At 43.6% G+C, this 57,390-nt stretch carries 41 protein-coding genes, 12 tRNA genes and 2 pseudogenes; 44 read left to right on the forward strand and 11 right to left on the reverse strand.

All coding sequences use genetic code 11. The features are described 5' to 3' along the window. Nucleotides 1-313: 313 nt before the first annotated feature. From AC1TPC_RS24425 to AC1TPC_RS24460, 8 genes are all read left to right on the forward strand, one after another. Nucleotides 314-389 (forward strand) — tRNA-Asn (locus tag AC1TPC_RS24425). A gap of 4 nt (nucleotides 390-393) precedes the next feature. Beyond that, a tRNA-Thr gene (locus AC1TPC_RS24430) sits at nucleotides 394-469 on the forward strand. Between the two features lie 40 nt (nucleotides 470-509). Continuing rightward, nucleotides 510-584: transfer RNA gene (locus AC1TPC_RS24435), tRNA-Glu, on the forward strand. Nucleotides 585-619: 35 nt separating this feature from the next. Further along, nucleotides 620-695 (forward strand) — tRNA-Val (locus AC1TPC_RS24440). Nucleotides 696-704: 9 nt separating this feature from the next. After that, nucleotides 705-779 (forward strand) — tRNA-Gln (locus AC1TPC_RS24445). An 11-nt stretch (nucleotides 780-790) separates the two neighbouring features. Further along, nucleotides 791-866, forward strand: a tRNA-Lys gene (locus AC1TPC_RS24450). A 15-nt stretch (nucleotides 867-881) separates the two neighbouring features. Further along, nucleotides 882-964, forward strand: a tRNA-Leu gene (locus AC1TPC_RS24455). Nucleotides 965-1,050: 86 nt separating this feature from the next. Further along, nucleotides 1,051-1,133 (forward strand) — tRNA-Leu (locus tag AC1TPC_RS24460). Between the two features lie 223 nt (nucleotides 1,134-1,356). On the opposite strand, the gene AC1TPC_RS24465 is transcribed toward AC1TPC_RS24460, so the two are convergent. After that, complete coding sequence (locus AC1TPC_RS24465; protein ID WP_482069355.1) at nucleotides 1,357-1,716, reverse strand: helix-turn-helix domain-containing protein; 360 nt, start codon at nucleotides 1,714-1,716, stop codon at nucleotides 1,357-1,359. A gap of 408 nt (nucleotides 1,717-2,124) precedes the next feature. On the opposite strand from AC1TPC_RS24465, the gene AC1TPC_RS24470 reads away from it, so the two are divergent. The 10 genes from AC1TPC_RS24470 (at nucleotide 2,125) to AC1TPC_RS24515 (ending at nucleotide 10,007) form a co-directional block, all read left to right on the forward strand. Then, the gene (locus AC1TPC_RS24470) at nucleotides 2,125-4,134 is read left to right on the forward strand and encodes a chemotaxis protein CheW (RefSeq protein WP_482069356.1); all 2,010 of its coding nucleotides are present in this window, start codon (nucleotides 2,125-2,127) and stop codon (nucleotides 4,132-4,134) included. A 13-nt stretch (nucleotides 4,135-4,147) separates the two neighbouring features. Beyond that, nucleotides 4,148-4,639, forward strand: a complete 492-nt coding sequence (locus AC1TPC_RS24475) for a chemotaxis protein CheW (protein ID WP_482069357.1) — start codon at nucleotides 4,148-4,150, stop codon at nucleotides 4,637-4,639. A gap of 16 nt (nucleotides 4,640-4,655) precedes the next feature. Then, nucleotides 4,656-6,383, forward strand: a complete 1,728-nt coding sequence (locus AC1TPC_RS24480) for a methyl-accepting chemotaxis protein (protein ID WP_482069358.1) — start codon at nucleotides 4,656-4,658, stop codon at nucleotides 6,381-6,383. A 2-nt stretch (nucleotides 6,384-6,385) separates the two neighbouring features. Next, entirely contained in the window at nucleotides 6,386-7,204 is an 819-nt protein-coding gene (locus AC1TPC_RS24485; protein ID WP_482069359.1) for a CheR family methyltransferase, read from the forward strand. 27 nt (nucleotides 7,205-7,231) lie between these two features. After that, a complete protein-coding gene (locus tag AC1TPC_RS24490) occupies nucleotides 7,232-8,269 on the forward strand; it encodes a protein-glutamate methylesterase/protein-glutamine glutaminase (RefSeq protein WP_482069360.1) in 1,038 nt (345 codons plus the stop codon). 199 nt (nucleotides 8,270-8,468) lie between these two features. Further along, nucleotides 8,469-9,323, forward strand: coding sequence for an ABC transporter ATP-binding protein (locus AC1TPC_RS24495; protein WP_482069361.1), 855 nt, complete (start codon nucleotides 8,469-8,471; stop codon nucleotides 9,321-9,323). A gap of 324 nt (nucleotides 9,324-9,647) precedes the next feature. Beyond that, nucleotides 9,648-9,722 (forward strand) — tRNA-Gly (locus AC1TPC_RS24500). A 6-nt stretch (nucleotides 9,723-9,728) separates the two neighbouring features. Next, a tRNA-Arg gene (locus tag AC1TPC_RS24505) sits at nucleotides 9,729-9,805 on the forward strand. A gap of 34 nt (nucleotides 9,806-9,839) precedes the next feature. Then, nucleotides 9,840-9,916, forward strand: a tRNA-Pro gene (locus AC1TPC_RS24510). Nucleotides 9,917-9,933: 17 nt separating this feature from the next. Beyond that, nucleotides 9,934-10,007, forward strand: a tRNA-Gly gene (locus AC1TPC_RS24515). Between the two features lies 1 nt (nucleotide 10,008). Here AC1TPC_RS24515 and AC1TPC_RS24520 read toward each other — a convergent pair. Then, the gene (locus AC1TPC_RS24520) at nucleotides 10,009-10,443 is read right to left on the reverse strand and encodes a tyrosine-type recombinase/integrase (protein ID WP_482069362.1); all 435 of its coding nucleotides are present in this window, start codon (nucleotides 10,441-10,443) and stop codon (nucleotides 10,009-10,011) included. After that, a complete protein-coding gene (locus AC1TPC_RS24525) occupies nucleotides 10,444-10,626 on the reverse strand; it encodes a site-specific integrase (RefSeq protein ID WP_482069363.1) in 183 nt (60 codons plus the stop codon). A 69-nt stretch (nucleotides 10,627-10,695) separates the two neighbouring features. Between AC1TPC_RS24525 and AC1TPC_RS24530 the strand changes: the two genes are divergently transcribed. The 22 genes from AC1TPC_RS24530 (at nucleotide 10,696) to AC1TPC_RS24635 (ending at nucleotide 46,656) form a co-directional block, all read left to right on the forward strand. After that, on the forward strand, nucleotides 10,696-11,400 hold the full coding sequence (locus tag AC1TPC_RS24530; RefSeq protein WP_482069364.1) for a DNA-methyltransferase: 705 nt from the start codon (nucleotides 10,696-10,698) through the stop codon (nucleotides 11,398-11,400). A gap of 1,027 nt (nucleotides 11,401-12,427) precedes the next feature. After that, nucleotides 12,428-13,168 carry a hypothetical protein gene (locus AC1TPC_RS24535; RefSeq protein ID WP_482069365.1) on the forward strand — a complete coding sequence of 247 codons (741 nt, stop codon included), beginning with the start codon at nucleotides 12,428-12,430 and terminating at the stop codon, nucleotides 13,166-13,168. Nucleotides 13,169-14,178: 1,010 nt separating this feature from the next. Beyond that, nucleotides 14,179-18,264: a choice-of-anchor I family protein gene (locus AC1TPC_RS24540; RefSeq protein WP_482069366.1), complete on the forward strand. Its 4,086-nt coding sequence runs from the start codon at nucleotides 14,179-14,181 to the stop codon at nucleotides 18,262-18,264. Between the two features lie 325 nt (nucleotides 18,265-18,589). Beyond that, nucleotides 18,590-21,394: a phosphoenolpyruvate carboxylase gene (gene ppc / locus AC1TPC_RS24545; protein ID WP_482069367.1), complete on the forward strand. Its 2,805-nt coding sequence runs from the start codon at nucleotides 18,590-18,592 to the stop codon at nucleotides 21,392-21,394. A 193-nt stretch (nucleotides 21,395-21,587) separates the two neighbouring features. After that, entirely contained in the window at nucleotides 21,588-22,232 is a 645-nt protein-coding gene (locus AC1TPC_RS24550) for a class I SAM-dependent methyltransferase (RefSeq protein ID WP_482069368.1), read from the forward strand. Nucleotides 22,233-22,544: 312 nt separating this feature from the next. Then, complete coding sequence (locus AC1TPC_RS24555) at nucleotides 22,545-23,702, forward strand: S1C family serine protease (RefSeq protein WP_482069369.1); 1,158 nt, start codon at nucleotides 22,545-22,547, stop codon at nucleotides 23,700-23,702. Nucleotides 23,703-24,273: 571 nt separating this feature from the next. After that, a complete protein-coding gene (sigW, locus tag AC1TPC_RS24560; RefSeq protein ID WP_482069370.1) occupies nucleotides 24,274-24,840 on the forward strand; it encodes an RNA polymerase sigma factor SigW in 567 nt (188 codons plus the stop codon). Nucleotides 24,841-24,963: 123 nt separating this feature from the next. Beyond that, the gene (locus AC1TPC_RS24565) at nucleotides 24,964-25,602 is read left to right on the forward strand and encodes a zf-HC2 domain-containing protein (RefSeq protein WP_482069371.1); all 639 of its coding nucleotides are present in this window, start codon (nucleotides 24,964-24,966) and stop codon (nucleotides 25,600-25,602) included. Nucleotides 25,603-25,744: 142 nt separating this feature from the next. Then, entirely contained in the window at nucleotides 25,745-26,587 is an 843-nt protein-coding gene (gene cdaA, locus AC1TPC_RS24570) for a diadenylate cyclase CdaA (RefSeq protein ID WP_482069372.1), read from the forward strand. Next, nucleotides 26,580-27,980, forward strand: a complete 1,401-nt coding sequence (locus AC1TPC_RS24575; RefSeq protein ID WP_482069373.1) for a CdaR family protein — start codon at nucleotides 26,580-26,582, stop codon at nucleotides 27,978-27,980. Before cdaA ends, AC1TPC_RS24575 begins: the two co-directional genes overlap by 8 nt. A gap of 63 nt (nucleotides 27,981-28,043) precedes the next feature. Further along, nucleotides 28,044-29,384 carry a phosphoglucosamine mutase gene (gene glmM, locus AC1TPC_RS24580; RefSeq protein WP_482069374.1) on the forward strand — a complete coding sequence of 447 codons (1,341 nt, stop codon included), beginning with the start codon at nucleotides 28,044-28,046 and terminating at the stop codon, nucleotides 29,382-29,384. 201 nt (nucleotides 29,385-29,585) lie between these two features. Further along, complete coding sequence (locus tag AC1TPC_RS24585) at nucleotides 29,586-29,717, forward strand: hypothetical protein (protein WP_482069375.1); 132 nt, start codon at nucleotides 29,586-29,588, stop codon at nucleotides 29,715-29,717. A gap of 231 nt (nucleotides 29,718-29,948) precedes the next feature. Next, nucleotides 29,949-31,781: a glutamine--fructose-6-phosphate transaminase (isomerizing) gene (gene glmS / locus AC1TPC_RS24590; RefSeq protein ID WP_482069376.1), complete on the forward strand. Its 1,833-nt coding sequence runs from the start codon at nucleotides 29,949-29,951 to the stop codon at nucleotides 31,779-31,781. 274 nt (nucleotides 31,782-32,055) lie between these two features. Beyond that, a complete protein-coding gene (locus AC1TPC_RS24595) occupies nucleotides 32,056-32,880 on the forward strand; it encodes a TnsA endonuclease N-terminal domain-containing protein (RefSeq protein ID WP_482069377.1) in 825 nt (274 codons plus the stop codon). Nucleotides 32,881-32,885: 5 nt separating this feature from the next. Next, entirely contained in the window at nucleotides 32,886-35,081 is a 2,196-nt protein-coding gene (locus AC1TPC_RS24600; protein WP_482069378.1) for a Mu transposase C-terminal domain-containing protein, read from the forward strand. Nucleotides 35,082-35,449: 368 nt separating this feature from the next. Beyond that, entirely contained in the window at nucleotides 35,450-36,763 is a 1,314-nt protein-coding gene (locus AC1TPC_RS24605) for an ATP-binding protein (protein ID WP_482069379.1), read from the forward strand. Further along, on the forward strand, nucleotides 36,760-38,535 hold the full coding sequence (locus AC1TPC_RS24610) for a TnsD family Tn7-like transposition protein (protein WP_482069380.1): 1,776 nt from the start codon (nucleotides 36,760-36,762) through the stop codon (nucleotides 38,533-38,535). The genes AC1TPC_RS24605 and AC1TPC_RS24610 overlap by 4 nt, the downstream gene beginning before the upstream one ends. Then, entirely contained in the window at nucleotides 38,523-40,145 is a 1,623-nt protein-coding gene (locus AC1TPC_RS24615; protein WP_482069381.1) for a Tn7-like element transposition protein TnsE, read from the forward strand. Before AC1TPC_RS24610 ends, AC1TPC_RS24615 begins: the two co-directional genes overlap by 13 nt. 97 nt (nucleotides 40,146-40,242) lie before the next feature. Beyond that, entirely contained in the window at nucleotides 40,243-41,331 is a 1,089-nt protein-coding gene (locus tag AC1TPC_RS24620; RefSeq protein WP_482069382.1) for an AAA family ATPase, read from the forward strand. 2 nt (nucleotides 41,332-41,333) lie between these two features. After that, nucleotides 41,334-43,571: a S8 family peptidase gene (locus AC1TPC_RS24625; RefSeq protein ID WP_482069383.1), complete on the forward strand. Its 2,238-nt coding sequence runs from the start codon at nucleotides 41,334-41,336 to the stop codon at nucleotides 43,569-43,571. Between the two features lie 168 nt (nucleotides 43,572-43,739). Beyond that, a complete protein-coding gene (locus AC1TPC_RS24630; protein ID WP_482069384.1) occupies nucleotides 43,740-45,251 on the forward strand; it encodes a hypothetical protein in 1,512 nt (503 codons plus the stop codon). Nucleotides 45,252-45,951: 700 nt separating this feature from the next. Continuing rightward, nucleotides 45,952-46,656, forward strand: coding sequence for a hypothetical protein (locus tag AC1TPC_RS24635; RefSeq protein ID WP_482069385.1), 705 nt, complete (start codon nucleotides 45,952-45,954; stop codon nucleotides 46,654-46,656). Nucleotides 46,657-47,012: 356 nt separating this feature from the next. Here AC1TPC_RS24635 and AC1TPC_RS24640 read toward each other — a convergent pair. Next, nucleotides 47,013-48,536, reverse strand: a pseudogene (locus AC1TPC_RS24640) (DUF4158 domain-containing protein); the annotation flags it as partial. Nucleotides 48,537-48,549: 13 nt separating this feature from the next. After that, nucleotides 48,550-49,468 (reverse strand): annotated as a pseudogene (locus tag AC1TPC_RS24645) (tyrosine-type recombinase/integrase). A gap of 436 nt (nucleotides 49,469-49,904) precedes the next feature. On the opposite strand from AC1TPC_RS24645, the gene AC1TPC_RS24650 reads away from it, so the two are divergent. Beyond that, nucleotides 49,905-50,309 (forward strand): hypothetical protein, encoded by a 405-nt coding sequence (locus tag AC1TPC_RS24650; RefSeq protein ID WP_482069386.1) that lies wholly within the window; start codon nucleotides 49,905-49,907, stop codon nucleotides 50,307-50,309. Between the two features lie 166 nt (nucleotides 50,310-50,475). Here AC1TPC_RS24650 and AC1TPC_RS24655 read toward each other — a convergent pair whose 3' ends face one another. The 3 genes from AC1TPC_RS24655 to AC1TPC_RS24665 all read right to left on the reverse strand — a co-directional run bounded on the left by AC1TPC_RS24655 (nucleotide 50,476) and on the right by AC1TPC_RS24665 (nucleotide 52,533). Further along, nucleotides 50,476-51,381 (reverse strand): IS110 family transposase, encoded by a 906-nt coding sequence (locus AC1TPC_RS24655; protein ID WP_482069387.1) that lies wholly within the window; start codon nucleotides 51,379-51,381, stop codon nucleotides 50,476-50,478. Between the two features lie 133 nt (nucleotides 51,382-51,514). Continuing rightward, the gene (locus AC1TPC_RS24660; RefSeq protein WP_482069388.1) at nucleotides 51,515-52,174 is read right to left on the reverse strand and encodes a serine hydrolase domain-containing protein; all 660 of its coding nucleotides are present in this window, start codon (nucleotides 52,172-52,174) and stop codon (nucleotides 51,515-51,517) included. A 17-nt stretch (nucleotides 52,175-52,191) separates the two neighbouring features. After that, entirely contained in the window at nucleotides 52,192-52,533 is a 342-nt protein-coding gene (locus AC1TPC_RS24665) for a hypothetical protein (protein ID WP_482069389.1), read from the reverse strand. A gap of 182 nt (nucleotides 52,534-52,715) precedes the next feature. On the opposite strand from AC1TPC_RS24665, the gene AC1TPC_RS24670 reads away from it, so the two are divergent. Beyond that, nucleotides 52,716-52,946: a hypothetical protein gene (locus tag AC1TPC_RS24670; RefSeq protein ID WP_482069390.1), complete on the forward strand. Its 231-nt coding sequence runs from the start codon at nucleotides 52,716-52,718 to the stop codon at nucleotides 52,944-52,946. A 161-nt stretch (nucleotides 52,947-53,107) separates the two neighbouring features. Then, nucleotides 53,108-53,455, forward strand: a complete 348-nt coding sequence (locus tag AC1TPC_RS24675) for a hypothetical protein (protein WP_482069391.1) — start codon at nucleotides 53,108-53,110, stop codon at nucleotides 53,453-53,455. 72 nt (nucleotides 53,456-53,527) lie between these two features. On the opposite strand, the gene AC1TPC_RS24680 is transcribed toward AC1TPC_RS24675, so the two are convergent. After that, nucleotides 53,528-54,088 (reverse strand): polymorphic toxin type 44 domain-containing protein, encoded by a 561-nt coding sequence (locus tag AC1TPC_RS24680; protein ID WP_482069392.1) that lies wholly within the window; start codon nucleotides 54,086-54,088, stop codon nucleotides 53,528-53,530. 44 nt (nucleotides 54,089-54,132) lie between these two features. On the opposite strand from AC1TPC_RS24680, the gene AC1TPC_RS24685 reads away from it, so the two are divergent. Further along, nucleotides 54,133-55,310, forward strand: a protein-coding gene (locus tag AC1TPC_RS24685) for an IS3 family transposase (RefSeq protein WP_482069393.1) whose coding sequence is annotated in 2 segments (ribosomal slippage) — nucleotides 54,133-54,388 and nucleotides 54,388-55,310 — 1,179 coding nt in all. Because the reading frame shifts where the segments join, the coding sequence is not laid out codon by codon here. A gap of 357 nt (nucleotides 55,311-55,667) precedes the next feature. Here the strand turns inward: AC1TPC_RS24685 and AC1TPC_RS24690 are convergent. Together AC1TPC_RS24690 and AC1TPC_RS24695 are read right to left on the reverse strand one after the other, a co-directional pair. Further along, a complete protein-coding gene (locus tag AC1TPC_RS24690; RefSeq protein WP_482069394.1) occupies nucleotides 55,668-55,925 on the reverse strand; it encodes a hypothetical protein in 258 nt (85 codons plus the stop codon). Between the two features lie 181 nt (nucleotides 55,926-56,106). Beyond that, on the reverse strand, nucleotides 56,107-56,751 hold the full coding sequence (locus AC1TPC_RS24695) for a hypothetical protein (protein WP_482069395.1): 645 nt from the start codon (nucleotides 56,749-56,751) through the stop codon (nucleotides 56,107-56,109). Nucleotides 56,752-57,390: the final 639 nt, after the last annotated feature.

The raw sequence follows: 57,390 nt of genomic DNA on the forward strand, positions 1-57,390 counted from the left end.
GATAGGTTCGGGGTGGAAGCACAGCAATGTGTGCAGCTGACGAATACTAATCGGTCGAGGGCTTATCCTAAAAGGTTTGCTAAGCAAACCTACATCGTAAGCATACGCTAAAAGGTTTGTAAAACAAACCTACATCGTAAGCATACGCTTAAGGTTTGCATGGACCCATACATCCGGCAGACACAGTTAAAGAGGTTTTCAGCAAACCTAAACTTTCGTATCCAGTTTTCAGGGCGCAATTTGCCTTGTTTTTCAACCGTGCCTCTTTTGCAGTTGAAGCTCTTGGAGACATTTCAACTCAAAAATGCAATGTTCCCTGATAGCTCAGTTGGTAGAGCACTCGACTGTTAATCGAGTTGTCACAGGTTCGAGTCCTGTTCGGGGAGCCATTATGCTCTCATAGCTCAGTAGGTAGAGTGCATCCATGGTAAGGATGAGGTCACCGGTTCGATCCCGGTTGAGAGCTCCAGAACACTTTCAACTGTTAGAACAAGCTTCAATTTATGTATGGCCCGTTGGTCAAGTGGTTAAGACACCTCCCTTTCACGGAGGTAACAGGGGTTCGAGTCCCCTACGGGTCACCAATTTCCTTTTTGACAAAAAAGGCGCCTTTATACTTGGACGCTTAGCTCAGCTGGGAGAGCATCTGCCTTACAAGCAGAGGGTCGGCGGTTCGATCCCGTCAGCGTCCACCATATCGCTGCTGGGGATTAGCCAAGCGGTAAGGCAACGGACTTTGACTCCGTCATTCTCAGGTTCGATCCCTGAATCCCCAGCCATTTTATAATATGAGTCATTAGCTCAGTTGGTAGAGCACCTGACTTTTAATCAGGGTGTCGTAGGTTCGAATCCTACATGACTCACCATTTTTCTTCTCACATGCGCGTATGGCGGAATTGGCAGACGCACCAGACTTAGGATCTGGCGGGCGACCGTGGGGGTTCAAGTCCCTCTACGCGCACCATCTTTAAAACCCATCATCGGGAAACGCTCTGTATGTCAAACAGAGAAATGTAGGTGGAAGTCCTACAAACAAGCTTTACCTTATATGCGCGTATGGCGGAATTGGCAGACGCACCAGACTTAGGATCTGGCGGGCGACCGTGGGGGTTCAAGTCCCTCTACGCGCACCATACTTACAACACAAGCTTTTAGGATTTTTAATCCTGAAGGCTTTTTTTCATTTTATGATAATCGTTCAGGTTGAACCTTGTTCGGATGAGCTCGCTAGATCAATTTGATCTAGTGAGCTTTTTTTGTATCCGGCGTATTCTGCATCAGGCTGCTGGACTATAGGATTGCACTTGAAATGAACACAAAAGGAATACTGTCAGGCTTCTTCTGTCGTGAAGTAGTTTATGGCTTTTGTGATAAGTGACGCAGCCTCTTGGCGAGTTTGGCGATTAATTGTATATCCTCAGAAGATAAAGCATGAATTAACTCCGTTAACGTATGCGAGACTTGCTGATCGGGAGGATATACCTGTTGTTTGTTATCAGGTGGAGCGTACGTATGGCCAAGTATTAGCCAGTCCAAAGATACATCAAATATAGTTGCAATGGAAATGAGTGCTTTAGCCCCGGGAATGGAGGTTCTGTTTTCGCTTTCCCAGTCGCCAACATTTCCGGGAGATACTGAAATTAACTTTGCGAATTCATACATGGTGAGCTCTCTTTCTTGTCTTAATTGTTTAAGTCTTCGTTTAATATCATGCATGAAGAATACCTCCTAAATTGAAAAATGTTGCTTTTACTTGTAATATGATCAGCTAAATGCAAATTCATTCGTAATTACGAATAATTGTTGCATTTATTCGTAATTACGAATATAATTTGTCTAATAGCACGAATTTTGACGAATTATCACTCTATATGTCGAAAAATGTAGATTTTTCTTAAAATGCGAAAATAGAACCTTGGTATTTTAAGGTCCAGTACTGTCCTTTCTATAACTAGTCATATTTCGCAGATAATTCGTCATTCATGTTGCTGATCTCAGAATGGGGTCTATAACCCTAAATAATTCTTCATTGAATTATCGTTTTCCTTTGTTTGTATATAATTCATCAGTAGATGTATACGTAATCAGTTGGTTCCTCGTAGCAAAATAGAAAGAGGGATATGGATGAATGGAAGAGATTTAACTGACCCTATTATGGAGATGTACATTTTCGAATCATCGCAACTATTAGAGCAGCTTGAAGCGACAATCCTTGATTGCGAGCAGGCGGCTTCTTTTTCGGTTCATGCAATAAATGAGATTTTTCGCAATATGCACACGCTGAAAGGCTCGGCAGCTATGATGCAGTATTTGAGCATTGCCGAGGTAGCGCATGCTATAGAGGATCTATTTCATTTTATAAGGGAAAACAAGGAGATTCCGCTCAACCATACCTATTTATCAGACCTCGTCCTGAGAGTAGCGGATTTTATTAAGGCGGAGGTACACAAAATCTCACATGGAAATGAATCGGATGGCAATCCTATTATCATTATTAACGATATTAAGCAATATTTGGAACAGCTAAAGCAATTGAAAAAAATTAGATTATTTTCCTTTCAAGCAGTTGTTCGATTTCAAAGTGATTGTGAAATGGAAAATATTAGATCGTTTAACATTATTCATCGTTTAAAAGAGATATCGCGAATCCAACACCATGAGCCGACTGATCTTCTTGATGACGAAAGAAGTATTGAAGCCATTCGAAATGACGGGTTTCATATTTCTTTTAAGTCGGAAAAGAACTATCAGGAGGTTCATGGTTTTTTAATGGAAACACTCTTTCTGGAGCGATTGGATTTAACCCAGATAGAGGACGCCGGAGAAACGGAAAGGGATCAGGAGAGCGAAGAATTTGATTTATCACTTGAGCAGACAGACTGGCCGGAGGATCGAGAGCCGGAAGGGAAGACAGAAAGCGCGTCAAGAAATGCGGTTATAAGCGTAAGTGTGAATAAGTTGGATCAATTACTGGATCTCATTGGAGAGCTCGTCATTGCAGAAGCGATGGTTACTCGCAGTGAAGCTTCTAATGGTACACGTGGGGATTCGGCTTTCAACAAAGCATCAGGACAGCTGCGAAAAATAACCGGTGAGCTCCAGGATATCGTCATGTCGATCCGAATGGTGCCGCTTGTCACTACCTTTCATAAGATGCGTCGAGTGGTCAGAGACATGTGCCAGAAGCTGGGCAAGGATGTGGACATTGAAATAATTGGAGAAGATACGGAGCTTGATAAAAATATTATCGATCAAATTTCTGATCCGTTGATGCATTTGGTTAGAAATGCGCTGGATCATGGCATTGAATCGAACGATGAGCGTGTGAAAGCAGGCAAGAAACGCGCTGGCACTATTACTTTAGAGGCAAAAAATACAGGCGGCTATGTAGAGATTGTCGTTAAGGATGATGGTAAGGGCTTGAATCAGAAGCATATCGTAAGCAGAGCCAAAGAGAAAGGTCTCATTGGTGAGCAGCACGGAGATATGACAGAGAAGGAAATATTCAGCTTGATCTTTCAGCCTGGCTTTTCTACAAAAGACAATATTACAGAATTTAGCGGCCGAGGTGTTGGGATGGATGTCGTCTCTCGTAATGTTGAGGGAGTAGGCGGCGTTATCTCTGTAGAGAGCAAGGAGCTTCAGGGAACGAGCATTACGCTGAAAATTCCTTTAACGCTGGCAATTATTGATGGCATGAATGTAAGGGTAGGCAATGCTAATTATACAGTGCCGACAACCTCAATTAAGGAATCCTTTAAACCGAAATTATCCGATGTCATCACGGATCCCGATGGCAATGAAATGATTATGGTGCGTGGGAATTGTTACCCTATTCTTCGTCTTCATGAAAGATTTCATTCAAAAAGCGGCAACACCAATTTAGAGGATGGAATATTCGTTATGCTTGAACAGGATGGAAAACGAATGTGTTTGTTCGTTGACGAGCTATTAGGGCAGCAGCAGGTAGTCGTTAAAAATTTGCCCCGTTATATAAAATATGTCATACATAGGGAAGGTCTTGCGGGTTGTACACTGCTCGGAGATGGGAGTATTAGTCTCATCCTAGACGTAGTAGATTTGATGGGCACGAATCGCAATCGAAATATGCCGGCATTTGCCCATAACAGGTGAAGGGACGATTGAAATGAATCAACGATCAAGCTTTGACAGCAACAATGAAGAAGATGCTCAGAAGGATAAATTTCTAACCTTTTCGCTTGGCAAAGAGCTATATGGGATTGAGATTAAGCATGTAATAGAAATAATAGGCATTCAGGTCATAACCGAAGTTCCTGAACTGCCTGAATATGTACGCGGCATAATTAATTTACGCGGTAAAATAATTCCCGTAATGGATGTACGGTTAAGATTTAAGAAGCCGTTCCGCGAATACAACGATCGAACTTGTATTGTCGTTATCGACATAAAGGAGATATCTGTTGGACTTATTGTAGATAGCGTATCAGAGGTGCTGTCCATTCCTTCTGAAGACATTGTGCCACCGCCTGAAGCAAGCGGCGGCATGAACCGCTATATTCAAGGGGTAGGTAAATTGGAAAATGCGGTGATGCTTCTGCTCGATTGCGACAAGATGCTTACTAAAAATGAAGTAGAGAATTTATTACCAGCTCAATAAATGGAGGAATGGGACAATGAAATGGTTTTATGACATGAAAATCGGCAAGAAGCTTACCACTTCATTTATTGTGGTTGCGTTAATGGCAGGAATAGTTGGTGCGGTCGGTATTACGAGTCTGAAAAAAATTGATACGGATTACTCAGTGCTGTATGAGCAATTTGGGAAGTCAGTTGGAGTACTTGGTAATATTGGAATGAATTTTCAAAATGTAAGAGTTCTTGTAAGTGATGTTTTGCTGAGTACAGACGCTGCAAAGACAAGCGCAGCGATTGAAGAACTTAATAGTCTGAAGAGTGAGACGGATACTTTGCTCGCCACCTTTGAAAATAGCCTTGTAACAGAGGACGAAAAAACCAGAGTAAATGAGCTGCAGGCAGCTCTTAAGGAATATAGACAATATCAAGATCGTATTATTGCATTCGCATCGGAAAAAAAGATAGAGCAAGGCTTGAAGGAGCTTGAAAATGCTGTTGTCATTTCCGAGAAAGTAGACGGCATGATTGATGATATATATCTTGATAAAAATACAGAAGGATCACGTCGTTCTGATGAATATTCTAAATCCTCGCAAAAGACGATCCTAACCATGCTAGTTATTGTCATTATCGCAATGGTTGCGGCAGTTGGTCTTGGCTTATTCATCTCTCGGATAATAAGCAGTCCCATTCGCAAGCTTGTTGATTCAGCTGAACGCATTGCAAATGGCGATTTGAATCTGACGGTCGAAGTTGCAACAAAAGACGAGGTAGGTGTATTAGCTGCCGCTTTTGGCAAAATGACCGATAATATGAATGAAGTGCTTTCTAATATCCAAAGCGCGTCCGAGCAGGTATCTACAGGCGCGAGACAAGTATCGGAATCAAGCATAGTATTGTCGCAAGGGGCTTCTGAGCAGGCAAGCTCTGTGGAGCAGTTGACTGCCTCGCTTGAAGAGATAGCAGCGCAGACAAGATTAAATGCGGAAAATGCAGTTCAGGCAAATACACTTGCTGATCAAGCGAGAGACAATGCACAGCAGGGCAATGATCGGATGAAAGAAATGCTGAATGCCATGGAGGAAATCAATACGTCTTCTGGCAGCATTTCAAAAATTATTAAGGTTATTGATGAAATCGCATTTCAGACGAATATATTGGCGTTGAATGCGGCTGTCGAGGCGGCTAGAGCAGGACAGCATGGCAGAGGCTTCGCTGTTGTTGCAGAGGAGGTGCGCAATCTTGCGGCACGTTCTGCTAATGCGGCAAAGGAAACGACGGATATGATTGAAGGCTCGATCCGTAAAGTGGAGGATGGAACAAAAATCGCGAATGAGACGGCGTCAGCGCTTAACCAAATCGTTGATGGTGTTGCTAAGGTAGCTAATCTGGTTAATAGCATCTCTGAGGCATCAACCGAGCAGGCAACAGGCGTAGCGCAAATTAATCAAGGCATCATGCAGGTCTCTCAAGTCGTACAAACGAACTCAGCTACCTCGGAGGAAAGTGCGGCGGCTTCTGAGGAGCTGACGGGCCAAGCCGAGATGCTGAAGCAGCAGGTAGGCCGATTCGTACTGCGCAAGACGCAGCAATCAACCTCCTATAAAGAATATGAGCAGTTGGACCCGGAAATGCTGCGTATGCTGGAAAATATGGCTGGCCAGGCGAAAAAACGAAATTGGGCTATTGATAGCGATCAGGCTGAAGTCGCAGCAGCAAAAGGTGCCACTATTCTGCTAAGCGATCGCGAGTTCGGTAAATATTAACGGTGATTGCCATCTCGGAAGAGGAATTCATACATCTTGCCCACTATATCAAAGCGCAATTTGGCATTAATTTAAAACAAGAGAAAAAGACGCTGCTGGCTGCCCGCCTGCAGCGTCATTTGCTCGAGCAAGGCTTTGATAGCTTTGCGCAATATTTCAAGCATATTAAAGCAGACTCCAGTGGGGCATCAAACATCATGCTAGCAAATAGGATCACGACAAATCATACCTTTTTCATGAGGGAAGCGAATCATTTTTACTATTTACGAGATAAAGTGCTTCCAAGCCTAGCTCACACAATTCGCGACCATGATTTGCGAATTTGGAGCGCAGGATGTTCGTCAGGAGAGGAGCCCTATACGCTAGCGATATTGCTGGATGAGTTTTTCGGAACAATGAAACAGGGTTGGAATACGCAGGTGCTGGCTACCGATTTGTCAGCGAAGGTGCTGGAGATCGCTGCCAAAGGCATTTATTCAAATGAGGCGCTGGACATGATTCCTGCGATTTGGCGATCCAATTACTTCCGTAAGCTAAATGATGAGCAAACGGTTGTGCTTGATAAAGTGAAAAAGGAAGTTATTTTCCGTCAATTCAATTTAATGCAGCCAACCTTTCCGTTTAAGCGAAAGTTCCATGTCATTTTTTGTCGGAATGTAATGATTTATTTCGATAATGAAACAAAGCGTGAGCTTATTAGGAAGTTCTATGAGATGACCGAGCCAGGCGGATATCTGTTCATCGGACACTCGGAGTCGCTTGAACGCGACAAAACGGATTTTACGTACATCATGCCGTCTGTATATCAGAAGAAGCTCTAAATGCAGGTTAGGCTTAAGGGGGTATAGTTGATTATCAATACGGTGGATAAAAGGATAAAGGTGCTCGTCGTGGATGACTCCATCATGTTCCGTGAGGTACTGGCAAGAGGTCTGGCCTCTGATCCCGCCATTGAGGTGGTTGCAACGGCTAAGGATCCTTTTGACGCGCGTGATAAAATCATTAAATACCAGCCTGATGTGTTGACGTGCGATATTGAGATGCCGGGAATGAACGGTATTGAATTCATACGTAGATTGCTTCCGCAATACCCGCTGCCAATCGTTACGGTTAGCTCGATTAGCGAAGCAGCCTTGGACGCATTAAGGGCAGGCGCTGTTGATTTTGTAGCAAAGCCTGACATAGCGACTCCTCAGCGAGTTGAGATGTTTCTATTTGAGCTGATTCGCATCATTAAAGGAGCCTCTAAGGCGAAGATCATACAGAAGGATCGATCCGATAAGATCAACGAAACAAGGCTGCAGCAGCCCATCAAAAATCGAAACAACATCATTGTGGTTGGTGCTTCAACCGGAGGCACGGAGGCGATGCATACCTTGCTGAAGGGATTGCCCGCCAATACGCCTGGAATTGTGGTCGTACAGCATATTCCGCCCATTTTTTCTCGTATGTTCGCAGAACGCTTAAACGCATCCAGCGCAATGCGGGTGAAGGAAGCTGAAGATGGCGATTTTGTACAAGAGGGTACCGTTCTAATTGCACCGGGCGACAAGCATGTCTCACTCGTAAAAGCAGGAGATCGCTTTAAGCTGGAATGTCGAAGCGGGGACAAGATAAACGGGCATTGTCCATCGGTCGATGTATTATTTGAGTCAGCCTCCAAGGTGGCGGGGGACCGCGCTATAGGCATTATTTTGACAGGAATGGGGAAGGATGGCGCGCGAGGTTTGCTTTCCATGCGAAGCAAAGGCGCCCGAACGATCGGTCAGGATGAGAAAACCTCCATCGTATACGGCATGCCGAAAGCAGCTTATGAGCTGGGTGCAGTGGAAATCCAGTCATCTTTGCCGGATATATCGCGCGTGCTGCTTGCTTTATTGTCATAGTTTGAAGAGGGCCAACCAGCATGCTGGTTGGCCCTTTTGTTGTTGGAAGGCAGGGTAGAGATTCTGATTGACTTTTCACGTGAGAAACATTATCATTAAAACGTCAATGATAATCGTTATCACTTTTCGTTGCAGAACGAAATACTATATATATTTAAGAAGGTGTCTGCCTCGGCAGCGGAAGGAGCGTGTTTGTCCAATGATTCGTTTAACGACTTCGGGTCTTGATATTGCTTATGATGACCGTCTTATTGTCAAAAACTTAAACATTGCCATACCTCAAGGGAAAATTACGGCGCTAGTAGGAGCGAACGGCTCCGGCAAGTCCACTATTTTGAAAACCATGGCTCGTATTATGAGCCCATCTGAGGGCAGTGTTCTTCTGGACGGCAAATCCATTCACAAGCAGTCGACGAAGGAAGTAGCGAAGCAGCTGGCTATTTTGCCGCAAAATCCGACCGCGCCAGATGGGCTAACGGTTGCTGAGCTTGTATCATACGGACGTTTCCCTTACCAGAAGGGCTTCGGATCGATGAGCAAGGATGACCGCAGTATCGTACAGTGGGCGATCGAAGCGACGGGCATGACTGAGTTTGGCGATCGTCCGGTCGATCATTTATCCGGTGGACAGCGTCAACGCGCATGGATCGCAATGGCACTTGCACAGGAGACCGATATTCTGTTTCTTGATGAGCCAACGACCTTCCTCGATATGGCGCATCAGCTGGAAGTACTTCATTTGCTCCAAAAGCTGAACGCTGCCAGTAACCGTACAGTCGTTATGGTTGTCCATGATTTGAATCACGCTACGCGCTATGCTCATCATATGATTGCAATTAAAACAGGTGTCGTAGTTGGCGAAGGTTCGCCTGCTGAAGTTATGACGCCTGATATTATGCGCGAAGTATTTAATATTGAAGCAGACATCGTCCCTGATCCTCGAACAGGCGTACCTTTATGCTTGCCTTATGCGCTTGCAGGACAGCCGGCTGCTGATAAAGTAGCAATTAACAGCCGTATTATGCAAGAGACGTTAACAGCTGCTGGTGCATAGATCGAAATTATCGCTTCGCATAAACCGCATTCCTTAGGGACTGCGGTTTTTTATAAGAAATAACTACTGAGAACTGCTGCAAGCTGAAGTTCTGATCTGAACTTAAAAAAGCCGACTTTATTGATCAGCAGCTGCATAATATAATAAATGCGGAATAATCGCGTCAAATCAGCGTTTTTTGGTAATAAGCGAGCGGGAAAATGGAGTGTGGAAAAATAATTTCAAACTTTTCTATAAAAACAGTTGCATTTTGTTTTCAGGGATGATATATTATTACTTGTCGCCGCGATGATAAACATCACGGATGGCTGACAGAAATAACGTGCGGAAGTGGCTCAGCGGTAGAGCATCGCCTTGCCAAGGCGAGGGTCGCGGGTTCGATTCCCGTCTTCCGCTCCATAGTGTGTGCCCTTAGCTCAGCTGGATAGAGCGTTTGACTACGAATCAAAAGGCCAGGAGTTCGAATCTCTTAGGGCACGCCATTAACACTTCATTAGATGCACTTTATTTACACTTCGGGACGTAGCTCAGCTTGGTAGAGCACCTGGTTTGGGACCAGGGGGTCGCATGTTCAAATCGTGTCGTCCCGACCATCTTTCATTATTGATTTGCGGGTGTAGTTCAATGGTAGAACTTTAGCCTTCCAAGCTAATAGCGTGGGTTCGATTCCCATCACCCGCTCCAACTATTTAAACCCGAAAGCCTTGCGCAGCAAGGCTTTTTTTGTTGTCTTCATTCGACACAGCCTCACTAGCTCCTTGGTGTCCGTTTGGTGTCCAAGCTGATTTTTTGGGTTCAGTACATCAAACAAATCTGCACTACCTCGACTGACAGTTGTTTTATCGCGCTGCATATAAATATCTGTAGTGGTGGCCAGCTTAGAGTGGCGCAGTTGCTCCTGGATCGATTTTAAGTCAGCTCCGTACTCACGTAGCAGCATTGCTGTTGTATGGCGTAAATCATGCAGTCTGATGTGTGGCAGCTCATGCTTGCTTAAGAAACGTCGCCAAGTTAGTGAAGGGGTGTTTGGATAATATTTCTGACCGTTCCCACCATGGAAAAGATATAGCTTGTCGCCGCCTTTCCAATCCTCCGGATCGCATCCCATTTTGTTTTTCATTCATTCGCGCTTGTACGATTTCAGCTCTTCCATATACCAGCGAGGCATTGGGACAAATGCTTCAGACTCCTCAGTCTTTAATTCAGCTTCAACAGATCTTCCTTCTTCATCGAATGAGATCTGTTTTTCTACGTAGATCCCGCCATTCTCCATGTCGACAGCTGGCCATTCAACGCCGAGCATCTCGCCGCGTCTGAAGCCGCCTAGAAGAACACCAAGGAAATATAACTTCCATACTGTAGGAGGGATTCTATGCTATACAATGAAAGCTGTATTGAAGGTTCAAAAAAGTATTTAGAGGATAACTCAGTTGATTTATTGATAGCTGATCCGCCATATAATTTAAGATTTGGTGGAACTACACAAACTAAAACGAAAAAGCCTAGATTTAATATTATAAAGAACGATATGCTTTCGCCGGCGGAATACAAGATGTTTTGTATGCAATGGATCTTCCAAGCATATAGGGTGCTCAAGCCAGGGCGACATATTTATGTTTGCATTGATTGGAGGATGTATGCAGACATGATGATCTGGCTGCGTAATGCAGGATTCATAGTGAAGAATTGCATTGTATGGGATAAAGAGCATATGGGCCTTGGTTGGCATTATCGTTATCGTAACGAATTTATAATCTTCGCTGTGAAAGGGGATAAACGTGTTAGAAGGATCTCAACTCGAAAACAAACAGATATTTGGCGAATACCACGCATCCATGGAAATAAGACCATTCATCCTACAGAAAAGCCTGTAGAGCTGCTAAAGGAGATGATTGAGAACAGTAGTGCGCCTGGAGAGTTAATTGTAGATTATTTTGCAGGCAGTGGTGTTGCTGAAGAAGCAGCCATTATGACAAGTCGGTCTTGGTCGGCTTTTGAAATTGATAATGGTTGGTATGAAGTTGCAAGTCAAAGAATAAATAAAGTGTTAGATGAAAGATCAATAATGAATAAATAAAATTAGGGGTCACCTCACGAAAAGGAAAAAATCGTACGTTAATCAATGAGTTGCACGAAAAAACCGGACCCTTTACTCTACAAGGGAATCCGGTTTTCGTATTAGCAAGCGAAGTTCAACTAACGTGCCTGTTAGCACAATAAATTAAATATTCCATCTGAAGGTTCAGAAAGCTGGTTAGACACAAGAATCGATGGGCTTCTATCTCCTAATGGAGAGTCAGAAAATACAATGCTTGAGGGCTTACAGAAGAATCAAAAGATGGACTACAATGCTAACGGGCAGGATAACGCAACTATATCCTTATTGAAATCGTCTCTTCTGTAGAATGGACTGAACTACTTCACAAAATGAGGAATTTTGTACAAGTGTCTTTTGGTTGGCCTTGGGGCCAAGATGCCCGATCAAGAGCCTTAAATGCCTTGTAGTACGGACATTTCTTTCTGGAACGGTATATATTACAGAATCACCGTCAATGGCTTTACGCTCTTTCTGGCTCACTTGTGATTGAAGGCGTTGTTTCATAGCTTTTAATTGCTACATGCGTATTTCCAGCGACTCGCGACTCATTCAGATCGGCGCTATATTTGAACAATATTTTGGTGTCCAATTAAATGAGCAAGTCGCTGTTGATCAATTAAAAATCTTCACGAATTAACAGAACGAGAAACTTTGTGTGACATCTAGACAGCTATTCGGGGTCGTATTAAAAAGGTGGATAATGGTGTGTTGGCAATCCCACTAGAAGAACTCGTACAATTATATTTAACGCTTTAAGGAAAAAGAACGAAATAAGAACGGGAGGAATGCACGTACGCTAATGCTTAGCAAATAAAACTGTAAAAAGGAGCTACACTTTCCCCATAGCTACCCAATTCGTGTTTCGGAGAGGGTAGAAATGTTCGAAAAATAGTGATTTTTAGATCTAGGTGAACTTTTTTTAAAAAAAGAGGATATTTCCAATGGAGGGAGAATTATACATATGCACAGAACAATAAACAACTAGAATTGGAATGGAGAGGAAAAAATGAAGAAAAAGTTTTACACTGTTACTATGGCTGCGATGCTATCCATTGCAGCGATTACGCCTTCTGCTTTTGCGGAACAGGCATCATCTGTTAAAGTTCCAGCTTCTTTAAGCGCTGCTTTTGCTGATGATGGGGGAGTAATTTCTAGCTATAAGGAGTATGACACAGGTGTTAATCTAGATGCGCAAGTAACTGTTGTGGAACCAGCACTTGTATCGAAGAATAATACTAAGAATAATTCTCTTATACAGCCACTTGCTGAAGAGCGTCGAGTTTACTCACATACAACTTATACAATTGGGGAACTACAAATAGTAGGTTATATTGTAGGTCCAAGAAACAATGAAAAATTTATTGTAAGCGTGGCAAAAGGTCATACTCAGACTGCATCTTCAGGTGTTACTGTTACCGGAACTTTACAGATATCGGGAAGCTATAATAATAATGTTTTAGGACTTGTTAAAACTTCTCTAAATCTTTCCGCAACTGGCACGGTTTCAAAGTACTATAATACAACTGATGTTTGGACTGGACCATCCGAATCTAGCCCATATAATACACGTGATTATTATGGGGCGATTGACTATGATAAATATAATATTAATGTAGTTCAACGTGATTACTATAATCATTATCTTGGAACAACGTATATAGGCCAAGGATACGACACTTTCAACATTAGTGTGAATAATACGCTGAAACCGAAAAACATTGAATATAGTAGAGACCGAAATATTTAACCAAAAGACGTTTGCACTTCACTTCATGATAGCTATGCTGGTACTAGCGCTTGACCGCTTCATCCTGCGCATTTACACTTGGTAGTGAAGCAGTATGGGTTTGCTGTAAATCAGCTGATAAGGGAAAGAGCTGCTCCTTCGGGGGCAGCTCTTTTTCCGTCTACAGTTCAGATTCCCGAGCCTAGCCTTTTCGCTTCCGTTTTGAGCTGGATATGTGATTTCAGCATCCACCTGCGATGACGTGCCGCCACGATCAGGCAGTCATGGCATAGATGGAACGGCTTATTCGTGTCCTAATTAGTACTCTTTCGTACCGGAAGCATTCTTTCAAGTGATTATTGAGTAAACAATCGGACTCTAATAAACGTTCACTATGATAACCAAATATTTAAAACCTTGTTATGATGGGTTTTTTTCAATCATGCCATCCATGAATGTTTTTGGGGCATATTTGGGGCAAGAGTATATTTTTAAATGACATTTACTGAATGTCGCTGATAGTCATTTTAAAGGAAGCCTTAGAAAAATTAATATATTAATAGGAAGTGATAATTCAGAAATGAGGTATTTCTCAGCCTTCCAAGCTAATAGCGTGGGTTCGATTCCCATCACCCGCTCCAACTATTTAAACCCGAAAGCCTTGCGCAGCAAGGCTTTTTTTGTTGTCTTTTTTAGCAAGGAAATGTGTATAGGTAAACGGACTGCTTTGGTCGGATAAAGCTTATTATATAGATCAATTTAGGCGTGGAGCCTCGGCTGAAATTGTTATTTTTATAAAAATTCGAAAAAGCAGTGAAATCAGCATATTAATAGGAAGAGATTTTTATTAGGCCGAATTGGCTGAGCGCAATCCACACATTTTCATTTACCAAAGATTAATGGAAAATTAATCATCACAAAATATTCATCGACTACTATAAGCTTTAACTTCAAACCCATAGGAGAGTGAGCTTGTCTTGAGGATTTATAGTAAAAGATTGATTTCGCTATTGTTAGCAGTGGAAATTACAATGAGTATGTTGCTGCCCGCGGGACCTGTTATGGCAGCAGACTTGCCGCAATCAGGAACGCCTTATACGGTAGACAACACCTATGATGTTAACGTCCCCCATGTCATTATTAATCAAGTGTACGGCGGGGGCTTGGTCGCAGATACCTCGATTCTTCTCTCCCACGGCTTTATTGAGCTTTACAATCCCACGAATAATGATATCGATCTTTCAGGATGGTCACTGCAATACGCGGATCGGGGCTCCAATGCAACTACAGGACCAACTCTTGCATGGAAAAAGCTTAATCTCACAGGAACAATTAACGCGCATTCGTCTTACCTAATTAAGGGTGCTTCAACAGGTGCGACAAGCCCAAAGGTGAATCTTTCTGCAAAAGGCGACCAATCATGGGACAACCGTTTCATTAATAATAAAGGGCTGAAAGTAGCTTTGATGAGTAATCAGACACTGCTGACAGATGTGAATCCTTTTGTGACAAAGCCGGCTGGTTACGTCGATATGATTGGATCAGGAAGCAATGATTCCGGAAGCGATATTGACGGTTATGAAACCGCTTTTCCATCAGGCTCTGCTGAAGGAACCTCGAAGAAAAAGGCCATTCGCCGAAGCAATTTTACGGATACCGATAATAATGAATCAGATTTTAAACAAATTGACTATGAGGTGGCTATTGGAGAAGCATTGCTTGCGGTATCGCCTCGCAGCGGAACAGACGGTGCTTGGGGACCAGTCGTTGCGCAGCCTCTTGCTATCGCCACAACTTCTCTACCTATTGGTTATATAAACTCACCTTATAACGCAGCTCTTGTGGCTTCTGGCGGAACGGCGCCATACTCATTCGCTGCAGCCGGCCTACCAAATGGGCTTAGCCTAGCTACGAATGGAGCTCTTACGGGAACTCCAACTGCATCTGTTTATGGAGCGCCTATTACCATTACGGTAACGGACAGCACATATGGAACGCCTGTCAAGGCAGACAAGTCCTTCACTCTTACGATCCAAGATAAAATAGTCCCTGCTGAATTTAAAGATACGCTCAATATTACCAAAATCGGAGAGTACTCCATTGGCCTGACCAATAAGGATGGCGGAGTTGCCGAGATCGTCAAATTCAACAAAGATAATGGCAAATTCTATTTGGTTAACGGTTCTGGCAATCCGCCGAGCCTCGATATCGTAAGCTTGGGAAGCGGAAGCGGGACACTGAGCAAGGAAAAGACTGTACTCGTTAAGCCGCTGGCAGAGACGGAAGGCTTTGTGTACGGTGATTTGACCAGCGTAGATATTAATACGGCTACAAAGCGCGTGTCCGTATCCGTACAAGAAGCAGATGCCATGAAGCCGGGTAAAATACTCGTGCTTGATTATGACGGCAATTTGCTTGACTCTTACGCGGCAGGCGTACAGCCGGATATGATTAAATCGACACCTGACGGCACATATATTCTTACTGCCGATGAGGCAGAGCCGCGTTCCGGCGTTGCAGATCCGAAGGGCAGCGTAACGATCGTCAACACGAAGGATAAAACAGTAAAGCAAGTCCTTTTCGATGACCCGTCCGTCATTGAGGATGGTGTGCATATCCGCGGGGCAGTTGACCCTGTAGATGGCAAAATCAAAACCAGCGGCACGAAAGCTGACGCAGTATATGATCTGGAGCCGGAGTATATTAGTTTATCGGAGGATAATAAGACAGCTTATGTGTCTTTGCAGGAGAATAACGCGATTGCTGTAATTGACATCGCAACGGGTAAAGTAACTGCCGTTAAGGCGCTGGGACTCAAAAATTACAACGAAGCCCGCAATGCCCTCGACCTTCAAAAGGACGGTCTGATCAAGCTGGAGAATGTACCGTTTAAAGGCATGTATATGCCTGACGGTATCACGACGCATACCATTAACGGTCAAACCTACTTGTTTACCGCTAATGAAGGCGATGTAACGGAATGGCCTAAGCGTACGAACGGAAGCACGATTGGCGCTTTAAAAGGCAAGCTGGATCCGAATTCGGAAGCAGCAAAATTCCTGAATGGCAAAACCGCCTATGATGGCATTGAAGTGGCCAGCGATATGGGCAACGACAGCATTTATATGTACGGCGGCCGCTCCTTCTCCATCTGGGAAGCAAGCTCGATGAAGCAGGTTTATGACAGCGGCAACGAGTTCGAGGCGATTACGGCTGCGAGGCTGCCACACTCTTTTAACACAAGCAACAGCAAGATAGCGATCGACGATCGCAGTGGCAAGAAAGGCCCTGAGCCGGAAGATATTAAAACCGGTAAGGTTGGCAATAAAATATTTGCTTTCGTGGGACTAGAGCGGATTGGCGGCTTCATGACCTACGATGTAACCGATCCTGCGCATGCGACATTTGCAAATTATACAAACACGCGTGAATTCAAGGACAGTCAAGGCGGGATTAATCTGAATACGGATACGGGTCCAGAAGGCTTGGAATTCATTCCGGCTAATATTAGTCCAACAGGTAAACCATTGCTGCTCGTAGCCTACGAAGTAGGCGGCAAGGTAGGGGTGTACCAACTGGATGTAACGAAAGTAACCGTTGATAAAGCTACCCTTTCCTTGAAAGTGGGAGATGCGGCATCCAAGCTGAACGCAACTGTGGAGCCTGTTGGCGGAAGTGCTGCAACCGTCTTATGGTCGTCCTCCAATAAAAATGTAGCGATAGTGGATGTGAACGGAAACGTACAAGCAGTAGCGGCGGGGACAGCGATTATTACTGCGCTGAGCGCTGACGGCTACGGTTCGGCAGAGACGGTAGTAACGGTATCTGCTAAAATCAGAAATGGAGAAGAAAGCAATTTGAGTACCCCTGCGCCTACTCCGACACCTAAGCCAACGCCTGGTCCAGGCACTTCAGTAAATGCCGATACAGGGAAAGCGGTAACGGTACTTACACCAGTTACGGATAGCGGAGGCAAGACTACCGCTACTGTCAATTCAAGTCAATTGGCTGCAACACTAGCCGCTCTTGATAAAGCTGTGAACGGCAAGCCAGGAACGATTGAATTTAAGGTAGCTCCGAATAATACGGAATCCGCAACGATTCTCTTCGAGAAGGAGACGATTGCACAGCTGCAATCAAGCAGTCTTCAGTCTTTGGACTTGAATGTCGGACTTGGGGTTATATCCTTTGATAAGAAGTCTATTGGAACGTTGACATCGGCAGCAGGGAATACGGAGCTTTCGGTATCGGTCAATAAAACCGATAAGACAAAGCTTTCGGAATCCAATCAGGCAGCTGTCGGCAGCCGTCCGGTATATGATATCGACGTATTGGCAGGCAAAACAGCGATTCACGACTTGAACGGCGGCAGTGCCCGTATCAGCATACCTTATGTGCCGCAAGCAGGTGAAGACAGCCATGCGATTGTTATTTACTATATTGCAAACGACGGAGAGCTAATCGTTGTACCTAACAGCGTGTACGATGCGCAAACAGGCCAATTGTACTTCAAGGTCAGCCATTTCTCCACTTATGGCGTTGGCTACAGTCAAGTGAATTTCAATGATACAGCATCAAGCTTTGCGAAGGATTCCATTGTTTATCTGTCCGCTAGAAACATTATCGGAGGATTGGGCGGGAACAAATTCGCGCCGAAGGCCAATATGACGCGAGCAGATTTCACGCTTATTTTAGCCCGAATTGCAGGCGCTAAGCTCGACAGCTATAAGTCTACAAGCTTTACGGACGTGAAGGCATCCGATTACTATGCAGCATCCGCAGAGTGGGCTTCCGAGAAAGGCATTGCCGGAGGAGTTGGCGGCGGGAAGTTCGACCCTAAGGCTAACATCAGCCGTGAGCAGATGGTTGCCATGATCGCAAGATTCGCAGCCTATATGAAACACAGCTTGCCTGCGAACACAAATGCCCAGACGTTTGCTGACGGTTCATCCATCAGCAGCTTTGCGAAGGAAGCGGCAGCTGCCGTGCAGCAAGCAGGTATTATTAATGGCAAGACTATTGCGAGCAAGGAAGGCAGCTATTTTGCGCCAAAAGATTTCGCGACCCGTGAGGAAGCAGCAAAAATGCTAGCCAAGCTCATTCAATTAATGGCGTAATAAGGTTGCGAAAGGACCGCAGCGTCTCTCACTTAGAGGCGATTGCGGTCTTTTTTTTCAAAACCTGTTTCATCAAATGCTGATAGGGATAATTTACCGTATGAATAGGTTTTGAGAAGAAGCGGGCTCCCAGTAGGGATGGGGCCGCTCCGATTTTGTGAGTATTGGCTTTAGGGCTTCATCCCTGTAGGATTTTGTAGTATGATGGTAGAAGTCAAAAAACGTTCATGTTGTACATGCAAGCTTCCGAAGCGATTTTTGCTTCGCAAAACAAGTAAATGCTTACGGAGCGATCTTTGCTTCGCAAAAATTTAGGAGGAACAGTATGTCGGATCAATCTGCATCTACTTTGACGACAAACCGGCAGCAGGCTAACAATTTGCTGCGACGCGATGTCCGCTTTCTAGGCAACATTCTCGGCGAGGTTCTCGTGCATCAAGGCGGCCGCGAGCTGCTTGATATCGTGGAACGGATTCGGGAGCAAAGCAAAGCGCTCCGCGCTGAATTTGTACCGGAGTTATTCGATCAATTCAAAGAAAACGTATCTTCTCTAAACCCGGAAATTCGTCATCAAGTCATCAGAGCGTTTGCAATCTACTTTCAGCTCGTTAATATTGCCGAGCAAAATCACCGGATTAGACGGAAACGCGATTATGAGGTTTCTGCCGGCGAAGCCGTGCAGCGCGGCTCTATCGAGAGTGCTGTTCAGGACTTGAAGGAACGCGATATCGCGATCGAAGATGTTCGAGATATTTTGAGCAATATTTCGCTTGAGCTCGTCATGACAGCACACCCGACTGAGGCGACTCGTCGTGCGGTGCTTGATATTCATAAACGGATTGCCGTTGATGTGATGGAGCTTGATAACCCAACATTGACGTACCGCGAGCGCGAGAAGTTGCGTGAGAAGCTCATGAATGAGGTTCTTATTTTGTGGCAGACCGATGAGCTGCGCGACCGCAAGCCAACCGTTATCGACGAAGTTCGTAACGGCTTGTACTATTTTGATGAAACGTTGTTCGAGGTGCTCCCTAACGTTTATGAAGAGCTGGAGCGCTGCCTGAGCAAATATTACCCGGATGAGAACTGGCATGTGCCGGATTACTTGCGCTTCGGCTCATGGATCGGTGGAGACCGCGACGGTAATCCATCCGTAACGGCGAAGGTAACTTGGGAGACGCTGACGCTGCACCGCCAGCTGGCGATTCAGAAGTACGAAGAGAAGCTTGGCGAACTTATGGATCTGCTCAGCTTCAGCACAAACCTGGTTGAGGTATCAGACGAGCTTGTGGAATCGCTTCGTTCGGACCGCGAGCATGTTGAGCTGAAATGCGTTGATTTGTGGAGAAATACGAAGGAGCCTTACCGCATCAAGCTTGGCTTTATGCTGGAGAAGCTGGCAAATACGCGCGATGAGTCGCTTAAAGGCTCGCAAATGCGGTATAACCATCCTGAGGAGCTTCGTGAGGACTTGCTTGTTATCGATCGCAGCTTGCGTCATCATTATGCAGATTATGTAGCAGATACGGCGCTGGCTAAGCTAGTTCGTCAGGTAGAGCTGTTTGGCTTCCACTTGATGGCGCTTGACGTTCGTCAGCACAGCCAAGAGCATGAGAATGCGATGTCCGAAATTTTGGCGAAAATGAATGTGGTTGCGGATTATGCATCACTTTCGGAAGAAGAGAAGACAGACCTGCTTCACCAGCTCCTCAACGATCCAAGGCCGCTTACTTCGGGCCATCTGGATTACACGGAATCCACGCGTGAATGCTTGAACGTCTATCATACGATTTACCGTGCGCAGCAAGAATTTGGCGTTAATTGTATCTCTAGCTACTTGATTAGTATGACGGAAGCAGCAAGCGACATGCTTGAGGTTATGGTGTTCGCGAAGGAAGTTGGCCTATTCCGCAAGGAATCCGACGGTTCGATCCGCTGTACGCTGCAATCGGTACCGCTATTTGAAACCATCGACGATCTGCATGCAGCACCTGCTATTATGAAGCAGCTGTTTGAAATGCCGATCTACCGTCAAGCGGTAGAAGCTCGCGGCAATCTGCACGAAATTATGCTCGGCTACTCCGACAGCAACAAAGACGGCGGCGTGGTTACAGCGAACTGGGAGCTGCGCGTAGCGCTTAATGACATTACGGCTGCGGGCAAAGAGTACAATGTAAAATTGAAATTTTTCCATGGTCGCGGCGGAGCGCTTGGCCGCGGCGGAATGCCGCTTAACCGCAGTATTCTTGCACAGCCGCCACACACGGTTGGCGGCGGCATCAAAATTACCGAGCAAGGCGAGGTTCTTTCCTCTCGTTATTCGATGCAAGGCATCGCTTATCGCAGCTTGGAGCAAGCCACTTGGGCGCTTATTACGGCGGCTCGTCTGGCGAAATATCCAGAGCAGGCTCCGCAAGCAGAAGCCGAGTGGGATGATATTGCACGATCGATTTCCGAGACTGCGCTTGAGAAGTATCAGGATCTTATTTTCCGCGATCCGGATTTCTTGACGTATTTCAAAGAGTCGACACCGCTGCCTGAGGTTGGCGAGCTGAACATCGGTTCTCGTCCGTCCAAGCGCAAAAACAGCGATCGCTTTGAGGATTTGCGTGCAATTCCTTGGGTGTTCGCGTGGACGCAAAGCCGTTACTTGCTGCCAGCTTGGTATGCTGCGGGTACCGCGTTTAAGCAGTATATAGACCAGAACGAGAGTAATCTCGAAACGCTTCGTACGATGTACGAGAAGTTCCCGTTCTTCCGCTCCCTTATCGATAACCTGCAAATGGCTCTGGCTAAAGCAGATTTAGTCATCGCGAAGGAATATGCGGATATGATTAATGACAAGACGATCCGCGATCGTATTTTTGAGCAGATTGAGCAAGAATACAAGCTGACGTCTGAGCTTATTCTAAGCATCACAGGCCAAACGGAAATTTTGGATAACGTTCCTGTCATCCAAGAGTCGATCCGTTTGCGCAATCCGTACGTTGATCCGCTCAGCTACATGCAAGTGCAGCTCCTAACCGAGCTTCGCGCACTTCGTGATAATGAAGAGGATGATCCGGAGCTGCTCCGCGAGGTGCTTCTCACGATCAACGGAATTGCAGCCGGCCTACGGAATACAGGCTAACAAACAAGCTTGCCGCTTGGCGAGCATGTCCTATCGCAAAGCCAGTCATGGTGTACACCGTGGCTGGCTTTTTTTTTGCGCTAGAAGTAGCGGTCCTGTCGCCGTTCTTGACCAACCATCATATGCTGAAGATAAACACGTTTAATTCCATGCAATTGGTTGGGATTAACCTTTTGAAGGGATGTGCGAGGCGATGGGGAGAGAATTTATCGATCTATTTGACGACTGGGCAGATCATTATGAGCTTACGGTGCAGGGGCAGGATAAGGAATACATGGAAGCATTTCAAGGCTATGATGCCATCCTCGATGCGGTAGCTGAGCGTGCCTATGGTACAGTTCTTGAGTTTGGAGCGGGAACAGGCAATTTGACTGAGAAGTTACTTAAGCGGGGTGCTAGCGTGTATGCCGTAGAGCCGTCGGTTGGGATGCGGGGGAAATTTGAGAAGAGAGGCTTTGAAGCGGTGCTTCTAGACGGTGACTTCCTCCAGTTTCCGTTGATTCCGGATCAGCTGGATACCATCGTGAGCACGTATGCCTTCCATCATTTGACCGATGCGGAGAAGGAGCAGGCTATCGCTTGCTACAGCACGCTGCTTGGAGCGGGCGGACAAATTATTTTCGCGGATACTGTCTTTCGGAACGAAGAAGCTCGTAAGCAATTTGAATCCGATGCAGAGCAAGCAGGGTATTTGAAATTGCTTCATGATTTGCAAAGCGAATACTATACGACGCTGGACGTTCTCGAAAAGATATGCAAGGACTATGGCCTCGCGGTTTCTTTTCAACAGCTTAATCGTTATGTCTGGCTGATGCATGCGAGAAAGGAACCCACCTAAAGCAGAGCATTATCGGGTACTGGTCTTTGGCAAATGAGCACTGCTGGAGTAAGGCTGCGTTATGCTGTGCAGGGTTATTTTGACGAAAATAGTAAAGTTCCGCATACAGTTATTCAAAATAGGGCCGATTCTGAGAGGCTAAGCAACGTTTTTAGTTGCAAAAGTTGCAATGAAGACGATTGGCATGAGCTTATCATCCTTAGCTCTATTTTCTTATGTTCATTTATAGCCCGCTTAAGTTTCGTTTAAGGTATATCCTGCATGATAGGTACATAGGAAAGACACCCACCTGCATTAGAGAGGATGATTGCAATGAACGAGGAAAACAAAGGCGCGAATGCGAACAACGATACTTATACAGCGACAAATACTTCCCATACATCGAACCAGTCGGACCAGTCGGACCAGCATAATCCAGCTTCCGTTACTACTTATGTCTATGAATCTAGCAAATCAACAAATGACCTTAGAGCCTCTTACGAGAAGGAGCTTGGAATTCAAATGGATAGGCGTATGCCGGACGAAGACGGAGGAAAGCGCAGAAAACGCTCGGCAGGAGGTTCGGCAAAAACGTTGATTGCATCGTTTCTGATCGGTGCGATCGTCATCGGCGGCTTCTCTTATCTGGCGGATAAAAATAATCTGTTCAGCGGAAGCGGGCAGGCGCAGCAAAGCAGCGGCCCGAGCATAGTAAGCAACTCAGCACAGCAGGATGCCGGTTTATCTACCGCTTCGCTCAGTACGAGCGATGATATCGCTTCTATCTATGAAGCAGCAAGTCCAGCCGTGGTGAAAATTGAAAATTACGCTGAGCCGGCTCGCTCATCCTCGATGTTCGATGACCCGAGCTTCCGTCAGTTTTTTGGCGATGATCAATCCGGCATTGACGGGCAGCAGCAGCAGGAGGAAAACAGCCCGCAGCTGCAGCTTGCCGGCTCGGGAACCGGATTTTTCTTTGAACAGGACGGATTCATTTTAACTAACGAGCATGTCATTGCGGATGCGAAGGAAGTTAAGGTAACCGTTCAAGGATACGACGAGCCGCTGACAGCAAAGGTGCTTGGCTCGAGCTACGAGCTGGACTTAGCGGTTCTGAAGGTGGAGAGCCCGGACGGCAAAGCGTTCCCATCCCTCAAGCTTGGCAGCTCTGATGAAACTCAAATCGGCGACTGGGTTATTGCGATCGGCAACCCATATGGCTTCGACCAAACGCTTACGATGGGCGTGCTGAGTTCGAAGGAGCGTCCGATTACCATTGCCGATGAGCAAGGCGAGCATGAATACAAGCATTTGCTGCAAACGGACGCTTCCATCAATCCGGGGAACTCCGGCGGACCTCTCCTTAACGAGCATGGCGAGGTCATTGGCATCAACACCGCTGTTAATGCAGAGGCACAGGGTATCGGCTTCGCCATCCCGACAACGACCATCAATCAGGTGCTGGACAAATTGAAAACAAATACTTTGTAAGGTTAAACGAAATATGACGAACAGAAGGTTTGGGAGCCGCATGCTTCTAGACCTTTTTTCATGAAATACAGTGGATACTAGGCGGAAGTCGAAGCGTCAACTAGCCTTAAGTCGATTGTTGGCACTGTGTCAAACGTTTATAATGGGCAAAATGATTAGTACGCACGGGAGGTCGGCAGCTATACATCGACTTAAATCTTGTTGGTGATGAATCATTAGCGCTGTGTTGGGCATATTTGGCTTTTGTCTAATAAACGTATTTCATTCATTAATTTTGAAGAAATTGGTTGCTTTATTCTCAATTGTCTTGCTTTTTCAGTTCATGTGGATTACGATTTTTTTTAGAGTGCTTAAGGATTAAATATTGGACTTTACATCAGCAGAATTTTGCGATTTATGACGTTATGGCAGGTACGCTGCCCGCTTCCAGTTTGTTCGAACAGAATCGTTTCATAGAGATTGATATCGCAGCAGGTCTTATAAAGCCTGGTATCGGCGTTACATACAGTTTGTTTTTGTTTCTCACAAGCAGTTTGCAGTCGGAACGAACGGAAGGTCTGGAGGAGTTAAGGTGAATGTATTGGAAGCACGCCTGGCGCGACTTGCGCTCAAAGGCGATCAGCAGGCATTTGCTGAACTTGTAGACCTCTATCAAGATAAGCTCTTTCATATGGCATATCGGATGTTAAACAGCCGCCAGGAGGCGGAGGATGTCGTTCAGGACACCTTTCTACGAGTGTACAAAAATCTGGATAGATACGATGATACGTTAAAATTTTCGACATGGATTTACAGGATCGCCACGAACCTGTGCATCGATCGGCTGCGTAAGCGCAAGCCGACTTACTCGCTTGACGCCGAGTCGACCGAGCATGAAGGACTGGATGGCTATTCGATGATTCCCAGCGATAATCGGACTCCGGAATCGGAGCTGCTGCTATCGGATACGCAGCAAATTATTCATGCAGCTATCGCATCGCTCCCCCCGAAATATAAGAGCGTAATGACGCTTCGCTATATGAAGGACCTTTCGTTGCAGGAGATTGGCGACGTGCTGGACATGCCCGTAACGACGATTAAGACGCGCGTTCACCGCGGCAGGGAGTTTCTTCGGAAGAAGCTCGAGCACAAATTGTAGGATGAGCCGATGCCTAACTTTTTTGATTTCGAAAAAAAGTGAAACATCCCCTCTTTAGCTACGTATCCTAATAGCGAGAAAAGAACTTAATGCGCGAGCAATTGAAAGAAAGGACTGGCTGCTATGAATTGCAACGTCGCCATCGTATGGATGCATGACTATTTGGACGGCGAGCTGCCCGTAGAAGATATCCTTACGTTAAAATCTCATTTGCTTTCCTGTCCGGCTTGTCGCAGTCGGTTTGAACAGCTCCAGAAGACGGACGCCGCGGTGTTCCATACTGTAGAAGCGATTAAGCCTGCCGCGGAATATGACAAGAAGGCATCGGAGCTATTAACGCAGCGGATTATGCAGCAGCTGCCGAAGAAACAGAGCAAGCAGATGAACCGGATCGTACGCTTTATTTATCGCTACCCGGGTGTGACCGCTGCTGCCGTATTTGTACTCGTTATGCTGGGAAGCTTCTTTACCATGTGGGAAGAGGACACCAAGCTTATCGTAGCAGGCGAGGATCTTCAGCAGGTCATTATAGAAGGAAACACAGTAATCGTGCCGGAAGGTGCCCATTTAACGGGAAACTTGACGGTAGAAAACGGAATTGCTAATGTAAAGGGCGAGGTAGACGGCAACGTTACCGTAATCGACGGCACTCTGAACTTAGCTTCCACTGGTCATATTGCGGGGCAAAGCAGAACCATTGATCAAGCGCTCGACTGGTTCTGGTATAAGGTGACGCAAACTTTTGGCGGAAACACCCGTTAATGGATGCTTGCCTCCCTCTCGCAGGGAGGCTTTTTTTTATTTTTTTTGAAAAAAAGGATTTCCAATCCCACTTCTAGAAAATAATAAAGTTGAAAACCAATATAGACAAGAATAAGGGGATCGGCTGTTGGGGGTTGGGTAAATGAGTTATTTCACGGATTCGACTTGGCATGACTGGTTAAAGGACATCATCGATGTTGGCATAGTCAGTTTTATCATGTATAAAATCATTTTGCTCGTGCGCGGAACCCGAGCGGTTCAGCTGTTGAAAGGGATATTTATACTCGTTGCGGTATGGGCGCTAAGTACCTGGTTTAATTTGTATACGCTGAAATGGCTTATGAATCAGATGTTTACATTAGGTATATTGAGTGTGCTCATTATATTCCAGCCGGAGCTCAGGCGGGTGCTTGAGCAGCTGGGACGCGGGAATCTGTTTGCGCGAGCCTATTCACTTGACCGAGATGTCGTTAATGAGCAAATTGACGGTGTCATTAAAGCTGTTCGTTTTATGGCAGAGCGCAAGATCGGAGCGCTGATCGTATTCGAGCGCAGCACGGGTCTTAGTGAATTGATTGAATCAGGTATCCGAATGGAGTCGAAAATAACATCGGAGCTGCTTATTAATATTTTCACGCCGAACACACCGCTTCATGACGGTGCGGTCATTATTCGCTCCAATCAAATTATGGCGGCAGGCTGTTACTTGCCCCTTTCGGAGAATCCTTTTATAAGCAAAGAGCTTGGTACCCGCCACCGCGCCGCTATTGGGGTAAGCGAGGTAACGGATGCTATATCGGTTACCGTATCGGAAGAAACGGGACAAATATCCTTATCCCTCGGGGGCATGATCGTGCGGGATATTAAAGAGGAGTCGTTAATTTCCAAGCTATTCGATGAGCTGACGCCCAAGACGAACGGACGCATGAAGGAACGCGTTACAGTGTCGTCGCTTTGGAAGCGGAAAGGAGGCCGTAATGGATAAATGGCTTAATCACCCTACCGCGCTCAAAATCATTTCCGTTATCGTTGCCATCCTGCTCTGGGCCGTCGTTCATATTGACCCGGACACCTCGCCGAAATCGGTAACAACAACAAATGTGGATACAAAGACAATAGAAGCATCTGTTATTACAACAGAGGGCCTGGATACCGACAAGTATATACTTTCCGCCATGGAGCCTACTGTTGTAAGGCTTAATGTACAGGGACGGCTTACCGATCTGCTCAAAAATTCCTCGCTGGATGATTATGTGGTAAAGGTGGACTTGAAAGGTGCGAAAGCAGGCATGCAGGAGCTCCCCTTGACCGTAGACTTGCCTAGAGGGATTCAGCTCGTCGATATGTCGCCGCGTACCGTTATGGTGCAAATCGAGGAGATATTGACGAAGCCATTCGAGCTTCAGGTCGTTACCGAAGGAAATCCTGCGGATGGATATGTAGTGGGGGCATCAACAATCGTAGCGCCAACGCCAGCCGTTCAGGTTACGCTGCCTAAGGATGATATGAGCAGAGTCGGGCTGGTAACGACGGAGATTAACATCGAGGGCGCGGATAAAACCGTTGTGAACAAAAAAGCTAAAGTTCTCGTATATGATACAGACGGCATAGAAATGACGAATGCAATCATTTTACCAGAAACGGTGCATGTCGAGGTGAAGGTAACGCCGCCATTCAAAAAGCTGCCTTTGCAAGTTCGTTATACCGGCACATTGCCTGATGGGCTAAGTCTAGTGTCCGTTAAGCCGGCGATCGATCAGGTGACCGTGTACGGGGAACAGAAGGCGATAGATGAACTCAAGGTCTATGATGGCGTCGTACTCGACCTATCGAAGGTGAAGCAGTCAGGCAGCATACAGGTGAAGACGGTGCCAATCGATGGCATCAAATCGATTGATCCAGACGAAGTAACGCTCGAGGTTGTTGTAGCGCCTAATATTACGCGAACCTTTTATGGATTGCCTGTCAAGATTGAGGGGCTGGCAAGCGGTACATCTGCTATTATTCGTACTCCAGCGGACGGCAAATTTGATTTGACCGTCAGTGGAGCAGAATCGGTGCTGTCCTCGCTTAAGGCAGAGGCTATATCGATTATTGCAAATACAGAGGGACTGGCGCCAGGCTTGCATGTCGTAACGCTTCAGGTCGATGTGCCTGCTTATGTGTCAACGGTTCTTACTGAAGGGCAGACATTGACCGTGTCCATCGAAATTATCGACGATGCAGCTACAGGGTCCGAGCAAGACAACGCAGAGGAAGTTGGAGGAACTCCGACAGAGGAGCCTCCAGCCTCTACGCCTCCGCCGCCAGAAACCGGTGAGGAGAACGGCAATGGCGGCGGAAGCGCAGGAGGCAGCCCAACAAATACGAATCCTTAGACAATCAAACAGAATGACCATATTATAAAGAACGCAGCATATTACAAAGGAGCATTTTTAACTATGGGGAAATATTTCGGTACTGATGGTGTGCGGGGCGTAGCCAATCGCGAGCTTACACCAGAACTGGCTTACAAGATCGGCCGCTGTGGCGGCTATGTTTTGACACATAAGGCTAAGAAGCCTAAGGTCGTTATCGGCTTGGATACGCGTATTTCCGGTCCGATGCTGGAATCAGCGCTAATCGCAGGATTATTGTCGATAGGTGCAAGCGTAGTGCGTCTTGGCGTCATTTCTACGCCTGCAGTTGCTTACATTACACGTGAATTAAACGCGGACGCGGGCGTTATGATATCCGCATCGCATAATCCTGTAGAGGATAACGGCATTAAATTTTTCGCTGGCGACGGCTTTAAATTATCGGATGATACCGAGCTCGAAATCGAACGATTGATTGATGCACTTACAGATGAGCTGCCACGCCCTGAGGGTGGCGATATCGGAGCGGTATCAAGCGATAAAGGTGCTAAGCAGCGTTATTTGGACTATTTGAAAACAACGATCAAGGGCGATTTCAGCGGCATGAAAATCGTACTCGACTGCGCGAACGGCTCCGCCTATGAGCTGGCTCCTTCCGTGTTCCGCGAGCTTGGTGCGGAGATTATTACGGTAGGCGCAGAGCCGGATGGATTGAATATTAATGCAGGCGTCGGTTCGACGCATCCCGAATATTTGCGTGAGCAGGTACTTCAGCATGGCGCGGATATTGGGCTTTCTTTTGACGGGGATGCCGATCGGTTGATTGCGATTGACGAGAAAGGCGAAGAGGTGGACGGCGACTTTATTTTGTGCATTATTGGCGATGCGATGAAGCGGGCCGGCAAGCTTAAGGAAGATACGATCGTAACGACAGTTATGGCCAACATCGGCTTCTTCAAAGGCGCGGAGCGTATCGGTCTGAAAACCGCGCAGACGGCAGTAGGTGACCGTTACGTGATGGAAGAAATGCGCCGCGGCGGCTTCAACCTTGGCGGAGAGCAATCCGGCCATGTTATTTTCCTAGATCATATTACGACAGGCGACGGTATTCTGACAGCACTGCAGCTTGTTGATACACTAGCAGCTTCTGGCAAAAAAATAAGCGAGCTTAAAGAACTTATGCGTAAATATCCGCAAAAGCTCGTTAACGTTCGTGTCGCGGACAAAAGCTTATACCAAGGCAATGCAGCTATCGAGGAAGCGGTTAAGCGCGTAGAGCTTGAGCTTGGCGATAACGGCCGCGTGCTTGTTCGTCCATCGGGTACGGAATCCTTGATACGCGTAATGGCGGAAGGGCCGGAGAAGGAGCAGGTCGAGGCTTACGTGGCACAAATTGCTGATGTCGTTAAAAGTGAACTAGGTTAATGATTCAATATGGTGTCGAAAGCTTGTCGGATCTTGTTGCTGACAGGCTTTTGCTGCACTATTTTGGAAAATGAGCTTGGTTATTTTCATGGAATGGTTGCACGGCCGCCAGAAAATGAATATGATAGGTAGTATGATTCTAGAAGGAAAGCGAGGATAGAGGTAATTTAAGCAAGTTAAGCGCCAGAGCTTGCGTGATGAATGACTCGTTGTAAAGCTGGGAAGATGAGCTTGAAGCGGGTGTTCATACGGGAAGCTGACGAGGTGAAGGTGTTCGAAACATTCGGCGGGGACCTTCCGGTATTTGCAAGCCAACCGAAAGCTGTTGCGTAAAACGGCCGGGCGACCGGTCATACAATCGTGCAGCAGGCTGCTTATTTTTTATGCAATTATCGATTACTCCCGTATGTCCAAGATGCCACCAGTGGGGTGGGCACGGGCAAAGGGGTTACATTTTCCGCAATAATGGGAACTGATCTGTGACAACTTCATATTGCCTGTGCCACACATTGGCAGGCATCCGACAAGGACGGGAAAATAACCTTATCGGAGGCCTATTAAATTATGTGTGGAATTGTAGGATATATTGGTAAACGCGACTCTCAGGACATTTTGCTCGAAGGATTGAAGAAGCTGGAGTACCGGGGTTATGATTCCGCTGGTATCGCTGTCTTCACGAAAAACGGGCTGGAAATTACGAAGTCCAAAGGTCGTTTGGCGAATCTTGAAGGCTTGCTGCGCGAGGAGCCGCTTGAAGGCTCTGTCGGAATTGGCCATACTCGCTGGGCAACGCACGGTAAACCATCTGATGTGAACTCGCATCCGCATACGGACAACACGGCGAAATTTTCCGTTGTTCATAACGGGATCATTGAGAACTATTTGAATTTGAAGGAAGAATTAATGCAAAAGGGGCATATTTTCGTATCGGAGACGGATACGGAGGTCATCTCCCATCTTGTTGCTGATGAATATAACGGTAATATCGTGGAAGCCGTTCAACGCGCGGTTAAGCGTATGCGTGGAGCGTTTGCGCTTGGCGTATTGACGGAGTTTGAACCTGAGCGTCTTGTAGCTGTTCGCTTTGCAAGCCCGCTCGTCATCGGTGTAGGTGAAGGTGAAAACTTCATCGGCTCGGATATTCCGGCCATTTTGGAGCATACTCGCAACGTATACATTTTGAACGACGGCGAAATGGCAATCCTGACACGCGATGCTGTCGAAGTGATGACGACTGAAGGCGAAACTATTTCCAAGGAAATATTTCATGTCGATTGGGATCTGGTAACGGCGGAGAAAGCCGGATTTGATCACTTCATGCTGAAGGAAATCCATGAGCAGCCAAGAGCGTATCGCGATACGATGATGAGCCGTATTTCCGAAGACGGCAAATCTGTTGAGCTCAAAGAGCTGGGTATGACAGCTGAATATATTAAATCGATTCGCAAAGTACAGATCGTGGCATGCGGTACGGCTTACCATGCAGGTCTTGTCGGCAAATCGGTCATTGAATCGCTTGCACGCATCCCGGTAGAGACGGATGTTGCATCCGAATACCGTTACCGCTCGCCAATAGTAACACCAGATACGCTGGTCATCGTTGTAAGCCAATCTGGCGAAACGGCTGATACGCTAGCAGCTCTGCGTGAAGCTCAGCGCAACGGCGCTCGCGTGCTAGCCATTACGAACGTAGTAGGAAGCTCGGTAGCTCGTGAGGCAGACCATGTACTTATTACTTGGGCTGGTCTTGAAATTGCGGTTGCTTCGACAAAAGCATACACATCGCAGCTGATCGCCTTTTACCTATTTGGCTTGCACCTCGCTGGCACGCTTGAGACGAAAGAGGCTTCTTATATTGCCGAAGTCATCGATGCTATGCATGAGCTGCCTGCTCAGGTAGAGAGCATTCTAGAGCAAGCGGCTGTGCTTAAGCAGGTTGCTGAATCGATCTCGCACCACAAGCACCTGTTCTTCATCGGCCGCGGCGTTGACTATGCTGTCGCACAAGAAGGTTCGCTAAAGCTGAAGGAAATTTCGTATATTCACTCCGAGGCCTATGCGGCTGGAGAGCTGAAACATGGAACGTTGGCGCTTATCGAGGAAGGTATTCCCGTTATCGCTCTTGTAACGCAAGAAGAGCTGTACGAGAAAACGCTTAGCAACATCAAGGAAGTTAAAGCGCGCGGCGCTCATGTCCTTGGTATCGCAAACGTAGGCACGGAAGACGAAGTCATGAAGTCCGTCGACGAGCTATTCGCCATTCCGAAGACGCTGCCGATCCTGTCACCGGCGCTGTCGGTTATACCGCTGCAGTTGATCTCCTACTATGCTTCGCTTGCTTTGGAGCATGATGTGGATAAACCGCGGAATTTGGCTAAGAGTGTTACGGTGGAGTAGGGGGGTTGGGGGTAGGGGAAACATTTGTCAAAAGAAAATAAAGTGTTAGACTGAAAAATAAAGTATTAGACTAGGAAAATAAAGTATTAGACTGAGAAAATAAAGTTGTAGACTGGGAAAATAAAGTATTAGACTGACGGAATTGGCCATACTGCTACTAGGAGCTCTACTACTGTCTACAGAATCGACATCCAGAATAAACAACATGACTCTATTTGAGGCTGCCTTCGGGTGGCCTCATTTTTTTTGAATTTCATTTTGGGGGTGGTTCGTAATGGCCAAACGGAAACGGGAGATCACTGAAGCAAAGATAGATCGCTTTATTAGAGAAGGAAGAGGTCAGGGAACAGGCAAAGATTATCTTCCATGGCTTCGGATTCAGGATGTTCCCTCGGATGGCAGAGCCACTCGTGGTGTAGGCTGGACAACGGGCAGAAGGCATGAGCTTCTTTCAGATATAGAACGTGATTATTGCTATCTATTGGATTATTCAGATAATGTGTCGGATATTCGTGAGCAGTTCCCTCTGCTTCCGTTGGAAGAAACTAAGTTGATAGCAGAAAAAATAGGCGTAAAGCACCCTGCTGATCCGAAAACAGGCGTGGACATTGTAATGACAACTGACTTTCTTATTACATATAAGGATAAGCACTACGCAAGAACGCTTAAGCCATTTTCGGAATTAGAAAATGAGCGAACAATCGCAAAATTTGAAATAGAGCGCGTTTACTGGGAAGAAAGGCATGTAGACTGGGGAATTATCACCGATCAAGACTTGCCGGATGTTCTAATTAGGAATATTGAATGGATTCATAAAGAGTACCACAACGATGACGTCTCTGAATTAGGAGGATTCGTTATCAATAATTTACAGCGAATGCTTTCAACCCGTCTGAATTCCGGTGAGGCTATTTCCAGAGCTTGTTCATTCTGTGACGAACAACTTGGATTAGAGCTAGGAACGTCTTTGGCACTTTTTCGTCATCTTTTAGCACGTAAAATATGGTCTGTAAATATGAATGAAAGAATCATTCCAACGAATGCAGTGAGAGACTTCATGATAAATGCAGCAATAGAGAAACTAGCGAAAGGTGGTTGAAAGACATGCAATCACTCTATGAAAATATGGTTGTGGAATGGAAGATGTCTGATTCTGAGGATCGTTTTGTAGAACGTATAGTATGGATTTCACCTGTCGAAGATATTCTTTTTAGTATTGCGATGGGCGATGAAAAAGCTTTCCCTATTATGAAAACTTACTCTGAGTATATAGCAGGCTTTGAAGCAGAACTGTTAAAACAGATTGATTGGGTTAATGATAATGTTCCCCTATTAGATTCTAATATTGATAGTGAACATATAAATATTCGTGATAAATCATGGGATGCTATTAAGGATATAGTGCATGATGAGCCAAGTTGTTTTGAGAAGGGCTTTAGGGGATCTCGCATCAAGGAAGTACAAGAACGTACAGGACTTCATAAAAGTACGATCTATCGTTATTTGCGTAGATATTGGCAAGGTGGCAAGATGAAAAATGCATTATTGCCCCATTTTAATAATTGCGGCAGCCTCGGAAATGATAGAACACCTAAGGAAACTAAACGTGGCCGTCCAAGAAAATTTGAAGATGAACCTGTTGGGATCAATATTGATGAGGATATCAAACAATTGCTGAGATCAGGTATTCGGTTGTTTTACAACAATAAGGATAAATCTCCACTCAAGCATGCCTATCAGAAGACACTTGAAAAATTCTTTGCATCCGGTTTTCGTCAAAGCGGACAGGCAGTCGTACCTGTACTTCCTTCTCCAGATCAGTTGCCAACCTTCGGACAATACAAGTATTGGTTCAAAAAAGAAATGGATCTGGAGGATACGCTTAAAAGCAGACTAGGTAAGAAGAGATTTGCATTAGATTATCGCCCCATTCTCGGTAGTTCTACTTATGAAAGCTTTGGTCCTGGTTCCAGATTTCAAATAGATGCAACAGTAGCGGATGTTTATTTGGTCAGTGAATATCGACGTGAATGGATTATTGGTCGCCCCATTATTTACATTGTTATCGATGTTTTTAGTAGATACATTGCAGGAATATACATTGGCCTTGAAGGACCAAGCTGGATCGGTGCAATGATGGCATTGGCCAATACGACAACCGACAAGGTAAAGTTCTGCGCACAATATGGTATTGAAATTGATCCGGAGGATTGGGTGAGCAGTCATTTACCGCAAAAACTAACGGCAGACCGCGGGGAACTTGAAGGAACCAAGCCAAGCCAACTGATTGATGTTCTGGGCGTTGATATAGAAAATGCTCCTCCTTATCGGGCAGATTGGAAAGGAATTGTTGAGCAACAGTTCCGATTAACGAATCTGCGAAGCATACGATTTATTCCTGGAGCAATTAAAGAACGTTATAGAGAGCGTGGAGAACGGGATTATCGCTTGGATGCAAAGCTGACCCTTCGTGAGTTTACTCAGATTATGATCCATAACATTCTTTATCATAATAATGATCATCATATGTTGTGGTATGACCGGAACGAATTCATGGTGGCTGATGAGGTTACGCCTATCCCGAGGGATTTGTGGCATTGGGGGATTGTTAATCGTAATGGGCGTCTGAAAAAACTGCCGGAGCATATCTTAAAGTTGAACCTAATGCTTCAAGGTGAAGCTACCGTTACTGCTGCAGGAATTCAGTTCAAGGGCGTGCATTACGGATGTGAATTAGCGATGCGAGAGCAGTGGTTTATAAAGGCAAGAGCAGGCAAAACGTGGAGGGTAAAGGTATGTTACGACCCGCGTTCTACTAATGAAATTTATTTATGGCTGGATAAGGGGCACCAATTCGAAACATGTACACTTCTTGAGCGGGAAGAAAGATATCTTAATAAAAGATTTGAGGAAGTAGAAGATCTGTTAGAGATTGAGAGATACCAAGGAAGGTATCAGGATGTGAATAATATGCTGTCCAAAATCGAGCTTGATGCTCAAACGAAGGCAATTGTTGAAATGGCAGCTAAGAAAACGAATGAAGCCATTCAACAAAGCGAAGAAAGTAATAATCAACGTGTGAAAGGAACCAGACAGCGTCGTACCAATGAAAAACTTGAAAACCGCAAACATGAAGCTTTTCAGTTATCCGATCAAGGTGCTGCGTCGAATGACTTAACCAATAATGTAGTTCCTTTAAAACGCGATGATGCTGCTGAGAAAAAACAAACGTATATCCCTCCTGCAGATAAGCTATCGAAAATAAAAGCGTATTTGCAGGAAGATGGTGATGAAGAATGAGTGAGTTTGATATCCCGTTGTTTCAGTTCAGTCGCGGTGAGTTTGTAGAAGCGGACTACCAAGATCCTTTATTGGAGGATTATAGGAATAATCCATTACTAGAAGCACTCCCACCTATCTGGGATGATCAAACAGTAGTGAAAAGCCTGTCTTCAAGTCCGATTTTTAATCCTTCAGAACGTAATTTGCCGGTTCATCTTCGCATGCATTGCGTTCAGAGGATTTCAAGGGATTTCTTTCGGCCGCTATCCAGACATTTAGAATTGCAGCAAAGCCTCTCTAGACTGATTAGAGACGGCTATGTGGGGTGAAATCCACTAACCCCTAATTATGCATTTAGAGCCCGTAAAGACGCGTATGAGCTCATTATGAAAGGGAATACAAACGGATACCCGGTCAATACCCCTACCTCAGCTGGATTTGCTCTAGTCGGTATATCTGGAATTGGAAAATCCAGCAGTCTGATGCGGATTTTGCAAATGTATCCGCAAGTCATCTTGCACCGCAAATATAAAGAGCAAGATATGCCTGCTCCCTATCAAATTGTATGGTTGAAAATGGATTGTCCGCATGATGGTTCTATTAGAGGGTTATGTTTGAATTTTCTACTGGCGGTTGATAGTTTGGTCGGCACTAGATATTACAAAAAGAATGCGACTAAAACTCCGGATGAGCTGCTCCCAATTATGGCACAGGCTGCTGCGGTTCATTGTCTTGGTGTATTGGTCATTGATGAGATTCAAAACCTGCAAGAAGCAAAAGATGATCGCGCAGCTCAAATGTTGAACTTCTTCGTTCAATTGGTAAATACAATTGGATTGCCGGTCATTCTTGTAGGCACATACAAAGCGCTCCCGGCACTAAATGGTGAATTCCGAAATGCGCGGCGTAACAGCGGTCAAGGGGATGCTACATGGCATCACTTTAAGAAAGATGATGAGTGGGAATGGCTGCTGCAAGGCTTGTGGAAGTATCAGTGGACAGACAAGAAGGTCGATTTAACTCAGGAGTTTGTAGATGTTATGTTCGACGAATCTCAAGGTATTTCTGACGTTGCAATAAAGCTGTTTATGTTGACGCAATGGCGAGCGTTGGACAAGGATATCGAGCATATTACACCGGAACTAATTCGATCTGTTGCAAAGGATCGTCTCATCTTAATTAAGCCTGCTCTGGAGGCATTACGTTCGGGTAAGAAGAAGCAAATTCAGATGTTTGCTGATATTTACGATAGTGTTTCTGTGGATGATTACCTGGATCGGATTGAAGCTGAACAACGGCAAGCTGAAAGATTAGAAGTGATACGTACTGAGCTTGGCTATGATGTCACCGAGCAGACTGTGAATGAAATAAGCGCTTGGCTAATAGATGCAGGCGTTGAACAGTCGGTTGCATTACAGTCTGCAAAAGAGGTTACAAAAGCACATTTGCATGAGTTGGATGTCGTTGATCTTCACAAAGAGGCGCTAAAGCTCGCATTACAGAAGCAGAGGAAAGTAACGAGTGAAGCAGCAGCACAACGTAGTAAACGTATGCCTAAGGTGTTACCGACAGCACCTCATGATTTGCGAGTAATTGTGACCCAAGGGAAAAAGAAGAAGCTATCAGCTTACGATTCACTTAAGGCTGCTGGATATATTAAAAATCCTTTGGAGTTTCTTGGCGAGGTGGTGATTAAATGAACGAATATGGTAGCTTGCCTCTCCCCTATCCGGATGAATTGTTGTATGGCGTAATCACTCGCTATCACCTACGTATGAACAACTCAAGTCCAAAATGGACGCTAAGAGAAGTATATGGTTCGGAAAGTGTTATTCCAACATTGGATCTTCCCAGTCACTTGGATGATGTCACCGAGCGGAGTTCACAAACAGGAATGTCTTCCGATCAGTGGATTGATGAGCATACGCTATATCCGTTCTATGCGCCCTTTCTTCCGATTGAACGCAGCAAACGACTGAAACAACTGATGAAAAGCAAAGATGGTTCAGGTATTCATACGTTAGTTGGTATTACGGCGAGCACGATTGACCGTAGCAATGAATTGAAGTTTTGTCCTGATTGTTATGAATTGGATATTAAACGTTTTGGTGAACCTTACTGGCATCGCATCCATCAGATTGCTGGTGTATTGGTTTGTCCGTTCCACTGTGTTGTATTGCATCTAATAATTTATCCTGTAGCTGAGCGACACGGTTTAACAGTGCTGCCTATTTCCAGATATTTGTTTAAGTCGGAGCCGATTCAGAAGAATTTACCAGACAAACTTTTATTAAAGTTGTTTGACATTGCTCTGGATGTTCAGCGGCTTATAAGCATAGGAAGGCCGCTTGAACTCTATAATCTCCGTGAGTCTTTACTTCATAAATTAAACGAACGAGGTTGTTTGACGCCAGGTAAACACATTCGGCAACGTAAACTTATAGAACAAATCATTGGCTATTACAGTCAGGAATTACTTGAAATGCTGGATTGCATGATGTATGGGGAGGATTATTCATGGCTGGCAGTGGCAGCTAGGAAAGCTCGTAGGGCCGTTCATCCTTTGAGACAACTATTGCTGATACACTTTCTATTTGGATCTTTCTCGATTTTCTTGGGGCAAATGAAGACAGCCTACTCCCCTTTCGGAGAAGGTCCGTGGCCATGTCTCAATAAGACTACGGATCATTACAGAGAATCTATTATTGAAGGTATACGGATTACTCGTTGCACGGTCACAGGTAATCCGGTTGGCACATTTACATGCAGATGTGGTTTTTCATATTCAAGAAGAGGACCGGATCAGTCTATTGAGGATCGCCTGCGCATTGGCCGCATTAAAGCATTTGGTCCTGTTTGGATGAATCAACTAGAGGATTATACGCAAAATGGTTTATCTTATCGTGCTACTGCTAAGAAGCTAGGAGTGGATACGAAAACAGTTATTAAATACATACATTATAAATCGGTAATTCAGAAAGAAAGTCAAGAAGAATCTCCACCATTTCAAAAACATATAAAAGTGAGACAGCGAAGAAAAGAGCTTACCGCAGGTTATGAACGGATAGATTGGGAAAAACGTGATCTCGAACTAAGCTGGGAAATTGAAGTTACTTGTGAAAAGCTGCTTGAAGAAAGGGAAACTAAGCCTGTTCGAATCACAATTGCCTCAATAGGCAAGCGTATTGGAAGACTGTCGTTGCTTGAGAAACATAAAGAGAAGCTTCCTGTCACAATAGGAATCCTGTCGAACTATCTGGAGTCAGTGGAACAATTTCAAATTCGAAGAGTTAAATGGGCTTCGGAACAAATGATAGATGAATTTCCTATCAAACGATGGAAACTTGTAAGGAAAGCTGGTTTAAAGCCGGGATATTCACAAACTGTGTCCGCAGCGCTTGAACGCTATAACGGCTATGGATTGCATACATTGGAAGACATAAATGAGGTGACAGCACAGTGGGTTCAATAGAGTTTCGACCATGGCCATTTCTGGATAATGAAGATGTCGAATTGTTTTGGTTTGGTTCGCCTTACACGGATTATAAGGGAGATTGGAGATTTCGTATTGCTTTTAGAAGAGCTTCCGGTGATCTGAAAATTCTTTCTCGCTCATGGGGAAAGATTCCACTCCTAAGAATAGGTCAGATCTATACAAATGGTAACTTGAATCAGGTTCGCCCGATGAGTGGATCAGCCTATAACTTCACAATACCTTCTCTAGATTCAGGAGTGATTGTAAATTCCTTTAAACTACCAAAGTGTCTTATTGATTTTGGCAAGAATCCTGAGCTTGGTACGCAAAATATCATTCAATATTCTATAAGGGACTTAACATTTTGTATTCCTGTTATGGAGCTTCTTAGAGCAATGTTTATTAATTCAAGACTATTAGCTAATTCTTTACTAGAGCCACATGGCTTGGAACAACTTATTGACAAGTGTGAGTTTGAAAGAAATGTTCTTCACTTTCAATTGGGAAACCGTGTTCCTAATACAATGGCTACGGAAAGCAATGCTCGTCACATGTCATGGATCTATTTGGACTTTAAAATAAAAGCTATGTGGGATTCTGTATATCGAATTTTGTTTAGTCAAGCCGTAAATGGATCGCCTATAAATCCTTCCATTACGTTAAGGAGAGGCATTCCTCTTAGTGTAGAGTTGCCACCGACAGGCCCAATTGAAATGACTATTCGAGGCGAAAAGTTTTTAAATACAATTTTGGTTAAAGAGATTATTGGTTTTGGGGGATTTACACATCCGGCCAATGAAATTGAATTCTGGCATCATTCCAAGAAGCGACAGGAGTCTGTTTTCGGTGAAAAACGGCTAAGGATAACGTCTCGTAGTAAAAATGACGACATTGTTATTAATGATGAAAGTGAAAATGCAAAAGAAGATACCAATCAGGATGTGTTTGAGGCCCCTCCTACCTACATGAAGTTTATTAATTTTCCAGTAGTTAGGACTCGGAAAAAAAGCGTGAGGCCAACGAATACAGGCAACGATGTTATTGTTAACTCTGGTAAAGGTGGCAAATCTTCAGGGGATGCAAAGGAAGTGAGCGTGCAGGATTCAATCGTAGGTGGAGATACGCCGCCCATTGATTTTCAAACGTTAGAGATGGTTCCAGTTTCAGAAGCAATTGGCTTAGAAGACTTCTTTAAGATGATAAGTATGCTAAAGGAGATGACTTCGTATTCTATTCGGATGTCTGTAGTCCGATTACCTCCAGGCAAGCGGTTCTCAATTTGTCCCAATGGAGCTCGACGGACCTGTGCGATTGTTCAGGTTTCGAATGTTGTTAGCACCAAATACATAGTTGAGGTTGCTAGACCAGATGATTGGTCAATTTCGACGCTAATTCTCAATCCATTAAAAGAGTTGTCACTTAAGAAAATAGAAAATGAAATCAAGTATCTCTTGGAAGGGTTGGTACATAGAGGTGGTCACTGGGATCAGGGGTTTTTAAATCAAAGAAACACCATTGGAATTGTGAAGGTTAAGCATTACAGGAATAATACTTTAAAAGATTGGGTGATAAAAATCAATGAAAAGCTATATGGACTAATTATTTAATAAAAAGTATAATTTAGTCCATGGGGTCATTTTGTGCCCAAAAAGCAAGGAAGAGTTGGTGGTATACATGTATGATGTTTATGAAGGATACGTCCAATTGGCGAAAATAGCACTTGAGGGTAATCGAAACGATGTGGCAATGCTTGTTAAAAAGAATATACGTTTCTTTACACAGGCTCATCCTGATATGGCTAATGAACTTAAAAAGATAATCACTAACTCTGTTAGTAGTACAAGATCAATAGGTGATGAAATGAACTCTCCTCTCCCAGTGGATACAGACAGCAGGTTAGAGCTTTTAAGAAGAGATTATGTAGAGTTTGATAATGATCCAACTTGGCCTAAAAAAGTATCCTCTGAGTTGTTAGATATTATCAATGAACGGAAGCATATGAATGAGTTGTCCTTACGAGGATTGGCACCAACTCGAACAGTACTCTTTGTGGGACCTCCGGGTGTAGGGAAAACATTGGCTGCAAAGTGGCTCGCTTATCAGATGGGGCGGCCTCTGCTTACTTTAGATTTAGCAGCTGTAATGAGTAGTTTCTTAGGTAAGACTGGGAACAACATTAAAGCAGTAATTAATTATGCTGAAAAGAATTCCTCGGTTCTTCTGCTAGATGAGCTTGATGCGATTGCGAAACGTCGGAATGATGATTCAGAGGTTGGAGAATTAAAGAGATTAGTAACAGTATTATTACAAGCTGTAGATGAATGGCCAGCAGATGGACTACTTATAGCTGCCACAAATCACCCTGAATTATTAGATCCTGCTGTATGGAGACGTTTCGAGAGGGTTATTCATTTTCCAGCTCCTTCTGCTAATGACATTCTATATACAATCGAATCATTATTATCAAAAGAAGAGGCTTCTGTGCCTAGAGATTTAATTGAGATATTATCACTTGGTCTAGAAGGAGTTTCTTTCTCAGAGGTTGTTCGTCAGATAAATATTGCTCGTAGAGATAGCATAGTTAAACATATTAGTTTAAAACAATCCTTTGAAGAACTTGTAAGTAAATTATGTATAGATATGGATCGTAATAAGAGGATTTCACTTGCTTTGAAATTAGCATCTAGTGGTCTTTCACAAAGAAAAGCATCCGACATAACAGGAATATCTCGAGATACTATTCGAAAACAATTAAAAAATATAGAACAAAAAAATGAGGAGGATGATCAATAAATATGGCTAGAGAAAATAATTTTCTTTTGGGTAATGGTGAGCATTTAACGAATGCGGTGAATGTACCCCATGGAGGTGGTGACAAAGAGCCGCCTTACACTTTTCAAACTGCGCAGCAACGTTTCTCCAAATGGCTTGATGAGGCCAATTCTACGTTTGGAAAATTAAGCGATTCTGCTTGTCCCAATGACGAAGTTACTGCTCTGATAACTATGCATCCACGTTATACTTCTAAAAGTGACTTTCCAATTGTGCTTTTAGATCATGTTGGTCTAAGGGCCGTTGGAGGCCGATCTAAGAAAATTCGGCCTGAAGTATGGGGCATTAAACAACATCCAGAAGAGGCACTTACTGATCAAATCTTTGTAATGGGACGAAGGGATGATCTCTTAGTATGGAGTAAAGAGATAAATAACTGGTCAGAACGTGTGACGGGTGCAAAGCATTTAGCACATATTGAGGAATTTATAGCTCATAGTGGATCAGATAAAATTCAAGTACTCCCAAAAGATCGTGATGAGTATTGTTTAGAAGTAGTTTTTCATGAAACTTCAAGACATACTCTAGACATGTTTGAAAGCTATGCTAAAGAATGCGATGCTACACCTGTATTGGATCGAAGGCGGGAGTCGAAAGGGTTAACATTTCTTCCTGTATATGCCAATAGGGAAAATGTTCAAAAACTAGCTGATTTCTCATATATTCGTGTATTAAGATCAATGCCCGCTCTTAGACCGCTGCAACCAGGTATGTTACGAAATATTCAATCATATCCGATAATTGTAAATGGTGAACCTGGTGTTGATCAGGCTTTAAGAGTTGCGATATTTGATGGTGGGATTCCTGCCAATGTTAATCTTTCACCGTGGGTAAAAAATATTGAACCACCTGGAATAGGAGCACCAGTTCCCGAATTCCAAGAGCATGGATTAGCAGTGACATCAGCTTTTTTATTTGGGCCACTAGAGCCTAATGAAAATGCGCAACGTCCATTATGTAATGTTGATCATGTGAGGGTTTTAGATGAAAGTACGGGAAGTAACGGTGATTTTGAGTGTTATGACGTTTTAGATAGAATTCTCCATACTTTAGATAATGCAGTTGAGCCTTACCATTTTTTGAATTTTAGTGTTGGTCCAGATATTCCAGTTGAAGATGATGAGGTTACAAGTTGGACTGCTAACTTAGATGAACGTCTATCTGGAGGTTATTCGCTTTCGACCGTTGCTGCAGGCAATTCAGGAAGACTAAACGCTCTTAGCGGCCTAAATCGTATTCAGCCTCCTTCCGATGCTGTCAATGTTATGGCAATTGGAGCAAGTGATAGTTTAAGTCCTTTCTCTTGGAAGAGGGTTGATTATAGCTCTATCGGCCCAGGTCGTAGTCCTGGAATTGTGAAGCCAGATGGTATTGTATTTGGTGGAAGTCAACATAGTCCATTTTATGTCTTGGAATCTACTAACCCTTACATAATCAGAGGTACTATGGGAACTAGTTTTGCAGCTCCTTATGGTTTAAGATCAGCTGCAGCAGTTCGAGTTCAATTAGGGAATAAGTTTAATTCCTTAGCTATTCGTGCGTTACTTACTCATAGGGCTGAGTCTGCAAGTCATTCGATTAATGAAGTAGGTTGGGGACGTTTAGAAACAGATTATAATAGACTAATTACGTGTGATGATGATGAAGCGTTAGTGGTATTCCAAGGAGAACTTCCTGTAGGCAGTCATCTAAGAGCACCGGTACCATTACCAACTGGTGATTTAGAAGGTATGATTAGGATTACAGCTACGTTAGTTATATCTCCTGAGGTAGATCCGAGTTATCCCAATGCGTACACTAGAAGTGGGCTAGAGGTTGCTTTTCGTCCTAACTCAACAAAAAGAAAACCTGGAAAAGATGGTAAAGTCCCGTTACATGCGGATACTAAATCATTTTTCAGTGGGAAAAATATTTTTGGCTCTCCTGAATATGTGCTGCGTGACGAAGGTCATAAGTGGGAACCATGTTTAAAGGCTACACAACAATATAGATCAACAACATTAAATGAGCCTTGTTATGATATCTATTATCATAATAGGGGAGAAGGAATGAAACAAAAAGAACCAGAGCCTATAAAGTATGCTTTGGTAATTAGTATCAAGGCGGATAAAGTTGTTGATTTTTATGATAGAGTTGTTAGGACTTATTCGAACGTATTAATTCCTCTTCGTCCTCAGAATCGTATTCAGATTCGAAATTAAGAATTTTTTTAATGTGAGATGCAATATAAGATAGAAATTATTTTAGTTCATTTTAATACATTACAGAACAAAAATACGTGATTAGAACCTTACCTTGCTATGTAAATTATGGGGCATATCAAGGTAACCGTTTAATTATGTAATACTACTGATATAGGAGGTGTTTTTTTGATAACAACGGAAGTCGAAACCGGAACATCAAAGCAAGAAATTATAGAATATACTGAAAAGTTAGGGATATTGGTTTCTGACTACATAGGATTTTCTTTACAGTTTCCTTTAGAAAAGTTTGAAGATGGTACTGAAGAAGAATATACTTTTGGTGCGAGTGTGAAATTTCCAATTAGTATTCCCGGGTTACTAGATGAACTAACAGACGACATACTTTCTAAACTATCTATCGTAATGAACAGATCAGAAGAGAAAATTGCGAACCTCGACTACGACTTATTTCACACATTGCCCTCTGAGGTATCACTCTCGCTAATTTTTGAAGATTACATTACTAATAATGCAACAGAAAAATTTAATAAGATAGAGTTTCTTAATGATTTGAGAGAGATAAGTTCTCGTACGTACGAATCTAACCCTGTGGATATAGGTGTTGTATATTGTCCAGATAATGATGCATTAAAAGATCTGAGGAAAATAAAGGAGGTAGATTTTCTAAAACTAAACAAGTCCCTTACTTTAAAGGAGTTTTTTTTAAACGAGAAACCGTTTTTAAAGTTGATTGATAAAAAATCACTCGCTATTGCAGTAGATCATAACTTTAAGGTATTTGCTATCCTCAGAAAAAAAGAAGGGCAAAAAAGTTTATCTACCATATTTGAAAACTTTTTTAATGAATATGGTTCTAATCATGTTACAAAGAAAGTTGTAACGAGCTTCCTTCAACCACTGGAAGAAAGGGAGCATCTATCTTCAAATGAGCAAGAAATTCATAACTATATAGTAGAATTAGTAAGAAGAAATATTGCTTTTTTTGAAACTAAAAACAATACACCAGTCCCTAAGTTTAAGTATATTGATGTGCAGAACAAGAAAATCAACTTTCATACCGATAATAAGTTTGTTATATCCTATTACAACGGAAATTGGAAGTTAAAGCACTATAATTTGCTTTTTGCAACAATCTTTCAAACTCTATGTTCGACGTATTTTCAACATTTTATGGGTATGGAGAAAGACGAATTTGAAAACTTTATTAAGTCACTATCATCTAGTGTGTCTAAATTTCTAGAATGCATTAAATCATTATCAATAGGCAGCTGCAGTTCTATCTTTGTTATTCTTGAAAATATTGAGCTAAATGAAGGCATTTCTACCTTGCGGGTTAATAAGTTGCTACATAAACCAATATTAAAGCAAGTGAATACGAACAAAAATTTCATAAGAGCCATAAAACGTAATGGCACTCATCTAAATATAAAGGATATTGATTCATATTTATTGGAATCACTATCAACGGTGGATGGTGCGGTTATTCTAGATACAAATTTAAATATCTTGAGCTTTGGAGAGATAATTCAAGTCGCTAAAAGCAAAGACTACCCAGATACCTTTGGGACAGGAACAAGAGCCAGTCGAGCTGCCTCAGAGTTTGGTATTTCAATTAAGGTATCTGAGGATGGGGATATTGTCTTATTTAGGTATGAAGACAAAATATTAACACTCTAAGCTATATCGCTTAAAAGGGAATACAAAAGTTCAGTCTAATACTTTATTTTTCTGAATTAAGTCATTTTGAATTAGTTATTTTTAATTAGTCTAAAACTAATTTCTCAATACCTAACGATTTTCAAACTTAAAAACCGCGTCAAATCAACAACTCCAGTCTAATACTTTATTTGTTTCGTACATCAGTTTGTTGAAAGAAAATAAAGTATTAGACTGAAAAATAAAGTTGTAGACTGAGAAAAAAAAGTCCTAGACTAACGATGCGTCATAAAGCTAACTGGCAGGATAACGCATCACAACATTCTAGGGCTTTGTTTTACAAAAAGCCCAAGCATAGGGAACACTCGGGCTTTTTTGCTTTTTTGTTTAACGCTATGTCACTTTCCGATTTTTCTTTACTAAATATATAATTAGGTACCCGAGGGCAATTATTCCTGTGGCCGCTAGGCAAACTAGTACAGCAATCACGGTTATTGTTCGAGTAACCACGTAAAAAGCTAGCATTCCTGTTAAAAAAGTTAGGACTAAGTTACTAATCATTTTTTTCACTTAAGCACCATCCTACTCAAATAATTTTTTGGTAACTCTCTAGTAAACTCAAAACGAACAGAAATTAACAAAAAAATTGATTTACAAAAATATACAACAATGATATGTTCTTAGTTGATTATACATAACTTTTGGGAGGAATGGTGAAAAAATGAAAAAGTTCGTATCCGCTTTTACGGCAGCAATCATGTTAATGCTTATGGTCACCTCAGCAGTACATGCAGCAAAACCAAGTAAGACACAGGGGGAAACGGAAACTATTATTGAAATCAACGAAGAATTACAGCAAAAAGCAGATCCATATATTGAGTTAAAATCAATGAAATTTACCCTTGCAAAAAATGCTTCAAATACCTTAACTAAAGATGAAATCAATCTCGTGAAAAAAGCCTTAAACAAAGCAAATGATCAAGCGAAGAAAATCCTCCCGAATGATGCTCAAATTAGTATTAGTATCACAGATCATAACAGCATAAAGGTAACCCCTACACAGTCTACTTCTCAAATAACTATCGCATCTATTAACACTTCTGCATATTGGGATTACGAATTGTTGTGGTGGGGATACCGTATTTTCTTATCTCACAATTTTCTTGAAGACGTCAAGAGTCGCCCTATTTATATAGCTGGAACAGCGGCAATTTCTACTGGTCTATTAAATGCCGCTCTTACTCACTTTGGTGCTCCTGGATGGATAGCAAATATTATCATAGGAATTACGCTAATTAAAGGTGGGACTATTCTTTATTCTGACGCTGGTAAAGGTGTTTACATTGATGCATTTTGGGGTAACCCATTATTCCCAACTAGTGCGTTAATAAACTTTTATACATCTAAAGTATACGCTGCTTGGTAATCCACTACAAATTAAAAAGCCCACTTGTTTCAGGAATCCGTTCCTGTACTTGTGGGTTTTCGATAACGATAGCTCAATAAAACATCGGCAGTCTAGGACTTTATTTTCTCGTCTATGGCTGCCGATGTTGTTTCTTTTATTGGGGTCAGTCTAATATTTATTTGGTGAAGTCTGAAGAGATTGTAATTCGAAAATACGCATGGGATCAACACATCCAGTCTAATACTTTATTTTCTGATTTCCTTTATTAATGCACCGTAATCATGAGTCAGTCTAAAACTTATTTTTCAAAAGCTACCGATTTCCCGACTCCAAAACCCCGTGAAATCAACGACTTCAGTCTACAACTTTATTTTCTTCGCACAGTTAGGATCGATACCATTCCAATCAGATTTCGGTACAAGGTATTCCTCGAAGTCCTTATGCTGACGGCTTCCGACAATGGATACGTCCCCGGAACGAACGTAATTCCGCAGCTCTGTCAGGACAGCCATTTCGTAATAATGCCGGTTGATGGTTCCGTCATCGTCGTAAACATGTTTTTGCCAGCGGTTCGAAACGAAGTTCAGCGGTGCGCCTTCCGGAACCTTTCGCTTTCCGGTTTCATTCATGTCCCGGATGATATCGACCGCCTTCATTAGCGGTTCTGCCGACTTGGTTGACCGAAACTCCAACGATTTTAGCAGCGTTGGCGTATATTTCCGGAGCGCATAGAATTTCTTTTCCAGCAAGTCCAAATAGTCGTAATCTACGGGCCGCGCCAGCCGTTTAGCTTCTTCCACGGATGCGACGATCTGATCCCACGGCATAACGGCATCAAGCGCAACAAACGGATCAGTGCCTTCACTTCGGGCCTTAATAAGAGCAGCCCCAAGATCGGCAAAGTGAACAACCTTTTCGTTGATCGATTTACCGTTTTGTTTTTGAAGTTCCTCTTGGGCTTTTCTCCCTTTGGAGAGCAGTATCATAATCTGCCGGTCGTGAATCTCGAATGCCATGTCTGTCAAATCCTGAATCAGCTCTAATAGGTACGCTACTAAAATCGCGTACTTTTTCGGATCATTAAAGCGGCGGAAAGAATGAGGTTCATAACGCGAACCGATTTTAGAAAGCTGCCTTAGCCGGTTCGGATGGATGCCTTTCGTATCTACTTGCAGTTGCAATTCCCTTATGTATTCGAGCTTTTCAATAACCTTCAAAAAAGAATCCGGAGAGCTGGTACCTGGAATTTCCCTTAACCATGCCAAGTAGGTTTTGTTGCTTTCCGGCATGGTGGTTATGACGCGATCCAGCTTAGCAATTTGTAATTCTGTCAGTGAGCTGCTGAGCAGCTTAAATATTTTTTCTTCTGTCCGTTTGCGAGTTTCCCAAACTGCTCTTTCAATCGTGGCCATTGAAGGTAGGATGATTTTACGCTTACGTAAATCTTCGAGTGCAAGCTGAATCAGGTGTAAGGGATTGCCGTTTGCCATTGCATGGCTGAAAAGATGCTTGCACAAAGAACGATACTCGCTCAAGGTAAATGTCTGGTAGCCATACTCTTTCCGGATTTCCTCCAGATGCTCGTATTTCGTAGCTTCCCGTTCGCCGTAAGATGCAAAAGACTCCACATCGGCATTGATTTGCTTTGCAATATAACGAAGAACTTGAACCGGTACTTCCTTTATATCAGAAAGCGTCCAGCCGAGATAACGAAGTACGCACAGCTGCACGGCAAAGCCGAGTCGATTATAATTTCTTCGCCGCTGCTGGATGATTTCAAGGTCATGCTGCGTAAATGTGAAATAGGTGCCCAATTCCCATTCGCCGAGATCAGGCGGTATCTGCTTATATTGCAGCCGTTCCTCCGGAGTCAGCAGTTCCCTTACTCTCGCGTACATCGTTCTCTTCCCCCTATTGCCAAGCTATTTTTTCGACTTCCGCTTGTAGGTCCGCACGGGTTGCTTTGACGTAAATCATCGTTGTGTCCAGACTATCGTGTCCCATAATTTGCGCCAAACGGTGCAATGGGGTGTTTTCTGCCATCACGTACCCGAATCGGTGCCGTAGATCGTGGGCGCTCAATCCTTCGAGCCGCGCCGATTTCATGTATTTTTGAATCACATGGCGTAAAGCTCGTTCTGTTAATCGATCGCCAGTTTTCTCCGATGGAAACAGATAAGGAATGTCTAGAGGGAGTTCTGCCAGATATTTTTCTAAAGCAGCTCTACACGTAGCGTTCAAAGGAACTTCCCGCTGTTTATTCCGTTTTCCGGATCGGATCGTAAGCTGGCCGCTGCGTTTTCCGATTTGAATATCTCCTGGAGCCAGATCGCATACTTCCAATGTTCGTAAGCCGGTGTGAAACATCACGATAAGAACGGTCTGATCCCGAAGGGAACCGCCATGCTCAGCCGCAGCGATCAATGCAGCTTCTTCTTTGTCTGTCATCTGCCTGGGACTTACCTTCTCTTCCGGAACCAATTTAACCGGCTTCGAAGGGTCGCGGCGAATCCTGGATTCTGACACGGCCCACTCGAAAAAAACGTTTCAGGGTTATAAGCCGTCGATTAATGGTCGCTGGTTTCAATTCCATTACTTTTTGTGCGGCTTCCCGATATCTTGTTAATGTTGGAGTAGCCACATCTTCAATTCGAAATATAACCTCTTCCTCTTGGTGGTCGGCTGTCTCAAACCAACCGATAAAATGTTTCAAGTCGCTTGCGTATTCCTTTAGTGTTTTAGGATTCAAATCTTCTTGGGTGGTGAGGGCATGAATGAAGTCCTGAATCGTCTGCTCACCCTGTTCCGAAATCCCGGTCGCCTCTCTCATTAGTAAAGCCTCCAAATCTTGACTTACATTAGCGGGCATCAAGTATAGGCTCTGAAAATACCTAATGACCGCTAATCTAAATTAGCGGTCATTAGAAAAAAGGAGGTTCGTTCCATTGAACAAATTTACTGTTGCAAGTTGGCAAAACAAAAAAGACTAGTGATCAAACGATGAGAAAATTTTAGCAGGCCTTTGAAAAATCAATCCAAAAGCTTGAATAAACTTCTAATGACTTTCTCCGTTCATGGCCGGAATACGGTTGAATCAGCGCGTCATTGAATAAAAGAAAAAGAAAAGGGAGACATTAGTTGATGTTATGCCCTTTGAGTCACAATGTACCGAAATTCGAAAGACTCAAGTCAGTAAACGTATTAGTACCCATTTTGACATTTGAAAATGACGTAATATTGAAAAAAATTCGGAGGTGAACAAACATATGAGAAAGCTACTACTAATCACTTTAGTGATTATTTCGTTAGTTGTAACAGGGCTTGATAATGCAGATGCAGCTCAACTACCTAGACTATCTATTGACACAGACCCAAAGATAGAAGGGTCTTGGGTTAACATTCCACAAGGTTCAGGGGAAATGGTCATTCGTATTACTACTCAATATGCCAATAAGATTAAGATTTATATGGTCCCAACTGGTACGGAACAGTGGATTAACCGAAAGTTACTGTTTGAACAGAGTAGTAACAAAGATTACTGGACATATGTTTGGCACTACTCAGCTGATCAACTAATTCACGATCACTTCGACATTTACGCAGAAGGACCGAGCGGTCAAACTCATAGTATCTTTGGTGTCACACGAAGTACGGAGCATCATCCTAAGTAAATAACATAAACCTAAAATGAACCATACTTCGCCGTTCACTTCAATGTACTGAAGCTGAGCGGCGTTTTTTTTCGATTGTGCTCGAAGGTGTACGAAGTTATGAAACCGTAACCGAGCCAGAAGGCTCACAAAGTTAATTTTAAATTGTAATAAAAACGAGTTGAATTCATATGACTGATTCAGGATGATTCAGCATAGGAATTTCACTGAGCAACACTTGTATATCCTTTTCTATTCTCTCTAGTATCTCAACAATCCGTTCGAACTCTTGAAATAGCCGCCCCAAATCCTGTTTTGCTTCATCGAGGGCAGTCGTTTCGCCTACACTACGTTTAGCTTGAGCGATGAGCTGCGCAGCTTTCTGCATGCCAGTGGAGCCGCCGGCTCGCTTCATATGCTCTCTCCATCCTGTAATCACCTCTGATACGGACAGTGACGCTAGGTCTTGCGGAGAAGGGAATTCTTTCAGAGTAGCCAATGACCGTATGCAGGTCCAGTCTTTAAAAACTGAGAAATACTCAGGGAAGCGAATGTCTAACCAGCGGATGATTCGATTCTGCAGCCGTACACTATTCGTCACCCAAAATTCCCGGTCACTCATAATCGTCTTCAACCTTTGAAAAACGATAGCCTGTCGCGAGTATTCATAGTAGTAGCCTCGGCTGACCACGTCAGCGATGACAAGCGCATCCTTCGGATCACTCTTGGAGGGAGAATTATCCCGGTTCTCCTTATTTCGTTTAGTAGTGGCCGGATTCACCATGACAACGTGCTTGCCCTTGTCGGCAAGCCAATTCGCCAGGTTATACCCGTAGTGTCCTGTCGGCTCCATGCCGATTATGAGTCCCTTTAAGCGGTGTTTCTCTTGTATTCCATCGATCCATTGTTCTAATTTTTCGAATCCTTCAATTGTATTTGAGAATGTAAGATGTCGCTTACTAAGTATAATGCCGCGAAAATTAGTTGCTTGTGCTACATGAGCTTCCTTCGCGATATCTATTCCTACAACAAGGTGAGATGTGGTAATTCGTTCAATACGTTGATTTTGTCCGTCTGATTGCTTAAACTTCATAGTAAGAGCGCCTCCTTGATGGTGTTGAGTTATAAACTCTTCGACAAACCCATCATACCGAGGCGCTCCTTTTTTGACAAAGGCCATTTCTTAGGCCCTACAGGAATGTTTAGCGTAACGTACTTCGAACCGATTATTTAGATAAACACTGTAGTAATAAGCTATTAAATGCGACCTGATCGTCTTTATAATCACTAGTATATTTGTTCATCATTCGAATACCAACCGCATTATGTTGAGGTAGGACTACGCAGTGACATCCTGCCGCACCTGTAGCATAGTACCAGTCTTTTTGATGATACCACCCTAGTATTCGCTTGGATTGATGCTTTGCTTTTAATTCCTCTGTGAGGCTAAACAAACTATTGGAGATAATCTGATTTCCACTTATGCTTCCTTTATTCAGATGCAAATATCCCCAAGTGGCCAAATCCCTCGTACTCGAATACAGATTCCGTTCATGACCGTCAGATGATTCTAGCCTAACAAGCGCGAAGGTGTCTGAGGAAGTATAATCGCCTACTAAACTTCGATGTGGAATGCTAGCCCATTCCGTTCCCTTCATTATCAACTTATTAAATGCTTTTTCGTGGAGGTACTCGGAAATAACTTTCCCAGTCAATGCTCTTACCACAAAGCCTTGTACACCTTCCCGTTCGATCCGTTGTTCGCTAAAATACTTAGGTCCAGTTGCCGTTGCAAGATCACTCAACGTTAAGTGTCCTAACTCACTCTCTCCTAATTCATTGATTATCTCATGAACATAAGTGGTGAATGGAATGCTTTTTTCCAAGGCAGCCATCGCCATTGCTAAGCAAACATAAGTTTTTCTTGTTGAATAAATATTAAATAGAGAATGCTCCGATATACGGGAACGGCTCCCTTTTTGTGATGATGAAATCCATGATACTGTTCCAATACAATACGGTCATTGTGTATGACCATTACCGATGCCGCAGATGCTCCAAAGTTCTTTTTCGCCTCTTGTACATAGGCAGTAAGCGGTTCAAACTTTTCATTATCAGATTGAACAGGAAATTCCCTCAAGATATCACCCTCTCTTATAGTCACAGAGAATATATGTTCGGCAAAAGTTGAGGGAATCCTTTCCAAAAACAGATCATCTGCATGGATATTTTGGGAGCTTTGCATGATCCCGTTTTCATGATTCAGCTGCTTAACTACCCTGCCCGTTAGCTTAACGGCGTTTCAGTAAATAACTTATCTTATGTATCGAAAAAACCAGACCCTCAAAGGACTGGTTGGGGTCACTTCACGAAACGGAAAAAATCGAACGTTAGCGGCGGTCCTGTCAGATTGAATTCTAAGAGGTTGTGAAGAAAACGTCAGAGTTATATGAGGGCCAGCTCATAGTAGGCAACGTAGTGAAAATCATCGAAATTGTTACTTTGTTGACGGGATATCTTAACTCTGTAAACAAAGTATTCAACGAAGTGGTGTCTAATTGGGAGGATGATCTGTTCTTCGAGAAGTTTTTTTGTTCTAAAGCGAAGCTTAGGGCGCGGTGCAAGGTGATTGCAGACGGAAGAAGAGCTGCTCCATAAGGAACAGTTCTTACCATGCCGGACATGCTCAAAAGCTTAGCGTATATTTTCGTCAATTATCTTAACTGATAACTACGCAAGGCTTCCTTCAATGTAGAAGCTTGAAGCTATGAGCTGAAGAATGGTGAACCGATGATTTTCCGCGCAAGAGTTGGCCAGTATTGTCGGCTTATGATAACATAATAGATATTGGAAAAGAAGGGAGAATAGGGTTTAATATGTTGAGAGTACTGAGAATAATTAATATATGGGCATTTTGGTTCTCCTTGATGTGTTGGGGAATGTTCTTTTTATTATTTCAACACGATTTTGCTCTACTAATTGAAAATAAATGGACTGAGCCTTTTAATATTCTATTAGTGTTGTCAATAGTAAGCTGTATTCTTGGGGCACTCGGAGTGTCAGGTATTAAAGGCTGGCTATCAGCTTTGAGAGCGATAGCAGCACTGGTTTTATCTATAGCAATATTACTTATTACCGCATATATTTTATTTATAGATAGTTTATAGGTAGGCTGCTCGAATAAAAAAAAGCTGAACCTCCGGTTCAGCTTTTTTTCATATAAACCTTAGCCTTTATTTCTATTTTTTCATTTTTGCAGATATCGCATTTACTCTTTGTTCAATTTCTTTTTTCTCTGTAACAGATAAAGAATTGAATATTGGTGAATCCTTAGTTATTCCTCTTGCTGATGGTGATTCTGCTGCGTTAGATTGTGATTGTGTATTAGAGAGTATAGTAGCTTGTGTACTGGGTAGCATTTTCCAATCCCACAGGTTCATACCTGTTTTTATCCATGCCTGATCATTTGGATCATCGAAATAAGTTGCCCACCATTTGATTTGAGCAGTGTCATCCATAATTTGGGCGGCACCAGCAGCCGTTTCTAAAAGGATCCTTGGAAACCCTGCGGCTCTGCCTACATATCCATAATGCATATTACCAATGTTTTCTCCTGTAGTATTCCAACCATTATAGATATAAGCGGTTGTTGTCCCAAGTGTTCGTTTATAATCCCACGGTCCACCTGATTCTACTTGATCTACCCATATTTCGGCAGTTACTAACGGATACGTATCATTTTGTTCATCTTGTAACGCAACGTATAACATAAAACTGAAGTTAGACTGAATAGTAGACACAGATTATACTAGATTCAACAACTTGAACGAGGGAGACTGTGTCTGTGAAGAAGATCGAGCATGATGAAACATACAAGAAGCAAACAGTTCAATATATCAAGGAGAGTGGAAAGCCTGTCGCTGAGGTCGGACGTGAGTTAAAGATTAACGCCAATACCTTGTATGGCTGGGTGAAACGGTATGGCGGGGAGCCGGAAATCGTTGCTGTGCAAGCGGTGAAGTCGGAAGATCAACGGCTAAAAGAATACCAAAAGCAGATTCGTGAACTGCAAGAAGAGAACGAAATTCTAAAAAAGACTATGCACTTCTTTGCGAAAGACCGTCGGTAAAGTATACGTTCATCCATGAACACCGCTCCGAGTACCGACTGGAGAAGATGTGCCTCGTACTGCAAGTTTCTCGTAGCGGCTATTATAAGTGGTTAGGGCGCCCTGAGAGTGAACGTGAGCGTCAACATAAGGAATGGACTGAGCAGGTAAAGGAAGTGTATGACCAATCCAGGAAGCTTTACGGTAGTCCTGAGGTGACCGAACGACTGCATCAAAAGGGCATCACAGTCTCTCAGCGTACGGTCACACGTATCATGAAAGCCAATGGTATCCGATCTAAAACCGTAAAGAAATACAAAGCGACGACGAACTCCAAACACACCCTACCCGTGCAAGAGAACGTGCTGAATCGGGAATTTACCGCAAGCAAGCCGAATGAGAAATGGGTTACAGATATTACCTACATTCATACGGCAGAGGGCTGGCTCTATTTGGCGAGCGTAATGGACTTGTACTCACGTAAAATCGTAGGCTGGCATATGAATGAGCGGATGACCAAAGAGCTTGTCCTTCAGGCTTTAAAGCAAGCTCATGGACGTCAGCATCCGGATCAAGGTCTGATTCACCATTCGGATCGCGGTAGCCAATACGCCTCCTTAGACTACCAGAAACAACTCCAGATTTACGAGATGGTTGGTAGCATGAGCCGGAAAGGAAACTGTTATGACAACGCCTGCATTGAGTCATTTCATAGTGTACTGAAAAAGGAACTGATTTACCTTAATAAGTACGAAACCCGAGAAGAAGCGAAGAAAAGCATCTTTGAATACATTGAGGTATTTTACAACAATGAACGCATTCATTCTTCGATCGGGTATCAAACGCCATCAGATTTCGAACGTATGTACCTGAATCGAGTGGCGCAAGAAAAATATCTGTGTCTACTATCTTGACAGAAGTCCAACCCAGATCCGCCACCAAATAATCGACTTTCAGCCCTTCGATCTTCTTCATCAGTTCAACGAGCGGCAACATCACTTTAACGTCTGCCGTATCGTTGGGAACAAGACGATCGGGCCTTTCGGGCTGGGACAGACGATGGAGTGCTTACGGAAACCTATGAAAAACTTGTTCTGGTCTTTTGTTCGCTGTACGCCGCAGGTGGCATCCGGGTCGGAGTAAGTCTTCTCACAAGCACACTTGCCTTGGTCCAGGCAATCGCAGCTTTTGTGCTTGTATCCGTTGACATTGGCCCAAATCGGTCTGGAATCGATGCCCGTAAGCGTCGGTAGCAGAAAGTCTGTCAGTTTTCAATGCTTGGGCAATGGGATCGAAAAGAATGAATTAAAAAATTGCCTTACCAGCTCCCGAAACGAGGAAATTTCCGGTCGGGTGAAGTATAGATAATGCATCCGAGAGCATATTCTGGAGTCAATTGGAGGACGACCGCCATCCTTGTACAGCGGAGCAATCTTCTCAAGCACAATAGAGTCATCGACATGATCGATCAGTTCCGTTCCGCGTGTGTTATAGTAATGGTAGGGCAGCAGTTCAAGCTGCAAGTCCATGAAAATGCACCTCGCGTATGGTTAAATTGGTTGTAGGAGTACTTCCATTTTACCATTTTTTCGCTAAGGTGCATTTTTGCTTTTATACCCGTATAAGGTACTTATTGAACAGCCTCTTTAAGACCAACTAAAACTTTCTTAACGTTGTTAAAAAGACGCTACCCCTTATTGAGCATAAAATTCAATCTGTAATACTATCTAACTTCTTTACCCATTCACTATCATTCCAAATATCGGGGTTGTTAATCGTTAGATTTTTTCCGCGAACCATGAAATCATAACCATCTTTTGTACCCGTATACCAATCAACAATGACTAACTTGCCGTTTACATTACGTACAAGAAACTCAGTAACTTCTCCACGACTACCCACAGTCATATTAACTTGCACAGGTAATTTTAAATAAAGAAAACCTCCATCCACATCATCCGTATACTCCACTTCCCAAGCGCCAATCTTAATATTTTGCACCTTATCATCAAATGGGGCATACACATCATATTGAGATTGAATTTTCTTTTGCGTATACTGTTTAAGGTTTTTGTTATCTATAAATGTATCCAATTCAATATCCGTGCCGTTCCAGATCGCTTTATAATAGTCAGTCAGCGCTCTCACACACATTTCATAAGCCGTTTCAGAATCCTGAATAGATAGTTCCCCTTCATTTTCAGCTAAGTATCCGGGGGAATCTTGTAATACATTCAGTTCAGTGCTGGGCGTAATTTCATTGTTTATAGCACTATCTTCGCTGCTATCTTCCGAGACTACCGGTGCACATGAACTCAGAGTAAATAAGACTAATAACAGATAAGCAAATTTCATTACATTCCCCCTAATTCTATATGAATAGATATTTTGATGCTACGATTACTGTTAAAAATATATTAACACAATCGCAAGGCATTGTTGAAATCTTGCTTCCACCCATTTCCGTATTTTCATAACCGGTCAGAAAGCAAAGAAGCAATTCGACATAAAGTTGAACTTCCCATAGTACACAAAATAAGCCGGAATTCCTTAGTGTAAGGAATTTCCAGCTAGCGTACGTTTATCACTATTAATATTATTGAAGTTTGCTTAACTCAATTTTTCCTGTAAAAATAAATAAACTGATTTTATTTCCATTTTTTTCGAAGACATATTTTGCGCCTAATCGGTCTACTTCTTTCCAATCTCGTATCTGAATCTCAGTTCGATAACTTTCAGGTAAGCCGTCCTCTTCGGTTACACTCGTAAGTGTGTACTGTGCTGATGTCTTGTTGGAACTAATTAATTTCGCTTCTTTAGGGATTGGGAAGTCCTCGGCGATTTCGGATGATTGAAAGGAATTATTTACATTTGAACAGTAAGCGTCAAATAGCCCCCACCTTGTCATCAGATGAGAGCTAAGATAAGCTGGATTAAGATTTAAACACGTGGCAAGTCAGCGGTAGCGATGTTGACCAAGGCAACAGCTTGTCT

It is taken from the genome of Paenibacillus sp. Y280 (assembly GCF_056786335.1).

Excerpts from the sequence above, each read along its gene's own strand:
- AC1TPC_RS24585 (WP_482069375.1), top strand. The coding sequence starts at position 29,586 with ATGACTCGTTGTAAAGCTGGGAAGATGAGCTTGAAGCGGGTGTTCATA.
- AC1TPC_RS24480 (WP_482069358.1), top strand. The coding sequence starts at position 4,656 with ATGAAATGGTTTTATGACATGAAAATCGGCAAGAAGCTTACCACTTCA.
- AC1TPC_RS24465 (WP_482069355.1), bottom strand. The coding sequence starts at position 1,716 with ATGCATGATATTAAACGAAGACTTAAACAATTAAGACAAGAAAGAGAG.
- glmM (WP_482069374.1), top strand. The coding sequence starts at position 28,044 with ATGGGGAAATATTTCGGTACTGATGGTGTGCGGGGCGTAGCCAATCGC.
- AC1TPC_RS24610 (WP_482069380.1), top strand. The coding sequence starts at position 36,760 with ATGAACGAATATGGTAGCTTGCCTCTCCCCTATCCGGATGAATTGTTG.
- AC1TPC_RS24595 (WP_482069377.1), top strand. The coding sequence starts at position 32,056 with ATGGCCAAACGGAAACGGGAGATCACTGAAGCAAAGATAGATCGCTTT.
- glmS (WP_482069376.1), top strand. The coding sequence starts at position 29,949 with ATGTGTGGAATTGTAGGATATATTGGTAAACGCGACTCTCAGGACATT.
- AC1TPC_RS24555 (WP_482069369.1), top strand. The coding sequence starts at position 22,545 with ATGAACGAGGAAAACAAAGGCGCGAATGCGAACAACGATACTTATACA.
- cdaA (WP_482069372.1), top strand. The coding sequence starts at position 25,745 with ATGAGTTATTTCACGGATTCGACTTGGCATGACTGGTTAAAGGACATC.
- AC1TPC_RS24575 (WP_482069373.1), top strand. The coding sequence starts at position 26,580 with ATGGATAAATGGCTTAATCACCCTACCGCGCTCAAAATCATTTCCGTT.
- AC1TPC_RS24665 (WP_482069389.1), bottom strand. The coding sequence starts at position 52,533 with ATGCAAAGCTCCCAAAATATCCATGCAGATGATCTGTTTTTGGAAAGG.
- AC1TPC_RS24520 (WP_482069362.1), bottom strand. The coding sequence starts at position 10,443 with ATGAAAAACAAAATGGGATGCGATCCGGAGGATTGGAAAGGCGGCGAC.
- AC1TPC_RS24550 (WP_482069368.1), top strand. The coding sequence starts at position 21,588 with ATGGGGAGAGAATTTATCGATCTATTTGACGACTGGGCAGATCATTAT.
- AC1TPC_RS24650 (WP_482069386.1), top strand. The coding sequence starts at position 49,905 with ATGAGAAAGCTACTACTAATCACTTTAGTGATTATTTCGTTAGTTGTA.
- AC1TPC_RS24470 (WP_482069356.1), top strand. The coding sequence starts at position 2,125 with ATGAATGGAAGAGATTTAACTGACCCTATTATGGAGATGTACATTTTC.
- AC1TPC_RS24690 (WP_482069394.1), bottom strand. The coding sequence starts at position 55,925 with ATGGACTTGCAGCTTGAACTGCTGCCCTACCATTACTATAACACACGC.
- AC1TPC_RS24495 (WP_482069361.1), top strand. The coding sequence starts at position 8,469 with ATGATTCGTTTAACGACTTCGGGTCTTGATATTGCTTATGATGACCGT.
- AC1TPC_RS24530 (WP_482069364.1), top strand. The coding sequence starts at position 10,696 with ATGCTATACAATGAAAGCTGTATTGAAGGTTCAAAAAAGTATTTAGAG.
- AC1TPC_RS24535 (WP_482069365.1), top strand. The coding sequence starts at position 12,428 with ATGAAGAAAAAGTTTTACACTGTTACTATGGCTGCGATGCTATCCATT.
- AC1TPC_RS24655 (WP_482069387.1), bottom strand. The coding sequence starts at position 51,381 with ATGAAGTTTAAGCAATCAGACGGACAAAATCAACGTATTGAACGAATT.
- AC1TPC_RS24600 (WP_482069378.1), top strand. The coding sequence starts at position 32,886 with ATGCAATCACTCTATGAAAATATGGTTGTGGAATGGAAGATGTCTGAT.
- AC1TPC_RS24625 (WP_482069383.1), top strand. The coding sequence starts at position 41,334 with ATGGCTAGAGAAAATAATTTTCTTTTGGGTAATGGTGAGCATTTAACG.
- ppc (WP_482069367.1), top strand. The coding sequence starts at position 18,590 with ATGTCGGATCAATCTGCATCTACTTTGACGACAAACCGGCAGCAGGCT.
- AC1TPC_RS24605 (WP_482069379.1), top strand. The coding sequence starts at position 35,450 with ATGAAAGGGAATACAAACGGATACCCGGTCAATACCCCTACCTCAGCT.
- AC1TPC_RS24635 (WP_482069385.1), top strand. The coding sequence starts at position 45,952 with ATGAAAAAGTTCGTATCCGCTTTTACGGCAGCAATCATGTTAATGCTT.
- AC1TPC_RS24475 (WP_482069357.1), top strand. The coding sequence starts at position 4,148 with ATGAATCAACGATCAAGCTTTGACAGCAACAATGAAGAAGATGCTCAG.
- AC1TPC_RS24565 (WP_482069371.1), top strand. The coding sequence starts at position 24,964 with ATGAATTGCAACGTCGCCATCGTATGGATGCATGACTATTTGGACGGC.
- AC1TPC_RS24540 (WP_482069366.1), top strand. The coding sequence starts at position 14,179 with ATGAGTATGTTGCTGCCCGCGGGACCTGTTATGGCAGCAGACTTGCCG.
- AC1TPC_RS24525 (WP_482069363.1), bottom strand. The coding sequence starts at position 10,626 with ATGCTCGGCGTTGAATGGCCAGCTGTCGACATGGAGAATGGCGGGATC.
- AC1TPC_RS24695 (WP_482069395.1), bottom strand. The coding sequence starts at position 56,751 with ATGAAATTTGCTTATCTGTTATTAGTCTTATTTACTCTGAGTTCATGT.